The 57,671-nt window shown below is 28.3% G+C and carries 57 protein-coding genes, 3 tRNA genes, 3 rRNA genes and 1 pseudogene (1 of these 64 running past the window's edge); 24 read left to right on the top strand and 40 right to left on the bottom strand.

Annotated elements, in window-relative coordinates; genetic code table 11:
- The 18 genes and pseudogenes from AMN95_RS03855 to AMN95_RS03770 form a co-directional block, all read right to left on the bottom strand.
- A protein-coding gene (locus tag AMN95_RS03855) for an adenylosuccinate synthase (RefSeq protein WP_075522661.1) crosses the window boundary here: on the bottom strand, window positions 1-945 show its 5' portion. 348 nt of this gene lie to the left of the window's left edge; only the first 945 of its 1,293 coding nucleotides appear in the window; its start codon is at window positions 943-945; its stop codon lies off the left edge, out of view.
- Window positions 945-1,757, bottom strand: coding sequence for a bifunctional hydroxymethylpyrimidine kinase/phosphomethylpyrimidine kinase (gene thiD, locus AMN95_RS03850; protein ID WP_075522660.1), 813 nt, complete (start codon window positions 1,755-1,757; stop codon window positions 945-947). Before thiD ends, AMN95_RS03855 begins: the two co-directional genes overlap by 1 nt.
- 1 nt (window position 1,758) lies before the next feature.
- Entirely contained in the window at window positions 1,759-3,090 is a 1,332-nt protein-coding gene (gene glmM / locus AMN95_RS03845) for a phosphoglucosamine mutase (RefSeq protein ID WP_075522659.1), read from the bottom strand.
- A complete protein-coding gene (gene folP, locus AMN95_RS03840) occupies window positions 3,090-4,142 on the bottom strand; it encodes a dihydropteroate synthase (RefSeq protein WP_075522658.1) in 1,053 nt (350 codons plus the stop codon). The genes glmM and folP overlap by 1 nt, the downstream gene beginning before the upstream one ends.
- 6 nt (window positions 4,143-4,148) lie before the next feature.
- Window positions 4,149-6,040: pseudogene (gene ftsH / locus AMN95_RS03835) on the bottom strand (ATP-dependent zinc metalloprotease FtsH).
- 44 nt (window positions 6,041-6,084) lie between these two features.
- On the bottom strand, window positions 6,085-7,110 hold the full coding sequence (tilS, locus tag AMN95_RS03830) for a tRNA lysidine(34) synthetase TilS (protein WP_075522657.1): 1,026 nt from the start codon (window positions 7,108-7,110) through the stop codon (window positions 6,085-6,087).
- Window positions 7,073-8,056 carry a tol-pal system protein YbgF gene (gene ybgF, locus AMN95_RS03825; RefSeq protein WP_075522656.1) on the bottom strand — a complete coding sequence of 328 codons (984 nt, stop codon included), beginning with the start codon at window positions 8,054-8,056 and terminating at the stop codon, window positions 7,073-7,075. The genes tilS and ybgF overlap by 38 nt, the downstream gene beginning before the upstream one ends.
- Window positions 8,057-8,139: 83 nt before the next feature.
- Window positions 8,140-8,619 (bottom strand): peptidoglycan-associated lipoprotein Pal, encoded by a 480-nt coding sequence (gene pal / locus AMN95_RS03820; protein WP_179850349.1) that lies wholly within the window; start codon window positions 8,617-8,619, stop codon window positions 8,140-8,142.
- Between the two features lie 86 nt (window positions 8,620-8,705).
- Window positions 8,706-10,058: a Tol-Pal system beta propeller repeat protein TolB gene (tolB, locus tag AMN95_RS03815; RefSeq protein WP_179850348.1), complete on the bottom strand. Its 1,353-nt coding sequence runs from the start codon at window positions 10,056-10,058 to the stop codon at window positions 8,706-8,708.
- Window position 10,059: 1 nt separating this feature from the next.
- A complete protein-coding gene (locus AMN95_RS03810; protein WP_075522654.1) occupies window positions 10,060-10,869 on the bottom strand; it encodes a cell envelope biogenesis protein TolA in 810 nt (269 codons plus the stop codon).
- A gap of 7 nt (window positions 10,870-10,876) precedes the next feature.
- Window positions 10,877-11,293, bottom strand: a complete 417-nt coding sequence (tolR, locus tag AMN95_RS03805) for a protein TolR (protein WP_075522653.1) — start codon at window positions 11,291-11,293, stop codon at window positions 10,877-10,879.
- Between the two features lie 7 nt (window positions 11,294-11,300).
- The gene (gene tolQ / locus AMN95_RS03800; RefSeq protein WP_075522652.1) at window positions 11,301-11,975 is read right to left on the bottom strand and encodes a protein TolQ; all 675 of its coding nucleotides are present in this window, start codon (window positions 11,973-11,975) and stop codon (window positions 11,301-11,303) included.
- Between the two features lie 51 nt (window positions 11,976-12,026).
- Complete coding sequence (locus AMN95_RS03795; protein ID WP_075522651.1) at window positions 12,027-12,521, bottom strand: RuvC family protein; 495 nt, start codon at window positions 12,519-12,521, stop codon at window positions 12,027-12,029.
- Window positions 12,521-13,246, bottom strand: a complete 726-nt coding sequence (locus tag AMN95_RS03790; protein ID WP_075522650.1) for a YebC/PmpR family DNA-binding transcriptional regulator — start codon at window positions 13,244-13,246, stop codon at window positions 12,521-12,523. The genes AMN95_RS03795 and AMN95_RS03790 overlap by 1 nt, the downstream gene beginning before the upstream one ends.
- A gap of 6 nt (window positions 13,247-13,252) precedes the next feature.
- Window positions 13,253-14,056: a TIGR00282 family metallophosphoesterase gene (locus AMN95_RS03785; protein WP_075522649.1), complete on the bottom strand. Its 804-nt coding sequence runs from the start codon at window positions 14,054-14,056 to the stop codon at window positions 13,253-13,255.
- The gene (locus tag AMN95_RS03780; protein ID WP_075522648.1) at window positions 14,053-14,598 is read right to left on the bottom strand and encodes a 5-formyltetrahydrofolate cyclo-ligase; all 546 of its coding nucleotides are present in this window, start codon (window positions 14,596-14,598) and stop codon (window positions 14,053-14,055) included. Before AMN95_RS03780 ends, AMN95_RS03785 begins: the two co-directional genes overlap by 4 nt.
- An 8-nt stretch (window positions 14,599-14,606) precedes the next feature.
- The gene (locus AMN95_RS03775; protein ID WP_075522647.1) at window positions 14,607-15,050 is read right to left on the bottom strand and encodes a cell division protein ZapA; all 444 of its coding nucleotides are present in this window, start codon (window positions 15,048-15,050) and stop codon (window positions 14,607-14,609) included.
- Window positions 15,038-15,361, bottom strand: coding sequence for a coiled-coil domain-containing protein (locus tag AMN95_RS03770; protein ID WP_075522646.1), 324 nt, complete (start codon window positions 15,359-15,361; stop codon window positions 15,038-15,040). The genes AMN95_RS03775 and AMN95_RS03770 overlap by 13 nt, the downstream gene beginning before the upstream one ends.
- 53 nt (window positions 15,362-15,414) lie before the next feature.
- On the opposite strand from AMN95_RS03770, the gene tkt reads away from it, so the two are divergent.
- The 11 genes from tkt to AMN95_RS03715 all read left to right on the top strand — a co-directional run bounded on the left by tkt (window position 15,415) and on the right by AMN95_RS03715 (window position 23,668).
- Complete coding sequence (tkt, locus tag AMN95_RS03765; protein WP_075522645.1) at window positions 15,415-17,373, top strand: transketolase; 1,959 nt, start codon at window positions 15,415-15,417, stop codon at window positions 17,371-17,373.
- A gap of 1 nt (window position 17,374) precedes the next feature.
- A complete protein-coding gene (gene gap, locus AMN95_RS03760; protein WP_075522644.1) occupies window positions 17,375-18,385 on the top strand; it encodes a type I glyceraldehyde-3-phosphate dehydrogenase in 1,011 nt (336 codons plus the stop codon).
- Between the two features lie 9 nt (window positions 18,386-18,394).
- Window positions 18,395-19,570, top strand: a complete 1,176-nt coding sequence (locus AMN95_RS03755; protein ID WP_075522643.1) for a phosphoglycerate kinase — start codon at window positions 18,395-18,397, stop codon at window positions 19,568-19,570.
- Window positions 19,567-20,577, top strand: coding sequence for a class I fructose-bisphosphate aldolase (locus AMN95_RS03750; RefSeq protein ID WP_075522642.1), 1,011 nt, complete (start codon window positions 19,567-19,569; stop codon window positions 20,575-20,577). Before AMN95_RS03755 ends, AMN95_RS03750 begins: the two co-directional genes overlap by 4 nt.
- The gene (gene thiE / locus AMN95_RS03745; protein ID WP_082256667.1) at window positions 20,564-21,178 is read left to right on the top strand and encodes a thiamine phosphate synthase; all 615 of its coding nucleotides are present in this window, start codon (window positions 20,564-20,566) and stop codon (window positions 21,176-21,178) included. Before AMN95_RS03750 ends, thiE begins: the two co-directional genes overlap by 14 nt.
- A complete protein-coding gene (efp, locus tag AMN95_RS03740) occupies window positions 21,175-21,735 on the top strand; it encodes an elongation factor P (RefSeq protein WP_075522640.1) in 561 nt (186 codons plus the stop codon). Before thiE ends, efp begins: the two co-directional genes overlap by 4 nt.
- 4 nt (window positions 21,736-21,739) lie before the next feature.
- Window positions 21,740-22,480 (top strand): inositol monophosphatase family protein, encoded by a 741-nt coding sequence (locus AMN95_RS03735; protein WP_082256666.1) that lies wholly within the window; start codon window positions 21,740-21,742, stop codon window positions 22,478-22,480.
- Between the two features lie 35 nt (window positions 22,481-22,515).
- Window positions 22,516-22,746 carry a 50S ribosomal protein L31 gene (gene rpmE, locus AMN95_RS03730; RefSeq protein WP_075522639.1) on the top strand — a complete coding sequence of 77 codons (231 nt, stop codon included), beginning with the start codon at window positions 22,516-22,518 and terminating at the stop codon, window positions 22,744-22,746.
- Window positions 22,747-23,328 (top strand): cell cycle transcriptional regulator TrcR, encoded by a 582-nt coding sequence (locus AMN95_RS03725; protein WP_075522638.1) that lies wholly within the window; start codon window positions 22,747-22,749, stop codon window positions 23,326-23,328.
- 63 nt (window positions 23,329-23,391) lie between these two features.
- On the top strand, window positions 23,392-23,586 hold the full coding sequence (rpsU, locus tag AMN95_RS03720; protein ID WP_075484443.1) for a 30S ribosomal protein S21: 195 nt from the start codon (window positions 23,392-23,394) through the stop codon (window positions 23,584-23,586).
- 5 nt (window positions 23,587-23,591) lie between these two features.
- Window positions 23,592-23,668 (top strand) — tRNA-Met (locus tag AMN95_RS03715).
- Between the two features lie 7 nt (window positions 23,669-23,675).
- On the opposite strand, the gene AMN95_RS03710 is transcribed toward AMN95_RS03715, so the two are convergent.
- The 9 genes from AMN95_RS03710 to AMN95_RS03670 form a co-directional block, all read right to left on the bottom strand.
- Window positions 23,676-24,374, bottom strand: a complete 699-nt coding sequence (locus AMN95_RS03710) for a transaldolase family protein (RefSeq protein WP_075522637.1) — start codon at window positions 24,372-24,374, stop codon at window positions 23,676-23,678.
- Window positions 24,375-24,390: 16 nt separating this feature from the next.
- Window positions 24,391-25,500: a glycosyltransferase gene (locus AMN95_RS03705; RefSeq protein WP_075522636.1), complete on the bottom strand. Its 1,110-nt coding sequence runs from the start codon at window positions 25,498-25,500 to the stop codon at window positions 24,391-24,393.
- 43 nt (window positions 25,501-25,543) lie between these two features.
- The gene (locus tag AMN95_RS03700) at window positions 25,544-26,941 is read right to left on the bottom strand and encodes an NAD(P)(+) transhydrogenase (Re/Si-specific) subunit beta (RefSeq protein WP_075522635.1); all 1,398 of its coding nucleotides are present in this window, start codon (window positions 26,939-26,941) and stop codon (window positions 25,544-25,546) included.
- Window positions 26,942-27,250, bottom strand: coding sequence for a proton-translocating transhydrogenase family protein (locus AMN95_RS03695; RefSeq protein ID WP_075522634.1), 309 nt, complete (start codon window positions 27,248-27,250; stop codon window positions 26,942-26,944). It lies immediately after the preceding gene.
- 4 nt (window positions 27,251-27,254) lie between these two features.
- Window positions 27,255-28,343 carry a Re/Si-specific NAD(P)(+) transhydrogenase subunit alpha gene (locus AMN95_RS03690; RefSeq protein ID WP_075522633.1) on the bottom strand — a complete coding sequence of 363 codons (1,089 nt, stop codon included), beginning with the start codon at window positions 28,341-28,343 and terminating at the stop codon, window positions 27,255-27,257.
- 7 nt (window positions 28,344-28,350) lie between these two features.
- Window positions 28,351-28,461 (bottom strand): aa3-type cytochrome c oxidase subunit IV, encoded by a 111-nt coding sequence (locus AMN95_RS03685; protein WP_075522632.1) that lies wholly within the window; start codon window positions 28,459-28,461, stop codon window positions 28,351-28,353.
- A 4-nt stretch (window positions 28,462-28,465) separates the two neighbouring features.
- Entirely contained in the window at window positions 28,466-28,591 is a 126-nt protein-coding gene (gene ykgO / locus AMN95_RS03680) for a type B 50S ribosomal protein L36 (RefSeq protein ID WP_075522631.1), read from the bottom strand.
- A gap of 13 nt (window positions 28,592-28,604) precedes the next feature.
- Window positions 28,605-28,719 (bottom strand): 5S ribosomal RNA (gene rrf / locus AMN95_RS03675).
- A 90-nt stretch (window positions 28,720-28,809) separates the two neighbouring features.
- Window positions 28,810-29,694, bottom strand: coding sequence for an NAD-dependent epimerase/dehydratase family protein (locus AMN95_RS03670; protein ID WP_075522630.1), 885 nt, complete (start codon window positions 29,692-29,694; stop codon window positions 28,810-28,812).
- 62 nt (window positions 29,695-29,756) lie between these two features.
- Between AMN95_RS03670 and AMN95_RS03665 the strand changes: the two genes are divergently transcribed.
- Complete coding sequence (locus tag AMN95_RS03665) at window positions 29,757-30,998, top strand: O-antigen ligase family protein (RefSeq protein WP_075522629.1); 1,242 nt, start codon at window positions 29,757-29,759, stop codon at window positions 30,996-30,998.
- Window positions 30,999-31,012: 14 nt separating this feature from the next.
- On the opposite strand, the gene AMN95_RS03660 is transcribed toward AMN95_RS03665, so the two are convergent.
- A complete protein-coding gene (locus AMN95_RS03660; protein WP_075522628.1) occupies window positions 31,013-31,900 on the bottom strand; it encodes a glycosyltransferase family 2 protein in 888 nt (295 codons plus the stop codon).
- 49 nt (window positions 31,901-31,949) lie between these two features.
- Window positions 31,950-33,206 carry a PQQ-dependent sugar dehydrogenase gene (locus AMN95_RS03655; RefSeq protein ID WP_075522627.1) on the bottom strand — a complete coding sequence of 419 codons (1,257 nt, stop codon included), beginning with the start codon at window positions 33,204-33,206 and terminating at the stop codon, window positions 31,950-31,952.
- Window positions 33,207-33,425: 219 nt separating this feature from the next.
- Between AMN95_RS03655 and AMN95_RS03650 the strand changes: the two genes are divergently transcribed.
- Genes AMN95_RS03650 through AMN95_RS03630 form a run of 5 tightly spaced genes read left to right on the top strand, consistent with a single transcriptional unit; the run spans window position 33,426 to window position 38,318 of the window.
- A complete protein-coding gene (locus AMN95_RS03650) occupies window positions 33,426-34,583 on the top strand; it encodes a glycosyltransferase (RefSeq protein WP_075522626.1) in 1,158 nt (385 codons plus the stop codon).
- Entirely contained in the window at window positions 34,580-35,335 is a 756-nt protein-coding gene (locus tag AMN95_RS03645) for a glycosyltransferase family 2 protein (RefSeq protein WP_075522625.1), read from the top strand. Before AMN95_RS03650 ends, AMN95_RS03645 begins: the two co-directional genes overlap by 4 nt.
- Window positions 35,332-36,399: a GDP-mannose 4,6-dehydratase gene (gmd, locus tag AMN95_RS03640; protein WP_075522624.1), complete on the top strand. Its 1,068-nt coding sequence runs from the start codon at window positions 35,332-35,334 to the stop codon at window positions 36,397-36,399. Before AMN95_RS03645 ends, gmd begins: the two co-directional genes overlap by 4 nt.
- On the top strand, window positions 36,392-37,360 hold the full coding sequence (locus AMN95_RS03635) for an NAD-dependent epimerase/dehydratase family protein (RefSeq protein ID WP_075522623.1): 969 nt from the start codon (window positions 36,392-36,394) through the stop codon (window positions 37,358-37,360). The genes gmd and AMN95_RS03635 overlap by 8 nt, the downstream gene beginning before the upstream one ends.
- 10 nt (window positions 37,361-37,370) lie before the next feature.
- Window positions 37,371-38,318 (top strand): MraY family glycosyltransferase, encoded by a 948-nt coding sequence (locus tag AMN95_RS03630; RefSeq protein ID WP_075522622.1) that lies wholly within the window; start codon window positions 37,371-37,373, stop codon window positions 38,316-38,318.
- Here AMN95_RS03630 and AMN95_RS03625 read toward each other — a convergent pair.
- From AMN95_RS03625 to AMN95_RS03595, 7 genes are read right to left on the bottom strand one after another with little or no spacing between them, the layout of a single operon-like run.
- Window positions 38,308-38,958, bottom strand: a complete 651-nt coding sequence (locus AMN95_RS03625) for a hypothetical protein (protein ID WP_075522621.1) — start codon at window positions 38,956-38,958, stop codon at window positions 38,308-38,310. The genes AMN95_RS03630 and AMN95_RS03625 overlap by 11 nt on opposite strands.
- 30 nt (window positions 38,959-38,988) lie before the next feature.
- Window positions 38,989-40,767 carry an ATP-binding cassette domain-containing protein gene (locus AMN95_RS03620; protein WP_075522620.1) on the bottom strand — a complete coding sequence of 593 codons (1,779 nt, stop codon included), beginning with the start codon at window positions 40,765-40,767 and terminating at the stop codon, window positions 38,989-38,991.
- A 32-nt stretch (window positions 40,768-40,799) separates the two neighbouring features.
- Window positions 40,800-41,765, bottom strand: coding sequence for a Gfo/Idh/MocA family oxidoreductase (locus AMN95_RS03615; RefSeq protein ID WP_075522619.1), 966 nt, complete (start codon window positions 41,763-41,765; stop codon window positions 40,800-40,802).
- Between the two features lie 11 nt (window positions 41,766-41,776).
- Window positions 41,777-42,787: a UDP-N-acetylglucosamine 4,6-dehydratase (inverting) gene (gene pseB, locus AMN95_RS03610; protein WP_075522618.1), complete on the bottom strand. Its 1,011-nt coding sequence runs from the start codon at window positions 42,785-42,787 to the stop codon at window positions 41,777-41,779.
- Window positions 42,788-42,818: 31 nt separating this feature from the next.
- Entirely contained in the window at window positions 42,819-43,553 is a 735-nt protein-coding gene (locus AMN95_RS03605; RefSeq protein WP_075522617.1) for a cytidylyltransferase domain-containing protein, read from the bottom strand.
- Entirely contained in the window at window positions 43,554-44,429 is an 876-nt protein-coding gene (locus AMN95_RS03600) for a hypothetical protein (RefSeq protein WP_075522616.1), read from the bottom strand.
- The gene (locus AMN95_RS03595) at window positions 44,408-45,673 is read right to left on the bottom strand and encodes a DegT/DnrJ/EryC1/StrS family aminotransferase (RefSeq protein WP_075522615.1); all 1,266 of its coding nucleotides are present in this window, start codon (window positions 45,671-45,673) and stop codon (window positions 44,408-44,410) included. Before AMN95_RS03595 ends, AMN95_RS03600 begins: the two co-directional genes overlap by 22 nt.
- 159 nt (window positions 45,674-45,832) lie before the next feature.
- Here AMN95_RS03595 and pseI point away from each other — a divergent pair, with 159 nt between their 5' ends.
- Genes pseI through pseG form a run of 6 tightly spaced genes read left to right on the top strand, consistent with a single transcriptional unit; the run spans window position 45,833 to window position 51,829 of the window.
- The gene (pseI, locus tag AMN95_RS03590; RefSeq protein ID WP_075522614.1) at window positions 45,833-46,906 is read left to right on the top strand and encodes a pseudaminic acid synthase; all 1,074 of its coding nucleotides are present in this window, start codon (window positions 45,833-45,835) and stop codon (window positions 46,904-46,906) included.
- 8 nt (window positions 46,907-46,914) lie between these two features.
- On the top strand, window positions 46,915-47,766 hold the full coding sequence (locus AMN95_RS03585) for a sugar nucleotide-binding protein (protein WP_075522613.1): 852 nt from the start codon (window positions 46,915-46,917) through the stop codon (window positions 47,764-47,766).
- On the top strand, window positions 47,763-49,463 hold the full coding sequence (locus AMN95_RS03580; protein ID WP_075522612.1) for a carbamoyltransferase C-terminal domain-containing protein: 1,701 nt from the start codon (window positions 47,763-47,765) through the stop codon (window positions 49,461-49,463). Before AMN95_RS03585 ends, AMN95_RS03580 begins: the two co-directional genes overlap by 4 nt.
- Window positions 49,460-50,155 (top strand): PIG-L deacetylase family protein, encoded by a 696-nt coding sequence (locus tag AMN95_RS03575; protein WP_075522611.1) that lies wholly within the window; start codon window positions 49,460-49,462, stop codon window positions 50,153-50,155. Before AMN95_RS03580 ends, AMN95_RS03575 begins: the two co-directional genes overlap by 4 nt.
- On the top strand, window positions 50,155-50,796 hold the full coding sequence (locus tag AMN95_RS03570; protein WP_075522610.1) for a formyltransferase family protein: 642 nt from the start codon (window positions 50,155-50,157) through the stop codon (window positions 50,794-50,796). The genes AMN95_RS03575 and AMN95_RS03570 overlap by 1 nt, the downstream gene beginning before the upstream one ends.
- Window positions 50,789-51,829 carry a UDP-2,4-diacetamido-2,4,6-trideoxy-beta-L-altropyranose hydrolase gene (pseG, locus tag AMN95_RS03565; protein ID WP_075522609.1) on the top strand — a complete coding sequence of 347 codons (1,041 nt, stop codon included), beginning with the start codon at window positions 50,789-50,791 and terminating at the stop codon, window positions 51,827-51,829. Before AMN95_RS03570 ends, pseG begins: the two co-directional genes overlap by 8 nt.
- A gap of 27 nt (window positions 51,830-51,856) precedes the next feature.
- Here pseG and AMN95_RS03560 read toward each other — a convergent pair.
- From AMN95_RS03560 to AMN95_RS03545, 4 genes are all read right to left on the bottom strand, one after another.
- Window positions 51,857-54,609: ribosomal RNA gene (locus tag AMN95_RS03560) — 23S ribosomal RNA — on the bottom strand.
- 133 nt (window positions 54,610-54,742) lie between these two features.
- Window positions 54,743-54,818, bottom strand: a tRNA-Ala gene (locus tag AMN95_RS03555).
- Between the two features lie 11 nt (window positions 54,819-54,829).
- Window positions 54,830-54,906, bottom strand: a tRNA-Ile gene (locus AMN95_RS03550).
- Between the two features lie 100 nt (window positions 54,907-55,006).
- A 16S ribosomal RNA gene (locus AMN95_RS03545) occupies window positions 55,007-56,481 on the bottom strand.
- Together the 16S and 23S rRNA genes with 2 tRNA genes alongside form the textbook arrangement of a ribosomal RNA operon.
- A gap of 334 nt (window positions 56,482-56,815) precedes the next feature.
- Between AMN95_RS03545 and AMN95_RS03540 the strand changes: the two genes are divergently transcribed.
- Window positions 56,816-57,671 (top strand): peptidase M23 (locus AMN95_RS03540; RefSeq protein WP_075522608.1); only part of this gene is annotated, 856 nt, incomplete at its 3' end.

Here is a 57,671-nt window from a genome sequence, read left to right as displayed (position 1 = left end):
TACTAACACACCATCAAACCAACCACATCTTCTTTTTCTGCTAGTTACAGTTCCAAATTCTTTTCCTCTGGTTCCAATTAATTCACCAATTGAGTTGTTTAATTCAGTTGGAAAGGGTCCTTCGCCAACTCTAGTAGTGTAAGCTTTTGTGATACCAAGCACATAATTTATAGAATTTGGTCCACACCCAGTCCCCGTTGCTGCACTAGAGGCAACTGTATTTGAAGATGTTACGAAAGGATAAGTTCCGTGGTCTACATCTAATAAAATACCTTGAGCGCCTTCAAACAATATTTTTTTTTTTTGTTTTTTATACTGATCTATTTTTAACCATACTGGCTCTGAAAACTGCAGTATTTCTGGGGCAATTTTTAAAAGATCTATTTTAAGTTGATCTTTTTCAAAGATTTTTTTTCCAAGACCTTTTCTAATTGCATTATGATGCATTAAAACTGTTTCAAGTCTTTGATCCAAATTCGTTTCAGACCTTAAATCCATTACTCGAATTGATCTTCTTCCAACTTTATCTTCATATGCTGGCCCAATGCCCCTTCTAGTGGTACCTATTTTACTTTTTCCAGCTGCATCCTCTCTAATTTCATCCATTTCACGGTGAAATGGTAAAATTAAATTAGCCGCCTCAGAAATCATAAAATTCTTAGAGTTAACCTCCACACCTTTTTCTTTAATCTCTTTTATTTCATCTAATAAAGCCCAAGGGTCAACAACTACTCCATTACCAATAATAGAAATTTTATTTTTTCTAACAATGCCTGAAGGCAATAATCTAAGCTTATATGTAATGCCGTCTATCACAAGAGTATGTCCAGCATTATGACCTCCTTGAAATCTAACTACTATATCTGCTTGTTCCGATAACCAGTCTACAATCTTACCTTTTCCTTCATCTCCCCATTGTGAACCTACTACAGCAACATTTTTCATTATTTAAATATTTTTTTTAATTTAATCGAATTAAGATGATTGATTGGACCATGTCCTTTTCCAATTTTAGGGTTAGTTAATATTGCTGAATTTACATATTTAATTCCTAGCTCACAAGACTTCTTTAGAGTTTTTCCACATGATAAAAAAGAAGTAATTGCCGTTGATAATGTACAACCTGTACCATGAGTGTTTTTAGTTTTAAATCTATTACTAGAAAATATTTTAATTTCATTTTTATTAACAAAAATATCATAAACTTTTTTAGAGTTTAAATGTCCTCCCTTAATCAAAACATTTTTAGCACCAGACTTTATTAATTTCTTTGATGCAATGATCATTTCCTCTTTAGTTGATATTTTTAGGCCAGTTAAAATTTCAGCCTCTGGGACATTTGGTGTTATTAATAAAACTTTTTTAAGTAATTTTTTTTTCATCAATTTAATAGCTTTTTCATTTATAAGTTTTGATCCTCCTTTTGCTACCATTACAGGATCTAAAATAACTTTTTTAGTTCTAATTTTTTGTAAAGATTTCATTACATTGTTTATCACTTTTGTTGAATGTAACATTCCAATTTTGATCGAGTCTGGTTTAATGTCTTTGGCTGTATAAACTATTTGCTTATAAATTTGATCAGGCGGAATTGGCACAATAGATTTAACACCTTTTGTATTTTGAATAGTTACAGCTGTCACTGATGTCATAGCATAAATTCCTAAGCAAGTAGCTGTTTTTACATCTGCCTGAATACCTGCGCCACCTGATGAATCAGATCCAGCAATAATTAATATTTTTGACCTCGGTTTCAAATTATTTTATTTTTTTTATAATAATATTTAAACATTTAGAAAGAAGAGATATATTATTACTTTCTCCCATTACTCTAATTTTTGCTTCTGTCCCAGACTTTCTAACTAAAATTCTCCCTTTACCTTTTATTGTTTTTTCAGCTAGCTTTATGGCACGTTTAATACTAGGTTTTTTAATTATATTTTTATCTTTCACTTCGATATTTTTTAACAGTTGAGGTATTTTTTTAAATTTATTAAAAAATTCACTAGCTTTTTTTCCTTTTCTTAATGCAAATAATGATTCTAGAGCAACTAATAAACCATCCCCTGTTGTTGCAAATTTCCCTAATATGATATGACCCGACTGTTCGCCACCCAAATTAAATTTATTTTTTTGCATTTTTTCTTTAACATACCTATCACCAACGTCTGCACGTATAAATTTTATATTTTCTTTTTTAAAAAATTTTTCAAGACCATAATTAGACATGAGTGTTCCTACTACACCTCCTTTAAGCATTTTTTTACTTTTCCATCTTGTCGCCAAAGCCGCAATTATTTGATCTCCATCAATAATATTGCTTTTTTCATCACACATTATAATTCTGTCAGCATCACCATCTAATGAGATGCCAATATCTGCTTTGTGTTTTCTTACTGCAGATCTAATTTTTTCTGGAAAAGTTGAACCACAATTTTTATTAATATTTAGACCATTAGGTTTTACACCGATTGATATAACTTTTGCCCCCAATGACTTCAATAACGCAGGTCCTGCTTTATAGCCTGCTCCATTTGCACAATCAATTACAATTCTAAGCCCCCTAAGATTAAATTCTTTTGTAAAATTTCTTTTTAATATTTTAATATAATCTTTGGTTCCAGTTTCTAATCTTTTTACTCTTCCTAGTTTTTCTGGTTGTGAAAGATTTTTTGTAATTTTTTTATCTATAAGGCCTTCAATTTTCTTCTCAATTTTATCTGATAATTTCATTCCATCAGGACCGAAAAGTTTTAAACCATTGTCGTAATGTGGATTATGAGATGCAGTAATCATTATACCCATATTTGCATTCATAACTTTTGTTAACATAGCCAAACCATTAGTGGGAAGAGGCCCTAACGTATAAACGTGCATTCCAGCTGAGGCCAAACCAGATACTAACGCAGGTTCTAAGCTATAGCCTGATAATCTTGTATCTTTAGCAATTATTGCTGTTTGTTTTCTTTTTTTTTGAGATTTAAAATATGTTCCACTTGCTAATCCAAATTTAAAAAACATGTCTCCATTTATATTTTTACTATTGATAGCCCCCCTAATACCGTCGGTACCAAAATATTTTTTTGTCATTAATTATTAATTAATTTTTTAAAAACTTTTAAACTTTGTATTATCTCATTAACATCGTGAACTCTTAGTACTTGAACCCCTTGCATCATAAGATAGATAGAGGAAGCTATCGTTCCTCCAATACGAAATTTACTATCATTTTTCTCAACTAATTCCTTAATAAATTTTTTTCTTGAATTACCAACAAGTATAGGAAAACCAAGTGCATGAAAAATAGAAATATTGTTTATTAGACTCATATTATGTTTCAAATTTTTTCCAAAACCTATCCCAGGGTCTAAAATAATATTGTTATGTTTTATGCCTATTGATCTTAAAAATTTTATTTTTTCTTCAAAAAAATCGTATATATCTAATATCTCATTTTTATATTTAGGTTTTATTTGCATATCTTCAGGTGTTCCTTGGGAATGATGTATCACAAATGGAATCTTAGATTTTTTTAGTACATTGATAGTTTCTATGTCGAAACTTAAACCTGACACGTCATTAATCAACTCAACCCCTATATCAATACCTTTTTTCATTATTTTAGATTTTCTAGTATCAAGAGATAATGGAATCTTTTTACTTAATGACTTTAAAATATGATTAATTCTACTCCATTCTAAACTTTCATTTACTGTTTTTGATCCAGGCCTTGTTGACTCGCCTCCAACATCTATCAGGTTCGCACCACTACTTAAAAGATAGATTGCATGTTTCAAACTTTTTTTTTTTGAATTAAATTTTCCACCATCTGAAAAACTATCTGGTGTTAAATTTAATATACCTAGAATATTTGGAATTTTTTGAAAATTAAAATTTGAGAAATTTTTTTTTTTTGATCTTATTTTTTTTAAATCTAAAATAATCTTTTTTTTTAATAATTTAGACAAGTTTTTTATCTGATCAATATGAATTATTTTTTTTGACTTTCTAGTTATTATTTCTATTTGATCAAAAGAAACTTCTTTAAGTTGATGCAGTGGAATAGCTTTTTTTCTTGCTACAAGATTTTTAGATTGATTGCCATAATAGAAATTACACACTCTTGTGTAATATCTTTCCATAAAACTTTAATGGACTATTTTAGGCTTTAAACCCATCGAGCTCAAAGCTGAACCTTTATCTTCATCATCAACTTTAAGACCTTGTTTATCAGTTGGATAAACGTTTTTATTAATCAAATTTTCAATCTCATCACCGGATAATGTTTCATAAGTTAATAAAGCTTTTGCAAGTTTATGAAGGTCATCAATTTTTTCAGTCAATATTTTTCTAGCTCTTTCATAACCTTTATCAACTATTTTTCTTATTTCTGAGTCTACTTTTCTTGCAGTCTCTTCAGACATGTTTTGTTGTTTAGCTACAGATCTTCCAAGAAAAACCTCCTCCTCGTTTTCCCCATAAGCTACTGGACCCAATTCTTTGCTTAAACCTGCTTTCATCACCATTGCTCTAGCTCTTTTTGTTGCTTGCTCAATATCACTAGCAGCTCCTGTCGTTACCTTATCTTCCCCAAAAATTATTTCTTCAGCTACTCTACCGCCCATAGCTATAGCTAATTGCGCATGAAGTTGCTCTCTAGTTTGAGAAAGCTCATCTCTCTCGGGTAGTTGCATTACCATTCCTAACGCTCTGCCTCTAGGAATAATTGTAGCTTTGTGAATTGGATATGCTGCGCTTTCATTGATAGTGACAATCGCATGGCCCGCCTCATGATAGGCAGTAAGTGTTTTTTCCTCTTCTGTCATTACCATTGACCTTCTCTCTGAGCCCATCATAACTTTATCTTTGGCCTCTTCAAATTCAATTAAAGTGACTATTCTTTTATTTTTTCTTGCTGCTAACAATGCTGCCTCATTAACTAAGTTAGCCAAATCTGCGCCTGAAAATCCAGGCGTCCCTCTTGCAATAGTTCTCAAATTAACATCTGGAGCCATTTTAATTTTTTTTACATGAACTTTTAAAATTTTTTCTCTTCCAATAATATCAGGGTTTGCAACCACTACCTGTCTATCAAATCTACCTGGTCTTAACAAAGCTGGATCAAGAACATCTGGTCTGTTTGTTGCTGCAATAATTATTACTCCCTCATTTGTATCAAAACCATCCATCTCTACTAACAATTGGTTTAAAGTTTGTTCTCTCTCATCATTCCCACCACCTAAACCAGCTCCTCTACTTCTACCAACAGCATCTATCTCATCAATGAAAATTATACATGGCGCATTTTTTTTACCTTGTTCAAACATATCTCTAACTCTTGAGGCTCCAACACCTACAAACATCTCTACAAAATCTGAACCTGAAATTGTAAAAAATGGAACTTGTGCCTCACCAGCTATTGCTCTCGCTAATAAAGTTTTACCTGTTCCTGGGGACCAACTAATAATGCTCCTCTTGGAATTTTTCCTCCAAGTCTACTAAATTTTTTTGGATCTTTTAAGAATTCAACAATCTCCTCTACTTCTTCTTTTGCCTCTTCAACACCAGCAACATCATTAAAAGTTACTTTACCTTTCAATTCGTTCATCATCTTGGCTTTTGATCTACCAAAACCCATTGCCCCACCTCGTCCTCCTTGCATTTGGCGCATGAAAAAAATCCAAACAGCTATCAACAATAGCATTGGGAACCAAGACAAAAGGACACCAAACAAGGAAGGCATTTTTTCGTCCAAAGGTGCAGCAGATATACTTACTCCCTTATCAGAAAGTTTTTCAATTAAGTTTGGATCATTTGGAGCATAAGTAGAAAAACTATTTCCGTTTGAATAAACTCCTTTAATATTATTTCCTTGAATTTCAACTTTTAATATCTCACCATTATCAACAGATGTTAAGAAATCTGAAAAAATTATTTGATTTCCGCCTCTGACGTTTGCTTGAGGGTTTTTAAACATATTATAGAGACCAATAGTTAGAAAAACTATAATTGCCCACATCGCTAAGTTTTTAAAATTCATGTGGTATAAGATAAGAATTATTCTAAATTAAACAAGTGTCAAAATTAGTTCTCTTTATTAATTAATACTGTCTGATTGACCCTTTTTATCACACAACCAGCCAATGTTTCTTTGTTTAAGGTGTTTTTTTTAATTTTATTTAAAATATAGTCAATTTTTTTTCCCCTTGGAGAATGATACCTGCCTCCAATTTTTTTTAACGAATCAGAAAAGGACCTAAATACTACCTCATAAGGATTATTGAAAAAACTTTCATTTAGAATAAGACACTTTTTACCTACATTGAAAAAAGAATTTTTTTTTTTATTTTTTTCAATATAGAATTTTAAGGCTTGATCTGAGCTTTTTAAATTTTTTAATGTTAAAAATAATTTGTCTTTATCTAAGCCACTTTTTTTGAATTGATTCAAAATTGATCTTATTTTGATCCTCTTGAAAGCTTTATTCTCATTAGAGGGGTCATTCACAAAAAAATTAAAAACATAATTTGAAATAAATTCTAGATCTTTTTTACTGAATCTCAACAAAGGTCGTATCAAATTAATTGAGTTTAACTTTGTTTCTTTCTCTAATGAAACTAAACCTTTTAATCCACTGCCTCTTATCATTCGTATGAAAAAATTTTCAAATAAATCATCTAAATGATGACCGACAATTAAATTATTGATTCTTAATTTTTTACAACTTGATAATAATAGGTCATATCTTTTATTTCTGGCTACTGATTGAATATTTTGTAAGGGTTTTTTTCCACTCCAAGTTAATATATCAGCTTTAATATTGTAACTCTTTAGAACTTTCACTACTTTATTTGCCTCTTTAGTTGAATCCTTTCTTAATTTATGGTCCACTATGAAATATCTAGGATTTAATTTATTTTTAATAGAGTAAATTTTAGTCAAAAAAGCCAAAGCAAGACTATCAGGACCTCCAGATATAGCGACAACGAAATCTTCTTTAATATTAAAATTTTCCTCAAAAAAGTTATATAATTTTTTAATTTTCTTATTAGATAATTTAAATTTTAATTGTTTAGGAGTTTTGATTACATTCAAATTTTTGAGACTCATATTTAGCTTTTTGGATAACAGATTGATTAGCTTTTGGATATTGTTTTTCAACACCATTTATCATTTTGCATCCTTGATCTTTTTCTCCAATTTGAACCATCGATACACCTAATTTCAATAAATTTATTGGAGCTTTTTCCCCTTTAGGATACTTTTGATATCCCTCCAAATATGCTGATGCAGCATCAGTATAGAGTTGTCTTATTCTAAAAGTTTCTGCGTACCAATATTGTGCATTTCCGGCGAGCTCATGATCTGGATTAGATAAAACAAATTCTCTAAAAGCCCTCTCTGCTGTTGGATAATCTCCAACTTTTAAAAAACTTGTAGCAAATTCGTACTGTTTATTTGGACTTTCATCTGGCAAAATTTTTTCTTCTGCTTGAAAAGCTTCAGTAACTATAGACGCTGTTGTTTCGACTGATTGTATTTGTTGAGTTGTTTCATTAGTCTCAGTATCTTTGTATGATACAGAACCTAAATCTTGTGGTTCAGATGATCCAGGCAATTCTTTGTTTTCATCTGAAATTACTTTTTTCGAAATTTTTTTGTTAACATCATCTGAACTTAAAACAACTTCAATATCTTGAAACCTTATTTGATTATCAGCTTGAACTTTAGATAATCTATTTGATAATTTATCTAATTTAAAATTTATCTCCTCAAATCTATTAGTAAGCTCCTGAAATTGGTTTTCTATCTCTGACAATTTTAATAAGTGTCTTGTTAAAACATCCTCAGAATTATTATTCAAATCTGATAAACTTTGATTATCATTTGTTGTCTCTATAGATCCTGAGTAAACTGCTCTTTCAAGAGTTTTGATGTCTTTTTGGATTAATTCTAGAGTTTCATAAATATTGTGATTATCTGCTAGAGAATTTAGGTTAACAAGAAAACTTAATAAGAAAATTATTTTTGCAAATATTAGCTTTTTTAAATTCATTAAAATTATTTATGATTATAATAATGGCAAAAAAAAGACCCCCTAACTAGATAAATTAAGGGGTCTTTAAATAAAAATATTGATTAGTTAGCTTTGACTGTAACTGATCTTCTGTTTTTTGACCAAGCTAGTGGGTTAGATCCAGAGTCTACTGGTCTTTCTTTTCCATAACTTAAAACAGATATTCTGTCAGATGAAATACCATATGTCATTAAATAATCTTTAGCTGCGTTAGCTCTTCTCTCGCCTAAAGCTAAGTTATATTCCCTAGTACCTCTTTCATCAGCATGACCTTCTAATACAATTGTAACGTCAGAATTCTTTCTTAACCAAGCAGCTTGTTTTCTTAATGTCTCTCTTGATGCCGTAGTTAAAACTGACTCATTTGTTGCAAAGAAAACTCTATCAGGAACACCTGAAGCTAAATACTCTACAGTATCTGTACCTGTATAAACGTCACCTTGCATTTGACCTGTTGAAACTTTTTTCGTTGCACATGCACTTAATGCTAAACACGTTGCAACAACCAAAAGTAAATTTTTTAGAATTTTGTTTAATTTCATTATTACTCCTTGATCAATATTTCTAATACTTAGATATTTTCACACCTAATTAGAGGTTTCAAGTTAAAAAATCAAGCGATTTAACACTAATTACTTAATAATGATGACCATGATGGGTCTGAACCATCAGTAGGAGTTTTAACCATTCTTTCATTATACCCAGTAAGGTCTATTGACCATAATTTTGCTGAAAAACCTTCACCTTTTTCATCTGTTTTTGTTTCTCTATAAAAAATTAAAACTCTCCCATTAGGTGACCAAGAGGGGGCTTCTTGATAAAAATTTTCCGTCAACAATCTTTCACCACTTCCATCAGTCCTCATTACACCTATATAAAATTTTCCTTTATGTAATTTTGTAAAAGCTATTAAGTCTCCTCTTGGTGACCAAACTGGAGTTCCATAAATTCCATTGCCAAAAGAAATTCTTTTTACATTAGTTCCATCACTTTTCATTACATAAATTTGTTGATAACCACTTCTATCAGAATTGAAGCAAATATATTTTCCATTTGGAGAGTAAGAAGGTGATGTATCAATTGAAGGATGATTAGTAATTTTTTCAACGATTCTATTCTCTAGGTCCATTGTATAAATGTCAGAATTACCATCTTTTGCAAAACTCATAATAATCTTTTTTCCGTCTGGAGAAAATCTTGGTGCAAAGGTCATTCCAGGAAAATCTCCAACTACTTCTTGCATGCCAGTTTCAATATCAAGCAAATAAACTCTCGGTAAATTTCTAAAATAAGAAAGATAAGTTACCATTTGACTTGTTGGATTAAATCTTGGAGTTAAAACTAATTCATTACCTAAAGTTAAAAACTTATTGTTTGCGCCATCTTGATCCATTATCGCTAATTTCTTTATTCGTTTCGTTTTTGGTCCCTCTTCTGCAACATAGATAATTCTTGTGTCGAAATATCCTTTTTCACCAGTCAATCTTTCATATACTTTATCTGAAATAATATGCCCTACTCTTCTCCAATTTGTTGGAACTGTGGTAAAAGCAAGAGCCATCATTTCTTTTCCTGCAAGGACATCCCATAACCTAAATTCTACTCTTAACTTATTTTCAACATTACTTACTTTTCCCGTTATTAAGGCTTGAGCTTTTATTAAATTCCAATCCTCGAATCGAGGTTTTAAGTTTGCAATATCTGGAGCTTGAAGAAAAGCATCTTTATTTAATGGATTAAATAGACCTGAAATTTTCAAATTATTTTCTACAATAGATGAAATTTCTTCTCCTATATTTTTTTTATCAATTATTTTTTCAAAACTTTTTCTTGATTTTTCATCAACTGATAAAGGTGAAATAGCTACTGGTAGAGGATTTAAATTTCCCCTTGTTATATCAACTTCTATTAATGCAAAAGAATTAATTGGAAAATATAATATAAATGTTGATATTAAAAATTTTTTCAAAATACTTTTCATTCTAACCTTCTAACATTTCTCTCGCATCAAAATTTAATTGTAACTCTTTCCATCTTTCATATCCAGTGCTAGGCACTCTTAATGGTTGACATAATTTAATTGCTCTCAAGGCACTTTCTGCTAAAACCTTATAAAATCCTTGCCCAGGTCTATTCATTCTAGCATGGTCTAGTATTTCAGATTTAAGAACAGATCCATCGGGTTTTAATTCAAGTTTTATTCTTACTAATAAATTTTCATTGTACGGCAAGCCTAATGGAATACTCCAGCAACCAAAAATTTGAGCCTTAAGAGCATCTTCTTCACTTAAAGAAAGTCCAGTATTTTCGAAATTTTTTTCTTGGTCTTGAGTAACTTGATCTGTTTTCTTAACAACACTAGCTGTCTCCTCTTTAGACTTATCAATCAGCGCAGCTATATTATTTGGATCAAATAATTCATCTTTTTCAAATTCTGAAACTTGCTTTACTTCAGTGTCTATTTTTTCAGGATTTTGGGTATCGTCTTGCTCTTTTTCAACTTTCTTTAATAAATCCTCAGGCATAGGGACAGAGTCTGGTTTTTTCTTTTTTACTTTTTTGGGTGGAGCTTGCTCAGAAACTAATTTTTTTTCTTTCTTTTTAACTTCCTCAATAATCTTTTTAGCTTTAGGAGCAAATGGTATGTTTGTTTTTTCAGTTATTTGAATTAGTTCAATTGATACAATCGGAGGTAAATCAATTGCTTTTTTTGATAAAAAAGGAAGGCTCATAGCTGTCAAAATTATTATAATTATGTGTAAAACAGAAGATATTATAATACTTCTATTCACTTCAAATTTACCTTTCTTTGTAAGGCTCTGAAATTAAAGCTACTTTTGTAAAACCTGATCCTGAGAGAAGTCCCATAATTTCTAAAACTCTGCCATAATTAATTGTTTTATCACCTCTTACATATATACGAGTGTCTGTTCTGTTTTTTGATACTGCTAAAACTTTTGCAATTATTTTATCATATTCAACTTTTGACTCTTGTATATAAATTTCTCCTTTTGAATTTATAGTTAAAGTTAATGGCTCTTGTTCCTCAGGGAGAGAGTCTGCTGAACTTTCTGGTAAATCAACTTGTACACCCACAGTTAATAGTGGTGCAGTAACCATAAAAATAATTAGCAATACTAACATAACATCTACAAACGGTGTTACGTTGATTTCACTCATTGGCTCCTTTCCTGAACGATTTAATTTAAATGCCATTTTGTAATTAAATTATTGATAGAAACCTTTTTGAAAAACTTTCAAGTTTTTGAAAATATTTTTTTGAGTCATTATTGAACCGATTGTAAGCTACAACTGCTGGTATTGCTGCTAATAATCCAAGAGCAGTTGCAAATAATGCTTCGGCTATTCCTGGTGCCACAATAGCAAGACTTGTGTTTCTTGAAATAGCAATTGATTGAAAAGAATTCATTATCCCCCAAACCGTTCCGAATAAACCTATAAATGGTGCAGTTGACCCAACAGTAGCTAAAAAAGTAAATCCTTTCTCAATTTTTGACATTTGTTTTTCTATTCCAACTTCAAGAATACCTCCCATCTTTTCAGCTAAATTTGTTTTTGATTTTGACTTAAGCAATCCTTGCATGGACTCTCTGAATAATAAGGCCATTGGATCTTCAACATTTACTGATAAATTATTATAAAAAGTCTCGGCAGACTTTGATCTCCAAAATTTTTCCTCAAATTCTTCTGACGAGATATTAATTTTTTTAAATAACCTTATTTTTTCAATAATTATAGCCCAAGAATAAACTGAACAGACAATTAATATAACTATTACGGATTTTACTATAATGTCGGCTCTGATAAAAAGGTTCATTAATGAAAAATCTGCACTAGATGCTAAACCTACTGCTTGAGATGAAATATCTGCTTCCATAAATTATCTTCTCACACTCAATTGTGTCATCAATTTGACTAAGAAATCATCCTATTTATCGAGACTGAATGTTTCATAATAATAACTAGCGATTAAAATAGCATCCGCTTTATTTGTATCCTTTTTTTTTGCTAAATTTGAGGAGAAATAAGGAAATATTTCTATAGCTTTTGTTCTACTTGCGTCTTTTTCAGAGTTTATCAAATTAAAATATTTCTTCCATTTAGCTGGTCTAACAAAAAACATTGGAAGCTGCATTGCTGAGCAAATACCCTTTAAAATACCAAAAGATTGACCAAAGTTAAACATACTAGTTACACCTTGACCTGGCATTGCTGAAACTTGTTCTATAATTACTCTAACATTTTTTTTATCTGTCAATTTTATCTTCTTTAAAATCTCATTGTAAATTTGAGATCCATTTACTTGTTTCTTATTTTTCTTGCCTTCTGTCATAGTAGGCATCTCAATTACATCTAAAATTTCGCCATCCTCAAAAAAACATATTGATCCAGATATTCCAGGGTCTATAGCAATTATTAGCATTAACTTATCTTTAATTCTGCATTAGAAAAAATATTTTGTACATCATCATCATCTTCTAGTGTTTCAAAAAAATTTATCAAATTTTCCTCATTTTCTTTTGAAACTTTAACACTATTCAATGGCAGCCATTCAATATTAGTAGAAATAAAATTGTTTATTTTTTTTTCTAAATTTTTTTTTACATTGTATATTTCATTGACTGAACATTGTATCTCGTGAAATTCATCCTTAGCTAAACATTCCTCTGCGCCAGACTCCGTTGCTAATTCAAAAATTTCATCATCTGAAATTTCATCTTTGCTAATCTTTATTACGCCAATTTGATTGAAATTATGAGATGCTGAGCCCTGAGTACCTAAACTACCTCCTGATTTTTGAAAAATTGTTCTAATATTTGATGCAGTTCTATTTTTATTATCAGTTAAAGCTTCCACTATAACAGCAACTTTCTCAGGTCCAAATCCTTCATATCTTAAATTTTCAAAATTTATACCAGAGCTAACATTAGATTTGTCAATTGCTCTTTCTATGTTATCTTTTGGCATATTAGCGGACCTTGCTGCTTGTATTGCAGATCTGAGACGAGGATTCATTGATGGATCTTTATCTCCTAATTTTGCAGCTACAGTAATCTCTTTTGAAAGCTTAGAAAATAATTTTGATCTTTGCTTATCTGCTTTTCCTTTTTTATGTTTTATGCCTGCCCAATGTGAATGTCCTGCCATAATAGATTATGTATTTTTTAGTTGTCCTCCAAAAATATAACTTTTTATATCCTTTGCTAATCCAGTTTCTATATTACAATCAACAATAACTCCACTTAAAGTGGCTTCTCCTTCTGCTGGAAAATGTTTTGATGAATTTTCTTTCAAAAATCTATTTATTGAGTTTTCTTTATTCATTCCTATAACAGAATCATAATCACCACACATTCCTGCATCAGTCTGATAAGCTGTCCCACTTTTCAAAATTCGAGCATCATTAGTTGGGATGTGGGTGTGAGTTCCTACCAATAGAGTAGCTTTACCATCAAAAAAATGACCCATGGCATTTTTTTCACTAGTAATTTCTCCATGAAAATCGACAATTAAAAAATCATAATCCTCTTTTAATTTATGTTTTTTTAAAAAATTTTTTGCAGCCTCAAATACATCCTCACATTTTTTCATAAACACATTCCCCATCAAGTTCAGTACCCCAATCTTGATTCCATTATTTGATATAAAAATTTCAAAACCCTTCCCGGGCGAAGGTTCAAAAAGATTATAAGGTCTTAGCAATCTTCTCTCATTATCAATATAACTCATTATTTCCTTTTGATCCCAAACATGATTGCCAGATGTAATAACATTTACTCCACTATCAAAAAAATCATTACAAGTTTTTTTTGTTAGACCCACACCCTGTTGTGCAGAGTTTTCGCCATTGACTATTACAAAATCAATATTGTTTTTTCTTATTTCTGATTTCAAGTTATCTATTATTTTTGAACAACCAGAAGCACCAACTACATCACCTAAAAATAAAATTTTCATTCAAAAAAATTTTTTTCTGTAATTATATAATCAAGTTTTTGATCATGCTTATTAATTGGTAAATGTTTAACTTTTTGAAAAGAAAATCCTATACCTATTTTTATAATTTTAGAATTTTTCTGTAGCTTTGATAAATACCTATCATAAAAACCTCCTCCATAACCAAGTCTATTTAATCTATTATCAAAGGCTACTAAAGGTATAAGTAATATATCTGGTTTAATTTTATTTAGAGATAACGGTTCTGGTATGCCATATTTATTTATCTTTAATGGTTCAATATGAGACCATCTAATAAAATTCATTGAATTTTTTTTACCAATAACTGGTAACGAAATATGATATTTTTTTTTCTCTAAAAATTCCAAAATATTTAGAACACTCATTTCATTATTATAAGGGAAATAACCGCCTACTTTTTTTGATTTTATATTTTTTTTTTTTAAAAATCTAACAAATCTATTTGGACTAATAGATAAATTTGCTCTATAGTTTTTTTTTCTTAAATTAAGAAATTGTTTTCTGAGTTCTAATTTTTTCACTAATATACTTAAGATAATTTTTCTAAATTCACTTTTTCTAGAAAAGTTGATATTTCATCTGCTGTTTGATCTAATAATTTTTCGTAACTTTTTTGATTGTTTTCTATCTCTAATTTTAAATTATAATGTTTCTCATTCAAATTTTTTATTTCATCTTCTTTTTTATCTCTATAATCATAAACTAAACTCTTTAACTCTCTAAATTTATTTGAGAGTTCTTTCAGTTCATCTCTCTTCTGTTCAATATTTTTTTTAGTCTCATAATACTCGTCCATTATCTTAACTGCTGTTATCAAAAGTAATTTGTTTTCACCTAAATTTCCTAAATCATTTTTAAGTTGATTAAATTTTTGGTTCAACTGTATCAAAAGCTCCTCTAGGTGTTCCTCTTGACCATCATCACAGGACAATAAAAATTCTTTGCCATTAAATTTAATACTTACGTTTGCCATTTATCTATCTCTTCCAATAGAGTATCTGTTTCTTGATTTAATTCATCAATTTTTTCAGAAAACTCTATTTGTTTTTTTTGGTCTGATTTTTCTTTGTTTTTTATCTCTATTAATTTTTTTGATAAATTATCATGATCCTCTTTTAAATTTCTGTATTTATCCTCTAAGTCTTTTTTTTCAATTTCTAATTGATTTTTTTTATTGTTTAAATCTTCGATACTGCTTTCTATGTCTTTATTGCTAAGATTTAAGTTTTTTAATTTTGACAAAACTAAACTTAATTTTTTTTCTTTTTCGATAAGAGAATTCATATATATATATTTATAATATTAAATAGATTCTTCTAAGTCTACACAGGATAATTTTGAATAAACAAAACTACGATTTAGCCAATTGCATCAGATTTCTATCGATAGATGCAGTTCAAAAAGCAAATTCTGGCCACCCAGGAATGCCCATGGGTATGGCTGACGTGGTTACGGTTTTATTTAAAAATTTTCTTAATTTTAATCCTAAAAATCCAGACTGGTTAAATAGAGATAGGTTTATTTTATCTGCTGGTCATGGATCAATGCTTTTATATTCTTTGCTTTATTTAACTGGATATAAAAGTGTTTCAATTAACAGTATTAAAAAATTTAGACAAATGAATTCTATCTGTGCTGGACACCCTGAGTACCACCCAAAAACTGGAATTGAAACTACAACAGGTCCTCTTGGTCAGGGTATAGCTAATGCTGTTGGTTTTGCGATAGCTGAGGAAGTATTGAAAAAAAAATTAGGAAAAAATTTACTTAATCATAAAACGTATGTCCTGGCAGGTGATGGGTGCTTAATGGAGGGAATTAGTCATGAAGCCATGAGTCTCGCAGGTCATTTAAAACTTAAAAACTTAATTATGCTTTTTGACAATAATTCTATTTCAATAGATGGACCAACAAATCTTGCAGTTTCAGATGATTATAAAAAAAGATTTGAATCTTATGGTTGGAATTATTTTGATATAGACGGACATAATGAAAAAAAAATATTTCAAGCATTAAAAAAAGCTCAATACTCAAAAAAACCATCTATTATATCATGTAAAACAAAAATTGGTTATGGATCACCAAATAAATCAGGTAAAGCTTCTGTTCATGGTAGCCCATTGGGATTTGATGAAATAAAACTTGTAAGAGAAAAACTAAATTGGAATTATAAGCCTTTTGAAGTTCCCAAAAAATTACTTAATAAATGGAGGGAGATAGGTAGAAAAGGTGAAATTAAAGAAAAAAGATGGAATAGAAAATTTAAAAAAAACACTAAAAAATATAATAAATTTTTAAAAAATAATTTTACTAGTATTTTAAAAACTGAAAAAAAAATTGCTTTAAGTGATAAAAAAGATCTAGCTACGCGGAAATGTTCAGAATTTACTTTAAATGCATTAACAAAAAAAAATAATTTATTAATTGGCGGTTCTGCTGACTTAGCGGGATCAAATAATACAAAAACAAAAAATCATAAAATAATTAAACCAGGCGACTTCAGTGGAAATTATATCCATTATGGAGTAAGGGAGCATGCAATGAGTGGAGTGATGAACGGTCTAGCGCTCCATAGTAATATAATTCCGTATGGAGGCACATTCTTAATTTTTTCTGATTATTGCAAACCTTCAATAAGATTATCAGCATTAATGCAAAAGAGGGTAATTTATGTCATGACTCATGACTCAATCGGTTTAGGAGAAGATGGCCCAACACACCAACCAATAGAACAGTTATCTGGTTTACGTTCGATACCAAATTTAAATGTTTTTAGACCAGCTGATAGAACTGAAACAATTGAATGTTGGGAACATGCTTTAAAAAGTTCTAAAACTCCAAGTATTTTATCTTTAACGAGGCAAAATCTTAAACCAGTAAGAAAAACCTACTCAAAAACTAATAAATGTTCTTTGGGAGCTTATGAACTAATGAGAACAAATAAAAAAATAGGATTAACAATAATTGCTAGTGGCTCTGAGGTGAATTTGGCAATTGAAACAAGTCATAAATTGGCCAAAGAAAAAATATATTCAAAAGTAATATCAATGCCTTGTATGGAGCTATTCGATTTACAATCAAATTCATATCGAAATAAAATTTTAAATGAAACTAAATTTAAAATATCTATAGAAGCTGGATCTACCGATTGTTGGAAAAAATATATTGGAGCAAACGGTGCTGCATTCGGGGTCAATAATTTTGGAAAGAGTGCTCCATATAAAGATATTTTTAAATATTTTGGTTTAATAAATGCAAATATAGCGAATAAATCAAAAAAAATAATGAAAAAATAAAATGACAATTAAAATTGGTATTAATGGAATGGGCAGAATTGGCAGGATGGTTATAAGATCAATTATAGAAAGTAAAAATAAAAACCTTAAAATTCAGCACATAAATAATAGATCAAATTCAGCAACTACCTGCGCACTAATTAAGTATGACTCTATACACGGCAAGCTTAATGCAGATCTAAATTTTGATGAAAAACATTTAATAATTAATAAAAAAAAAATAACTTTTTCTCAAGAAATATCAATCGATAAAATCAACTGGAATAAATTTGGTGTAGACTATGTATTTGAATGCACTGGTAAATTTAACTCAAAAGAAAAAATCTTAGCTCACATAAATAATGGTGCCAAAAAAGTAATTGTTTCAGCTCCATGTAAGAATGCAGATAAAACAATAGTGTATGGTGTAAACGAAAAAATTTTATCTAAAGATGATCAAGTTATTTCAGCAGCATCTTGTACAACAAATTGTTTGGCTCCAGTCGTAAATGTTTTAAACAAAAATTTTGAAATTGAAAAAGGTTTTATGACTACGATACATGCTTTTACAAGTGACCAAAGAATTTTAGATAATTCACATAAAGATCCTAGAAGAGCAAGATCAGCGAGTCAATCAATAGTTCCAACATCTACCGGTGCCTCTAAAGCTATAGGAGAAATAATTCCAAGTTTAAAAGGTAAACTGGAAGGTGTGGCTATGAGAGTTCCCACACCTAATGTTTCACTGATTGAATTAGTTTTTTGCACAAAAAAAGAGATAACTAAAGATAAAATTAATAAAGCTTTTGAACTTGCTTCAAAAAAGAATCTTAAAAAAATTTTAGATGTTTCTCATGAAAAATTAGTTTCAATTGACTTTAATCACAATTCGGCATCAGCGATAGTCGATACTTCTTTAACAAATGTTGTAGAAAAACATATGGGAAAAATCTCGGCCTGGTATGATAATGAATGGGGTTTTTCAAATCGAATGTGTGATATAGCACTCTATTTATCTAAAAACTTCAATTAAAGATAACTTATGAAAAAAATTGAAGATTTAGATGATTTAAATAATAAAAAAGTTTTGTTAAGACTTGATTTAAATGTTCCATTAAAAGATGGCAAAATTCTTGATACAACTAGAATAGATAAGATTTTGCTTACTTTAAATTATCTAATAAAAAAAAAAGCAAAAATAATTATTATTTCTCACATAGGAAGACCTAAAGGTAAAATTGACAAATCTTTATCTATGTTACCTGTTTGTCATTATCTTAAAAAGAAACTTAATAAAGAAATTGAACTAGTTGATGAAAGAATTTTTAATTTTGGTTCAAATTTTATTTTCAAAAAAGAAAATGACAAAATTATTTTTTTAGAAAATATTAGATTTTATGAGCAAGAGGAAAAAAACGATGAAGAGTTTGCCAAAACTCTGTCTAATTTAGGAGAAATATACGTTAATGATGCATTTTCTTGTTCACATAGAGCTCATGCCTCAGTGGATAAAATCACAAAATTTTTACCTTCATACTGTGGAATACAAATGGATACAGAGATATCTGCATTAAGTAAAGTAACATCAAACATTGATAGACCAATCACTTGTATTATAGGAGGTTCAAAAATTTCAACAAAATTAACCGTGATTAAAAATTTAATTCCTAAATTCGAAAATCTTATATTTGTTGGAGGCATGGCCAATAATATTTTAAAACATAAAGGTTTCAATATTGGTAAATCAATATATGAAACAGAATATCATTTAATTATTGACGAAATTTTCTCTTTAGCAAAAAAATATGAGTGCAAAATTATATCTCCAATAGATGTTGCAGTTGGTAAAAAGGTAGAAGATAAAGCAATGATTAAAGAGTTATCCGACATACAAAATGATGACATTATTTTAGATATTGGACCAAAAACTATCGATTTAATTTATTCAATATTGGATAAAAGCAAAACAGTATTATGGAATGGGCCTGCAGGATACTTTGAAAATCCTAATTTTGCAGTTGGGAGTAAAGCAATAGCAAAAAAAATTAGTGATTTAAAAAATAAAATTTATTCTGTTGCTGGTGGTGGAGATACAATCGCGGTGTTAAATAAAACCAAAGCGATAGAAAAACTTAATTTTGTTTCAACTGCTGGTGGTGCTTTTTTAGAGTATCTTGAAGGTAAAGAAATTCCTGGTATAAAAGCCCTCAATTTATGACTGAGTTAAACAAAATAGCCCACAAAATTTTAGAAAAAGGTAAGGGTATTCTTGCTGCTGATGAAAGCACCGGAACTATGACTAAAAGATTACAAAGTGTAAATGTAGAGTCAAGTGCTAAAAACAGAATCTTGTTTAGAGAAACTTTATTTTCTTCAAAAGGGACTAGTGATTTTATTGGAGGAGTAATTTTATACGACGAGACGATTAGACAAAATTCAAGTGATGGCAAAAGTATTCCAAATCTTCTTTCTGAAGTAGGCTCTATAGCTGGCATAAAAGTTGACACAGGGGCTAAACAAATGGCAGGAAGTCCAGATGAAAAAATAACTGAAGGTTTAGACGGTTTAAGAGAAAGATTAAAAGAATATTCAAAACTTGGAGCAAAATTTACCAAATGGAGAGGGGTATACAATATTTCAAAAAAATATCCTAGCAAACTTTCAATTAAATCTAATGCGCACGCGCTAGCTAGATACGCAGCATTAGTTCAAGAGTGTGGAATGGTTCCAATAGTAGAGCCTGAAGTTCTAATGGATGGTAATCATTCTGCAGATGATTGTTTCAATAAAACATCAGAAGTAATAAAAAAATGCTTTGAAGAGTTAGTTTTACATAAAATTGATTTATCTGGAGTAATTTTGAAGCCAAATATGATACTTGCCGGATTAGAGTCAAAAAACCAAATATCAAATGAGGACACAGCTAAACTTACTGTAAAGTGTTTAAGGGAATCGGTTCCAAAAGAAGTGCCTGGTATAGCTTTTCTTTCTGGAGGTCAAACAGAAATTCAAGCAACCAAAAATTTAAATCTAATAAATAAATTTAATAATACAAATTTTATTATGTCCTATTCATATGGAAGAGCTCTACAGCAAAGTGCATTAAAACATTGGGCAAAAGATACTCAAGATATTAAGGGCACTCAAGCAGTGTTTGATCACAGAGCTAAAATGTGTAGTTTAGCTGCTCAAGGAAAATGGTCGAGCGAACTTGAGAATAAATAAGAAAAAATTTATATATCTTATCTCACCCAATAAAGTTTATAAAAACTTTTATAGAGATCTAAAAGAAGTTCTTAAAACAAAAAAAATAAGCTTTTTTCAGATGAGATTTAAAAATTACTCCTTAAAAAAAAAAATAGAAATTGGAAAAAAAATAAAAAAAATTTGTAAACAAACAAATGTGAAATTTTTAGTAAATGATAGCCCTTGGCTAGCAAAAGAAATTAATGCTGACGGATGTCATTTGGGCCAGAAAGATAAAAGTGTTAAAGAAGCTCGAGAATTAATTAACAATAAAATTATTGGAATAACCTGTCACAATTCATTAAAATTTGCTAGAAACGCGATAAATGATGGTGCTGATTATATCGCCTTTGGAGCATTTTTCCCCTCAAAAACAAAAAAAGTAAAATATAAAGCGAATTTACAATTATTAAAAAAACTCAAAATCTCAGCTAATATTCATGTTGTTGCTATAGGCGGGATAAATAATCTAAACTACAAAAAACTTTTGTTGAACAAAGCAGACTTTTTGGCTATCTCAGGTTACATTTGGAATAATAAGAAACTTAAACCAGTAGATACAATTGAATATTTAAAATGAAAATAAATGCGAATGAAATAAGAGTTGGAATGCTTTTGGAATACAAAAATGACTTATGGCAAGTTTTAAAAACGCAACACGTTAAACCTGGAAAAGGTGGTGCGTTTGCTCAAGTTGAAATGAAAAGTGTAAACAAAAATACAAAACTTAATGAAAGATTTAGATCTAGTGAAACTGTAGAGAAAGCGTCTGTAGAAGAAACCAATTTTAATTATATTTATGAAGATGAAAATAATTATTTTTTCATTGATCCAAAATCATTTGAACAAATTGAGGTTAAAAAAGATATAATAGGTGATAAAGGTAAATTACTTACAGAAAATTTAGAAGTTTCTATAAGTTTTTATAACGATAATCCAATTTCTGTATCCTTACCAAATCAAGTCAATTGTAAAATTAAATCAACAGATGTTGCTTTAAAAGGACAAACAGTTTCATCTTCATATAAGCCTGCGATATTAGAAAACGGCCTAAGTATAAATGTACCTCCATTTATTGAGGCAGAAGATAATGTTATTATTGATACAAGAAATTTAGAATATATTAAAAAAGTTTAATTCTGTGAAATCAATATCTGCAAACTTAAATATAATGATAAAAGCAAGTGAGAAAGCTTCAAAAATTCTTATTAGAGATTTTGGTGAAATCGAAAAATTACAAGTTTCTAAAAAAGGTCCATTAGATTTTGTTACCAATTCAGATCTAAAAGCAGAAAAAATAATAATTGATGAGCTTAAAAAAGCTAGACCAAATTATTCAATTATTAGTGAGGAGCATGGAATAGAGACTAACAAAGATAAAAACAATACATGGATAATTGATCCAATTGATGGAACTATAAATTTTTTACATGGCATACCACATTTTGCAATTTCAATCGCTCTTAAATCAGATAACGAAATAATTTCAGGTCTAGTTTTTGATCCAATTAAAAACGAAATGTTTTTTGCTGAAAAAAATAACGGTGCATATTTTAATAATCACAGAGTAAGAGTTTCAAAAAAAAATCAGATTAATGATTGTTTGTTTGTCACTGGAGGAAAGATTAAAGCAGAGTTTGATTTATTATATAGAAAATCAGGATGTGCAGCTCTTGATTTGGCCTATGTTGCAGCAGGTAGATATGATGGATATTTCCAGAACGATTTAAATCTCTGGGACATTGCCGGAGGAATTATATTAGTAAAAGAAGCTGGTGGAATAATTAATGAAATTGATATGTCAGTCAATAAAAATATTAAAATTATTGCCTCTAGTGCTGATATTAATATAAAATTGTTAGAAAAATTGAATAACTTTTAATTGTTTTAGAAAATTCTTTTGTTATAAGTCTCGTCATGAAAAAAAATATTCATCCTAATTATCATTCAATAAAAGTTGAGATGACTGACGGAACACAATTTGAAACAAAATCTACCTGGGGAAAAGAGGGTGAGGTTTTAAAGTTAGAGATTGACCCAAAATCACACTCAGCATGGACAGGTGGTAAGCAAAAACTAATGGACAAGGGAAGAATAAGTAAATTTAATAAAAAATTTCAAAATTTTAAATCAGAAAATAAAAGTTAAATGTCAAATGCACCTTTAATGCCAATGGCTACTGCTGTTTGGTTAGTTGAAAATACTACCCTGACATTTAAACAAATTGCTGATTTTTGCAAAATGCATGAAGTAGAAATACAGGGAATAGCAGACGGAGAGGTTGCTAAAGGGATTAAAGCTTATAATCCAATCATATCTGGACAATTGACAAGAGAAGAGATTGAGCTTTCGTCAAAAGATGAAAATAGAGAATTAAAAATTAAAAGCACAGATATAGAAATTTCCAACTCAGAAAAAAAAACTAAAAAATATATTCCACTTTCAAAAAGACAAGACAAACCTGACTCTGCTCTGTGGTTATTAAAACAATATAATATTCTTAAAGATTCACAAATTGCAAAATTAGTTGGTATTACAAAAAATTCTGTAACATCAATTAGAAACAAAAGTTATTGGAATTATAATAATTTAAATCCTAAAGATCCTGTAGCATTGAATTTATTTTCTCAAAAAGATTTAATTAATGCTATAGAGAAAGCAGAGCGAAGAATTAAAAGAGAGAAAAAACAAAAAGAAAAAGAAAAACTATCTCAACTTACTGAAAATTAATGAATAAAATTTATAGACATAAAAAAATAAAAGTGTTAATTACTCACTTTTTTGGAGGTAGTTATTAAAATAGAAGTAAAAGATAATAATGTTGAACAAGCTCTAAGAGTTTTAAAAAGAAAACTTCAAAGAGATGGTTTTTTTAAAGTAATAAAGCTGAAAAATACATACGAAAAACCATCAGAAAAAAAAAAGAGAATATTGCAAGAAAACATTAAAAGAGTAAAAAAACTTAATAAACTTAAAAATAGAATTTAATTTACCGCGGGGTGGAGCAGTCTGGTAGCTCGTCAGGCTCATAACCTGAAGGTCGGCGGTTCAAATCCGTCCCCCGCAACCAATTATCTTTAAATTTTAAATTTAGATTTTTTGCTATCTACAAGAAATGCTTTTACTGTTTCTAAAGTAAGCCTATCAAATGTTTTTCCAAAATTTTCTATTTTCTCAATAATTTGGGGAGGGATAGTAATTATATGACAACCAATTTGTTTTGATTGAACATAATTATAAGGTTCCCTTACACTCGCCCATAAAATTTCTACGTTTTTAAAATTTTTTGCATATTTAATACTTTTAATAAATTCAGGTATTGGATCTTTGCCAACATCTGCTGCTCTTCCAGCAAATATAGAAATTATCACCTTAGATTTTTTATTTATCATCTTAAGAATTTTTTTTGTCTGATTTGCGGTGTAAACTGCTGTAATATTCAACTTTATGTTTCTTTGGTTAAGTTCTTTAATAACTTTGCCGGTGAATTTTTTTTTAGTATTTATCACTGGAACTTTCACATAAATATTTTTACCCCAGCTATTCATTTTAATGCCTTGACTTATCATAGAGTCTTGATCATCAGCAAAAACCTCTAAAGAGATAGGCTTATTTTTAGAGGCTTGAACTAATTTTTTTGAGTAAGTTTCGTAGTTTTTCGCACCCGCCTTCCTCATTAAACTTGGATTTGTTGTAAAACCTTTAACTATCTTTTTTTTACTAAATTTTTTAATTAAGCTTATATCAGCAATGTCACAGAAGATTTTAGTTGGCATAAATTAAATCAAAATTTTAATTTTTATAAAAACTGTTTAAATAATCATAATATTTTTTAACTTGATTTGAAATTAAAAAACGATTTAATTTTCTTTTCGCATAAGCATTTTTTTTTAAAGAAAGAGAATAATTTTGAATTGCAAACGACATTTTTTGTGCAAGTATTTGAGGTGAACCTGATTTAACTAAGTAACCACCTTTTCCGTTCAATAATATTTCACTAGGTCCACTAGGGCAGTTTGTTGAAATACATGGAATGTTATAATTAATAGCATCAATTAGAACATTGCCTAAACCCTCATACTTTGAGCTAAATACAAATAATTTTGAATTTTTTAAATAAAAGGATGTGTTCTGTTTCCAACCTTTAAAAATAACTTTATCATTAATTTTGAGGTCAATGGATAATTGTTTAAGTTTATTTTCTAAATTTCCCTTACCCAATATTAATAATTTATATTTTTTATTTGTTTTAGAAAATATCTGAAAAGCTTTTATCAAGGTTGAATGATCTTTTTGTTTTCTCAATCTACCAATATTAATTATGATATTTTTTTTTAAATGCTTTTTATTATTTTTACTTTTAAGATAAGGATTATAGATGGGTTTAATCTTTTTTCTATTAATTACAAAATATTTTAAACTTTTTCCTGATCCAACAGAATTAGTAACTATTCCATCTGCGAAATTATAAAAACAAATCTTTAACAAAGTTGTTATAAATGCAAATAGTCTATTTTCTGCATGGAGAATAGAAAAAATAGCATTTTCAGAGTTTCTTATTATAACTTTTTGATTTTTTATGATTCCAATAATAATAGCTGCAACGTTACTTTGCATTGAATGAATAACAAATTTTTTTTTTTTTTGGTTTACAATGTTGAATAAAATTATCATTGCATTTATTGCTGTAGAAAATCTTTCTGGGAAAAATGGAATAATGAATTTTTTTTTTACCTCAAAAAAATTAAATTTAAATTTTTTTTGATCTATTACCTTTAAAGCATTCTTTGTACTTATTAAATTTATTTTAAAGGAATTGTTATTCTCAATTAAATTTTGAAGTATTTTTTCTACTCCACCTCTCTCAAAAGAGGGATAAAATAATATTAATTCATTGTTCATTATATTATTTTAATTTATTAAAATTATTTTAATGAACAAGATATTAATTCAAACTCTTTGTTATTTCCTCTGTCATTTTTTTTGCATCAGCAAACAACATTAATGTATTTTCTTTATAGAATAAATCATTATCTATACCTGCATATCCTGGTGAAAGACTTCTTTTTACAAATAAAACGGATTTACATTTTTCAACATCTAAAACTGGCATACCATAAATTGGACTTTGTGGATCTGTTTTTGCAACAGGATTAGTTACATCATTTGCTCCAATTACGTATGCCACATCTGCATGAGCAAAATCGTTGTTAATTTCCTCTAATTCAAAAACCTCATCATATGGAACATTTGCTTCTGCTAACAAAACATTCATGTGGCCTGGCATTCTTCCTGCAACAGGGTGAATTGCATATGAAACTTTTATTCCGTTTTTTTTCAAAGTATCTACCATCTCTCTAAGTGCATGTTGTGCTTGCGCGACTGCCATTCCATATCCGGGTACAATAATAACAGACGAAGCATTTTTCATTAAGAAAGCAGCGTCGTCAGCATTTCCACTTTTAACTGGTCTTTGTTCTTTATCTTGGTCTTTTGAAATTTGATCAGTAGATCCAAATCCTCCTAGAATGACATTAAAAAATGACCTGTTCATCCCCTTACACATAATATACGATAATATTGCACCAGATGAACCAACTAGAGCTCCTGTAATAATTAAAGCTGAATTTTCTAAAGTAAATCCGATTCCAGCTGCAGCCCATCCTGAGTATGAATTAAGCATAGAAATTACAACAGGCATATCTGCACCACCAATAGGAATAATTATTAGAAAGCCGATTAAAAATGAAATTGCGATCAAAACCCAAAATAGTGAAGATGATTGAGTTAAACATAAATAAAAAGTTAGAATTACAATAGATGTTAATATTAATGCATTTAATAAATGTTGACCTTTAAAAGTTATTGGTGCACCTGACATTATTCCTTGAAGCTTAAGAAAGGCAATTACCGAACCAGAAAATGTTATCGCTCCAACAGCCGCTCCAATTGACATTTCTATCAAACTAGCAAGCTTTATATTTCCTGGAGTTCCGAGGTTAAAAGCTTCTGGATTTATGAAAGCTGAAATTGCCACGAAAACTGCCGCTAAACCAACTAAGCTATGAAAACCAGCTACTAACTCTGGCATTGCGGTCATAGGAATTCTATATGCTATGAAAGCTCCAATACCACCTCCAATTGCTAAAAATATGAGCACGTAAACAAATCCCTCCGTAAAATTGTTTATAGATAGAAATGTTACTGAAATAGCTATCACCATCCCAATTATTCCAAATAAATTACCTTGCCTTGATGTTTCAGGAGAAGATAACCCTCTTAAGGCTAAAATGAACAATACACCTGATATTAGATATAAAATTGCAGAGAGGTTTGCTGACATTTACTTGTCCTTTTTCTTTTTTTTATACATTGCTAACATTCTTTGGGTAACAAGAAATCCACCAAAAATATTTACAGCAGCTAGAATAATCGCTAAAAAACCAAATATACTAGATGTAGAAAAGACTACTCCGTCACTACCCGATAAAGCAGCTATAATCGCACCAACTATAATCACAGATGATATTGCATTAGTAACTGACATCAAAGGAGTATGTAAGGATGGAGTAACGCTCCATACCACATAGTATCCAACAAAAATTGACAATATAAATATACTTAATCTGAATATAAAAGGGTCTATTTCCATAATACTATTTAATTAATGTTTTTTCTATAATCTCATCCTCTAAATTTAGATTTAATTTTTTGTTTTCTTTATCATATAAATTAGAAACAAAATTAAATACATTCTTTGCATATAAATTGGAAGCAGATACAGGTAATTTATTTAATATATTGCCCTCACCCAATATTTTTACGCCATTTTTTTCGACAATTTTGTCAACTTCTGTAAAAACAGTATTTCCTCCTTGTATTGCAGCTAAATCGTATATTACTGAACCTGGTTGAAAATTTTTAAACATTTCCTGTTTAATAATCTTAGGAGCCTCTCTACCTGGAATTAAAGCTGTGCATATTACGATATCTATTTTTTTTAGAGTTTCTGATAAAAGCTCTTCTTGTTTTAATTTGAAATCTGCAGAGGCTTCTTTAGCATATCCGCCCTCTGTCTCTAAATTTTCAGCACCTTCAACAGTTAAGAATTTCCCTCCTAAACTTTCAACTTGTTCTTTTGACGCCATTCTAACGTCTGTTGCAAATACTATGGCTCCCATTCTTTTTGCAGTAGCAATTGCCTGTAAACCAGCAACTCCAGCTCCAACTACCAAAACTTTAGCTGCGGGTATGGTCCCTGCTGCTGTCATCATCATTGGAATTGCTTTTTCATAAATCTTAAATGCTTCAATTACAGCTTTGTATCCAGCGAGGTTTGCTTGGGAAGACAAAATATCCATTGATTGAGCTCTTGTTATTCTTGGTAGCAATTCCAAAGAAAAACAATTTACTTTTTTTGATTTTAAGCTTTCTAATTTTTCTTTATTTGAAAAAGAATTTAATGTACCGATAAGACTTTTATTTTCTTTTAAATTATTTAACTTATCATCCTCTGGTAATGCTACTTGGACAACTATGTCTGCATTATCTAATACTTTTTTATCATCATCTAAAATATTTACTCCTAAATCTTTAAAATCATTATCTTCAAAACCTAAATGAGATCCATAACCTCTTTGTATAAATAAATTAAATCCAAGTCCTAAATATTTTTTTGCTATTTCTGGTGTTATAGCAACTCTTTTTTCAATAGTTATGTTTTCTGAAATTGAGGCTAAATTCATTTTATTATCACAACAGAAAAATTGCCATCGAAATGAGTATTATAACCACTGCGATGGATCCCCACAAAACAAATTTTGTAAAATTATTCCAAGTTTCTTTATGGCTTTTATCATCCATAAAATTATTTTTGTCTTGCTTTAAATTTAGGATTATTTTTATTTATAATATAAACTCGGCCTCTTCTTCTAACTAGCTTAGAATTTAGATCTCTTTTTTTAATTGATTTTAACGAGCTTTTTATTTTCATAAATTTTATTAAATGCCGGCAACGTCCTACTCTCCCATGCCTTAAGACAAAGTACCATCGGCGCTAAAAGGCTTGACTTCCGAGTTCGGAATGGGATCGGGTATAACACTTTTGCAATAATCACCGGCAAGCGTCGTATAAATTAAAATAGCCTTCATGTAAACTGTTAAAAAACTACAAATCTAAACATTAATCTCAATCTTTTGGAGAATAATTTTCTATAAATTACTTTTTATTATTGATTTTATGTAGGATTTTAAGTCCACAGAGCCATACATTTTAATTATTTTATTTGACAAATTCATAGATGCTAATGCAGATGCATATCTTTCGCCTTTTCTGGCAGGTAATCTAATAATTTTACTATTAAATAATTTTGCAACTTCCATTATTGAATATTTTTTTTTATGTGAAATGCTATAGTGTTTATTCTTGTTTTTTTTCCATGCTAACAAACAAACTTTGATTGTATCATCTATATGTGTAAATCTTCTGGATTGTGTACCAGGATTAACAACGGTAAGAGGTTTTTTTTGTTTATATAAATTTTCAAAAATTCCAATCACAGTAGCCATCTTGCCTTTGCAAATTTGACCAGAACCGTAAACATTATAAAAATAAATAACTTCAAATTTAAAATTAAACCAATTTTTCAAATTTTCTAATAATTCTAAATTTTTTGACTTTGTAAAAGCATATGGAGATAAATCTTTGTCTTTTCCATGATTACCTAAACTTGCGGATGTAGCAGAATAAACCAATTTTATTTTGTTTTCCAAGCAAAAGTTAAAAACTGCTTTTGTTCCAATAAGATTTGAATTTAAACATTGATCAAAATTTTTAAAACTTTGATAAATTCTTGCAAATTCCCCAAAATGAAAAACTGTGTGAATTTTTTTTCTCAGCTTATGAAGGGTTAAATTAATATTCTTAGTTTCATTTTTAAGATATTTAACTCTTTTACTCGAAACATGGTTTTTTTTTGATCCCGATGAATAATTATCAATACTTATTAAATTTTTATTTGTTTGTTTTAATAATCCTTTAATAAGATTTGAGCCAACAAATCCTGCTCCACCAGTAATAATAATATATTTTTTCATTTAATTGATTATCTTTAATTTGATGTTGATTACATCATTTATAAAAGATAACAATATTTTTTATGAATTTCATATCAAATTTAAAATTTTATCAAGATGATAAATTATCGGCCTATCTGACATTTTTTTTATCAATTTTACCAATTTCATTACTTACTGGAAGTGCCATAGTAAATCTAAATTTATTGATAATTTCCTTGTTATACTTATTAATACTCCTAAAAAAAAAAGTGATAAATTTATTTAGTGATAAATATTTTATCTTATTATTGTTATTTTGGTTTTCACTTCTACTAAATCTAATATTTAGTTTAAATTTTGAAAATAGCATTTCTAGAGCTGTTGGATTTATAAGATTTTTAATTTTAGCTCTAGCTTTTAAATATTGCTTTGAACTTAAAAATGAGTTTTACAAAAATATAATAATAAAAACTTGGTCTCTCATATTAGCAGTTGTTATAATTGATTTAATTTTTGAATACATCACTGGTTTTAATACTTTAGGGTATAAATCATATATGCCAGGAAGATTGGCGGGATTTCTAAATCAAGAATTAATTATAGGACATTATTTCAGTGCATTTTTTTTAATAGTTGCAGTTTATATCTATCAAAAATACAAATCTCAAAAAATATTATTATTAACTTTAACTTTTTTTCTAATTATCTCATTACTCATAGGAGAAAGAGGTAATTTTTTAAGAGTTTTAAGTATGATTATTTTGTTTGTATTCATTGTTAATAAAAATTTATGGTATAAAAAATTAATATTTTTATTCTCATTCATAATAATCATATTTGGTATAATGAGTTTTAATATCAATCTTAAATATAGATTTTATAATCAATTTTTAGAGCCATTTATAAAACTTGATATTGATTACATTACCAAAAACAACATATATTTTAACATTTATGATAAAGGTTATAGTGTTTTTAAAGAAAATAAATTATTTGGAGTTGGATTAAAAAATTTCAGAATAGAGTCACAAAAACAAAAATATACTAACGAAAATTTGTCAGTAAGTAAATATCTCAATACTACACATCCTCACCAAGTTCATTTAGAATTTTTATCTGAGACAGGAATTTTTGGATATTCTAGTTTTATTATCTTTATCTTATTTAGTTTTTACTACAGCATAAAAAATTATTTTCAAAAAGGAAATTTTTATTCTCTAGCAAGCATGTTATTTATTCTTATGTCAATTGCCCCCCTAATTCCAAGTGGAAGTTTTTTTACAACATATGGTGCAACTTTTTTTTGGTTAAATTATGGAATTATGATTTCTAAAAATAAATGAAATTCATTTTTATTTTAATACCTCTTTATCTCATATGAAAAAAATGTAACTGACAAAATACCAAATATTTTAAAGATCAAATGAAAAATTTTTAAAATTGAACTTTTAGGGCTGAAAGGTAATCGTAAACAATTAATTATCATTTTTAAAAAATTATAAAATATGGAAATTATCAGGATAAAAAAATAAGTCTTTTTAAACAAATTTTTATAAATATAAAATGATGAGCACCCATAACCAAAAGATCTTTTTATAAACCAAATAAAATTATTTCTTTTTTTTGAACTTTCTTCATAAACTATTGATAGATTGTTCCATAATATTTTATATCCCTTTTTTTTCAATTCCATAAAAAATAGTTGATCTTCCCCTCCAATTTTTTGAATATTTAAATCAAACTTTGGTTTTTCTTTATTTAATAGATTTTTTTTAAAAATAACATTATTTGTCGATGCCCAATTTAGGCTTTTTCCTCTTTCAAACTTTCTTTCTATAAGGTTAATATAAAGATTATTTTTAGATTGATGAGGTCCGGTAATTATATCGCAATTATATTCTTTGATAAAATTCAAATTTTCAATCAACCAACGTTTATCAACAATACAATCATCATCAAAAAAGACCATATAATCGAAATTAATTTTGCTAGCTTCATGAAGACATCTGTTTCTTGCAAAAGAAATTCCTATATTTTCTTCTAAAAAAAATTTTATTGATCTAACATTTCTATAGAAAAATTTACTTTTATTAAGCCTAGACTTAAGTTCATTTTCGACAACTATAATGTTTAAATATATATCATTTATTTTTAAAAGATTGTTTAAACTTTTTAGTAATCTACCTAATTTTTTTTTTCTATTTTGAGTACAAATACAAACTAAAAGTTTAATTTTTTTATTCATTTAAAACTAATTGATAACCACACTTTTAATAACATGAATCTTTATTTAATTATTCTGTCATACTAGGCTTATATATTGCAATCGTGCCTGTAGTTTCAAGAAATAAAACCAAGTACTCATCTATTTGATGAATATCTCTAATCCTTTCATAAATCTTATATCTTTTTTTTGAATTTATTTTTTTATGATCTGAACTTAGTTCATACTCATATAATGATAAGTCACCTTCATCAATGTTAGCACCTAAACTTGTTACATAAAGTTTATCTTTTACTAAAGTTAAATCTGAAATACCTATTGAAGGAACAAAATAATCTATAGGTTCAACAAAACCATAATCTTCGTGAGATTTATAAAATGGCGCTTCTTCATATTTAAACATTACCTCCTCGTTGGGATATCCATAATGTTCTCCATAAGAAGATATTGGATAACCATAATTTTTTATATCGCTTGTTGTTGGATTAACATTCATATTAAGTTCATCACCTCCCATAGGGCCGTGTTCTGTTGAAAAAATTATGTCATTATCTTTATCATATAAAATTCCTTGGGGATTATCGTGTCCAATTGAGATAATTTTGAGTTCTTTTGTTTTTAAGTCTATTTCATAAATCTTACCCAGAAAACTGTTCATATTTTGGGCATTATTTTTCCTACAAAATTCTTTTCCATTCGCCAACCACCTTAAATCTTCACAAATTGACCAATCTCCAATTGTATAAAGTAACTTATTATCCTTATAATCTATTAAATTTCCTCCAACATAATTACTATAAAAAATTCTACATTCATTAATCGTAAGAAATTCTTCAAAATTAATTTTATCTAAATTAATTTCTCCACTTAATATTGAGTGTTTAAAGCAAGCATCATTCTCTTTAATAACTAGAGAAACAAACATTTGATTATCTTTTATAAACAAATTTTTTATAAATGAAGTTTGCGAGTAAGTCGAAAGTCCTGTCTTATAGTTAGAGGTAAACTCTTCTATATTGGTTTCAATTTTTTCAAAACCCAACTTATCATTTTTACTCAATAAATCGACAATCGGTAAGTGCATCATAATTCCTGTGCCTGTGATTAAAAAAAAGTTTTTCTCATTTGAGGATAGATAGGCTCTAGGTCCAGTGAAAATTAGTTTAGAATTTGTATATAAAATTATCTCCTTTTGCTCAAAATCTATATTAGACAAATTATTAGAGGTTCTTTTTTCAAATTCAAACTCTTCTATATTATAAATATAGATATTATTTAATTTTGTTAAAAAATTTCTTATATCTGTTTTAAGACTTTTAGGCATCATTCTTTTATACTTATAGAAAAGGCTTGTATTATTCTCGACGTTATATTTTATGAAATATATTGAACCAAAAAATAAGATAAAAAATAAAATTAATATTGTTATAATTTTTTTCATTTAATTAGATTAAAGAATTAACATAAATTAATTAAATCAGAAATTGTTTAATTACAATTTTTTAAATTAAGTGTATAAATTTTAAATTATTGATACTCATAAAAAATGAACAAAAATTTGAAAGTCTACTATTGGGCGCCATTTACAAGCAAAGTTGCAACAATAAGAGCAGTTATAAATTCAGCTTTTAGTTTGGAAAAATATTCAAAAAATAAAATAAAGACAAAAATAATCGATGCTTCTGGGGAGTGGTCAGAATATTTTGATGAGATAAAAAAATCAAATATCGGCTATATAAAATTAAACAATCATCAATTTTTTGAACAAAAAACTGGATACTTTAATACAAGATTAAATTTCATAAAAATATTCATTAAATGTTTTTTTCCTTTAAAAAAACTCATACAAATTGAAAAACCTGACTACGTAATAATTCATTTAATCACATCTTTGCCTCTTGTTTTAAATTATATTTTAAATCTTAAAACAAAAATGATTTTAAGAGTTTCAGGGCTTCCAAAAATGAATTTTTTAAGAAAATTATTCTGGAAAATTGTTTTAAAAAAAGTTTTTCTTATTACATGCCCGACTGAAGAAACTAGAAATGACCTCCTAAAATATAATTTTTGCAAACCTGATAAAATTGTAGTTTTGTTTGATCCAATAATAAATGTAAAGTTAATAAATAAATATAAAAAAGAAAATATCGTCATAAAAAATGAAAAAAATTATTTTTTAGCAATTGGTAGATTTACAAAACAAAAAAATTTTCTGTTTTTATTAAAAGTTTTTTCAAAATTATTGGAAATTGAAAATAAATCTAAATTGGTTTTAATCGGTGAGGGAGAAAAAGAAAGTGAATTAAAAGATTTTATTTTTCAAAAAAAATTAAATAACAATATCTCAATCATCAATTATCAAAAAAATATTTTTCCATTTATAAATAAATCAAAATGTTTTTTATTACCTTCTCTTTGGGAAGATCCTGGATTTGTATTGATAGAAAATGCCTATTGTAATATTCCAATTATTTCTAGTAATTGCAAAAATGGACCAACTGAAATTCTAGATTATGGAAAAGGTGGTTTTTTATTTAATAATAATTCAGAAAAAGAATTTTTAGATAAGTTAATAGAATTTAATCAGAGTAAACAAGAGGAAATTAAAAAAAAAATTTTATTTGCCAAAAAAAAGGCCAAAAATTTTACGATTTTTTCTCACTATTTAAGATTAAAAGAAATACTTTATTACGATTACAAATGAGATCTGTTTCAATTATTATTCCATATTTTAAAAAACAAAAATATTTTGATAAAACAATTAATTCTGTTTTAAAACAGACTTATAAAAAAAAAGAGATCATTATAGTTTATGATGATGAAGATCTAACAGAACTAAAAAAGTTAAAAAAAAAATTATCAATCTTTAAAAATATTAAAATTATATTAAATAGAAAAAATTTAGGTGCGGGTCTCTCAAGAAATAAGGGTATTAAAAAATCTAAAGGTAAATATATTGCATTTATTGATGCTGATGATCTCTGGAATAAAAAAAAATTAGAAAAACAAATAAATTTTATGAAAAAAAATAATTTAGAATTTTCACATACTTCCTACTCTATAATCAATAAAAATGATAAATTAATTGGAGAGTTCAGGGTTAAAGAGAATTTAACATACTCTGATTTGTTAAATTCTTGTGATATTGGTCTCTCAACCGTAATAATAAAAAGATCATTGATATTGAAAAATAAGTTTAATAATTTTAAGACTAAAGAGGATTATTCTTTATGGCTTAAGTTGTCAAAAAAAGGTGTTATCATTAAAGGATTCAATCAAAAACTAACAAAGTGGAGACAATTAAATAATTCTTTATCGAGTTCGTTTTTTCAAAAAATTTTAGATGGGTTTAATGTTTATTATCTATCTGAAAGAAAAAAAATTATAACTTCATTGATTTGTTTATTGAATCTTTCATTTAATGCTATAAGAAAAAAAGTGAAAATTTATAAATGAAAAAAAAAATAGCGTTAATTACAGGAGTAACTGGTCAAGATGGATCTTACTTAGCTGAACTTTTGCTAAAAAAAAAATATATAGTTCACGGAATTATTCGTAAGTCCTCATCATTTAACACTGGCAGAATAGATCATCTGTATATTGATCCTCATTATAAAACTAATTTTTTTTTACATTATGGAGACTTAACAGACTCTAATACAATTTATAATTTGATATCTCAGATAAAACCTAATGAAATATATAACTTGGGTGCTCAAAGTCATGTTGGTGTATCTTTTGAAAACCCCGAGTATACTGCTGAGGTAACTGGGCTAGGAACTTTAAGAATTCTTGAAGCTATAAGATTCCTTAAATTAAAAAACATTAAGTTTTATCAAGCTAGTACATCTGAATTATTTGGTAAAAAATTTGATAAATCATTTAATGAAAATTCCAATTTTTATCCAAAATCTCCTTATGGTGCCTCAAAATTATTTTCTCATTGGATAACTAAGATTTATAGAGAAAGTTACGATATATTTGCATCAACCGGTATATTATTTAATCACGAGAGTCCAAGAAGAGGTGAAACTTTTGTAACAAAAAAAATAACGAGGTTCTTAGCAAGAAAATTCTATGGTTTAGAAAAAACACTTTTTTTGGGAAATCTATATGCAAAAAGAGATTGGGGTCACGCAATTGATTATGTTGAGATGCAGTGGAAAATTTTACAACAAAGAAAGCCTGATGATTACGTAATATCAAGTGGAAAATCTTATTCTGTAAAAGATTTTGTTAACGAGGCGTGTAAGCAAATTGGTTTTAAAATAATTTGGGTAGGTAAAGGCTTAAATGAAAGAGCGATATTAATTAATAAAAATAAAAGATCAACTTTAATAAAGATTGATAAAAGATATTTTAGACCTTCAGAGGTAGATTATCTTATAGGTGACAGTAAGAAAGCTTTTAAAGAATTAAAATTTAAACCTAAATATAATTTCAAATCATTAATAAGAGACATGCTTAATCATGATATGAGTTTAGCAAAAAAAGATTCGCTATTATTAAATAATGATTAAAAAAAAATCTAGAATTTTTATTGCTGGACATAATGGATTAGTTGGTTCCTCTGTACTAGGATTATTAAAAAAGAAAAATTACTCTAATTTAATAATAGAGAATAAAAGAAATCTTGATTTGAGAAATTATCATAATGTAGACAAGTTTTTTAAAAAAAAAAAGATAGAATTTTTAATTATTTGTGCTGCTCGTGTAGGAGGAATTATGGCAAATTCAAAATACCCTACTGAATTTTTATTAGAGAATTTACAGATACAAAATAATCTTTTAACTTGTGCAAATAAATATAATTTGAAAAGAACAATATTTTTGGGATCATCCTGCATTTATCCAAAATATTCCAAGACTCCTATTAAAGAAAATAATTTACTTAATGGAAAACTTGAAAAAACAAATGAAGCTTATGCATTAGCTAAGATTGCAGGAATTAAGCTTTCGCAATTTATTTACTCTCAATACGGTAAAGATATTATTTGTTTAATGCCAACAAATATTTATGGGACAAATGATAATTTTCAAGAGAAGACTGGTCATGTGATACCAGGACTGATAACCAAATTTCTTAAAGCTAAACGAAATAGAAAAGATGTTGAGGTTTTAGGAACTGGAAAACCATTAAGAGAATTTTTACACGTGGATGATTTGTCCAATGCGATTTATGTAAGTTTAAAAATTTCAAAAAAAAAATTAAAGAAAATATTTGATAGTGAATTACCACTATTAAATGTGGGGACAGGTCAAAATATTTCAATTAAAAATTTGGCAAATCTAATCTCAAAAATAATTAATTTTAAGGGAAAAATTTTGTTTAACAAGCAATTTCCTGATGGTACATATAAAAAAAACCTAGATTCTAGATTGATGAGAAAATTAGGTTGGTCTCCAAAAATTAAATTGAAAGAGGGTCTTGAAAAAGTTATTTCTAAGAGATATCAAAAAGTAAAAAGAGCCAACAGATAGATGTAATAAATTGATTAATTTTTTTTTAGAAAAAGAAAACTATCAAGAACATAAACAGATTACTAGATCCAAAAAAATTTATTTTCTAGGTGGAACAATTTTTTTTATTGGAATTCTTATTTTTTACAATTTATCAAAAATTACTTTATTTGGTTTTTTAATGTATAGCTTAGGTTTGCTATCAGATAAAAATAAGCTTTCATCACCAATAATAAGATTTTTAATCCAATTGTTTATAATTATTCTTACAGTGATATCATGTGAAATTTATATTAATTCAACTAAAATTATTATTTTAGATGAATTATTAAGATATAATAATATTAATATTTTTTTCTCAAGTTTTTGTTTGATTGTTTTAATTAATGGTTCAAATTTTATTGACGGTGTAAATTTAAATTTAATTGGATATTACCTTTTAGTGTTGTTGGTATTGCTTATTTTAAGTCTAAATCTTGATTTGAAAATTAATTTTTATTTTTTATATTTTATGATCTCTACTCTGACAATTATTTTTATATTAAATTTTACTGGTAAAATTGTTTCTGGAGACTCTGGTGCTTATATCTATAGTTTTGTTATTGGAATATTTATAATTCAATTTTCTAATGAAAATAAATTTATTTCTCCCTTATTTTTTGCAGTTTTACTGTGGTATCCGGTCTTTGAAAATCTTTTTTCGATATTAAGAAAAAAACAAATAAATATCTCTCCCTTAAAACCTGACTTTAAACATCTTCATCAGCTAATTTATGAGAAAATAAAAATTAAGTTAATTAAAAGTGAATCTTTGTCTAATAACGTAGCTGGATTAATTATACTAATGTATAATGCATTAATCTTTTTATTTTCATTAAATTTTATAAACAACACTCAAATTTTACTTATGATAATAATTTTAAATATAATTGTTTATGTAAAGACTTACTTTTCCCTGAATTATACAATTAAAAATTAAAAATATAGCTCCTCAAATTTTTAATTAATAACTTTTCATTTTTTAGATCTTTTAGATATATCAACTTAAATTTATGATTTTCTAAAAAAAATTTTTTAATTTGTTTTAAAATTTTTATAGTATGATTAATCTTATTTAATGAGTTAGCGTCATATTTAAAACCTTTTTTCCTTTTTTTTGTTAAAAATATACTTTTATTTTTTGAAATAGAAATCATTACAATCTTGTCAGGTATAGGTATAAGTTTAAGTAGAATCATTTCTGAGTTACTAATTTTAGTTTTACCAATATTTATTAAATAAAACAAAAATCTTTGGTGAAATCCCTCTGATCTTATCAGAACTTTTCCAAACTTATTACAATACTCAAATGCAATAATTTCTCTTACAATCCAATAAAAATGTAAATTTTTTTTATTTTTATCTAATGTTTTGTTGCTTAAATGAATAATAGTAAAAACTAAACATAAACCTAGATTCTTTAAACAAAATTTTAAAAAGAGGTAAATCTTAATAATTTTATTAATTTTCAGTTTATTTTCAAAAATAATTTCCTTCTTATTTTTTTTTAATGAATAAATAAGTTTTTTTGAAATATAACTTTTACCTGATCCTGGTAATCCGATAAATTCAATAATCATAGAGTATTAAAGAATAATTTATTTACCTTTTTATATTTTTAAGTTAGTTACTTTCATCTTTTTTTGTAAATTTTTAAATTCCCCTTTAAATTTAATTTTACCATTTTCAATCAACAATATTTCATCACATTTTTTTAAAACCGAAAACCTGTGTGATATCAATATTACTGTCAAATCCTTACTAAATTTTTTCAAATTTTTAATTATCTTTACCTCAGTAGTTATATCCAGCGCATTAGTAGCTTCATCAAATATTAATATTTTAGGATTTTGATATAAAGCTCTTGCTATCCCTATTCTCTGTAATTGACCACCTGATATCTTCTTTCCTCCATGGCCAATATTAGTATTTAATTTTTTTGGTAGACTTTTAACAAAACTACTCAATTCTGAAAATTGAATGCATTTGTTTAAAAAATGTTTGTCGATTGATTCTTCCTCATGTCCAAAAATTATATTATTAAGAATTGTATCATCAAGCAAATACACATCTTGTGGAACATAACCTATTCCAGACATCCATTTTTTTTCATCTTCAAGTATATTTTTACCATCAAACGAAATTGAACCATCAATCGGTTTTAACAAATTAAGAATAAGATCTACAAAAGTTGTTTTACCAGATCCCGAGGCACCAGTAATTCCAATAGTTTTATTTTTTTTTAATCTAATTGATAAATTATCAATTATCTTATCTTTTTTTTCAGGATATTTGAAATCTAAATTTTTTATTATTAAATCTTTGTCATATTTTCTTTTTTTAGTATTTAATTTATAATTTTTTTTATTAAATTTTAATCTAGAGTATTTCTTTCTAAGAGTTTCATGTACATTATTTAATGAAACAGAATTAAATTTCATAAAATTTAGTGCATTAACAATATTTCCAAAGCTTGGTATCAATCGTACTGTAGCTACAACTATAAAAGTAATCATTGGTAAAAATGAATTTAAAGTATATCCACTACTTATGTAAAAAATTATTAGAATTAGTATTACTGAAATTGATAATATCTCTAAAAAAACTTTTGGTATTTTTGACAAAAAATTCATAAACATTTCATGTTTAAAAGATATATCTAAATTTCTTTTTAAAGTTTTACTTATAGAATGCTCATTTTTTATCAGTTTAATAAACTTAATTCCTGCAAATGCTTGGTTAATAATTTTTAAAGATATAATTCTAAACTTTTTGGCTATATCTCCTCTATTTTTTAGAATTTTTTTAAAAAATAAATAAAATAAAAATAATGGTAATGATAGAGTAACAAAAATTAAAAAAAATAATTCAGGATCTGCATATATAAAAATAATTATGACGACGAGAATTAACATCATTTCTTTAATGATAGTTAATAGAGTAAATATAATGCCAGCTGCTCTTCTTACATCCTCACTAGTATTTTGAAGTAATTTAGCTGGATTGTTTTGAACATGAAAATAATACTCTTTGTCTAAATAATTCTTGAATATTTTTGAAGAAATATCAACATTTATATTTTTAACTAAACCTACTTCAAAATATGCTATTATAAGTGACACCAAGCCCTTAATAAAAAAAATAATTCCAATTATAATTGAACCATAAACAGTTTTTTGAATTAATGATAAATTTTCTATAATATCTTTAATTGCAAACAATCTAAGATATTCATCAAAATTTTTTTGCTCTGTAATAAAAACTACAAATGCTGGTAAGGAGCTTATTCCTATTGTCTCTAAAAAAATTAAAGGAAAAAAAAATAAAACTAATGTAAAAAAATATTTTTTATGTTTTGACTCCAGAATATCAAAAATTTTTTTTACCATAATATTTAGATGAAATATTTCAAATTTTACATCTATTTAATTAATCTATTTTTATGACTTTTTAATGTCCTTTCAACAAGGCTTATAAATTTAAGTGTTTTAATATTTGATTGATTTAGTTTTTCAATCAATTTTTGATTATCAAAGTTTTTTATCACTGCTTTAAGAGTATTTTTTTGGTAATTTTTGATTGAGAATATTTTTTCTTTTTGTTTATGAAATTTTTTATAACCTTTTAATAAATTAAACTTTTTTGTCTTAAATAATTCAATTCTATTTTCATTAAAATCAATCCTAATTTTTCTATCATTAGAGAAAATCAATGTTTCATTTAAAAAAACATCAGTGTTATTTGATATTAGATATATTTCTCCATTTTTATATTTTAATAAAATATTTAAATTGAAATCCTTACTACCACTCATTTGTTTTTTACTAAGCACATAAATATTTATAGGTAAATCTATTTGAAGAAATAACAAATTCAAAAAATGTGAGGCATTTGTTTTCAATCCTCTACTATAAGTATGAGTAATCTTAAAATATTTTGTTTTTTTTAGAAATTCTAAACTTCTATTAAATAAATCTATATATGTCCGATTATAATTTAAAAAAAGATTTATATTTTTTTTTTTACAAAAATTATAAATTTTTTTAAATTGAATATAGTTACTTGCTCCTGGTTTTTCTAGAAGTATATATTTCATTGATTTATGTTGTTTTAATTTATTAAAAACAGAATATAAATTTTGTGTTGATACACTAACTATTACAAACTCGAAATTTGAAAATTTCAGCGCTTTGTCAAGACTTGTAAATAATTCTGATTTATATCTCTTTTTAAATCGTAGTAATTTTTTTTTGTCTAAGTCTACTACTGCTTTTAATTTTAATCTTTTATGATCATTAACTGTTTTAGCATGACTGAGAAACTTATTTTTTAAAATTAGATCGTATTCTAATCCAACAGATCCAAGTCCAATTAAAAGTGTATTCAATTTAATTATATTTAATAATTTAACTTAATTTTATTAACTATTTTTTTTAACTCTTTTATATTCAAAAAATCTTTATTATTTGCGCTATTGTAAGAAAAATTTTTATCTACTTTTTTAAATTTTGAATAAAATTTTTTAGTTTTAAGATTACTCGAGCCCAGAAGAACATAGTAATTTCCTATATCATAACAATTTATACTTTCAGCTATAGTTATCAGCTCTTCAGTTATCTTTTCTCCAGGTCTAACTCCAATGAATTTTATTTTACTTTTTGTATCAATAGCTTTTGCCAAGTCTAATATTCTATAACTAGGCAATTTAGGTATAAATATTTCCCCGCCCAAATTATTTTTGATTGACCATAAAACCATATTAGTAGCTTGCTCTATATCCATGCTAAATCTTGTCATATTTTTATCTGTAATTTGTAAATAACCACTTTTTTGTTGCTTTAAAAAAACTGGTATTACAGAGCCTCTACTACCGTTGACATTTCCATATCTAACAACACTTAATTTAATTTTTTTATTTCCTATTATGTTATTAGTCGACAAAAATAGTTTATCTGAGCATAATTTTGTAGCACCATACAAATTAACTGGGGAGACGGCTTTATCCGTTGATAAAGCAATCACATTGGAAACATTTCTATCCATACAGCATTCAACTAGATTTTGTGCACCAATAATGTTTGTATTGATATATTCAAAAGGATCGAATTCTGCCTTAGGAACTTGTTTCAACGCTGCAGCATGAACTACTATATCTACTCCTTCTAAAGCTCTATACACTCTTGCTTTGTCTCTTAAATCCCCCAAAAAAAATCTTAAATTTTTATATTTTTTCTTAGGATATCTTTCCTCCATTTCAAATTGCTTTAATTCATCTCTGCTGAATATAATTATTTTTTTTATCTTATTTTTTTTATTTAATAAATTTTTTAAAAAAGCATTACCAAAAGAGCCTGTACCTCCGGTAATCAATATAGTCTTGTTATTTAAAAAATTTAAATTTTGAGGCATTATTTTTTTTCAATAATTTTAGATTCATTATTTAATATTTATATATAGTCCTTTTTACATGATTATTTAATTTAGCAACCTTTTTATTTTTACTTAAATATTCTATTATATCTTTGCAGTTATAGTTCTTATTCCAGAAATATTTTATAATTTTTTTAAGCAATATTAAGTCTTCTTTATAATCTAATGTTAAACCAATTTTAGGATATTTTAATGATTTTGGAGCGATTAAATTTAAATGATCAAATTCTTTTGGGTTTCTTCTTATTGCAAGTGTAATATGCTCTTTACATTCAGGATTATTTGCAAATCTTAATGATTTTCTCAATACTTTTAGAGAAAAAACTTCAACATCCATACCTAGTGGATAACTTCTGATAAAACCATTGGATACATAATCTGATTTGTTGTTTTTATAAACATAATATGCTTGATAAATTAAATCCAAATCAATTACAGGACAATCAGAGGTTACTCTGACAATAATTTCAGTTTTAAATTTTTTTGCAGCTTTAATTATTCTGTCTAATACATTTTCCTCTGAACCTCTAAAATATTTTACTTTAAGTTTTTTTGCTATTCCAACAATTTCTAGGTCTTTTGGATTTATTGTAGTGGCAATTATTATATTATCTATAAAATCTAATTTCTTAACTCTCCTAATTAAATATTCTAAAAATGTCATATTATTAAAACATTTTTTCAAAATTTTTTTTGGAAGTCTTGAGGATTGAGATCTCGCTTCAATTATAAGTGAAATTTTCATCTAAATTTTTTTTATTTTATATTCTCTTGAAAGAATTGGTTTAATATAAAGTTTATTAATACCTTTTATATTATTATAAACATCTAAGCCATAATATTTTGCAACAACTAAAGCAAATGTCTCACATCCAAAAACATATCTGAAATTTTTTAAACAATTTAATAAGTTATTTTCTTTTGTTAATTTTATTTGCAAAGATCTAAAAATTTTTGAATTTTCATATTTTTTGGCTTTTTCAGAGGGATGCAATTTTAAGAATATTTGTAAATTTTGGAATTTTTTTATTTTTTTTATCTTTTTTATAAAAAAACTTAATAAGCTAATGTCATAATTAAATTTTCTTTTTTTTAATTTACTTAATATATTATCGAAATTGCTAGATAGATAAATAATCCTGTTATTTTTTGGCTTAATTCTATTTTTTTTCACATAATCTAAATAATAATCTTTAGTTTTTAAAACTCTTGTGGAACGTGGAACAACTTGTTTAACTTTTCTATAAGATAACCTATCTTTTGTAACTATTACGTTAGGAAAGTAAGATTTACCTTTTCTATCAAATCTAAAATTTATATTATGAGGTGCATCTACGAATGAAATAACTCTTTTCTTTAATTCAAATGCATATTTTATCGCGCTATACTCTGTGTCAGTTTGCCAGCCAGTCCCAGTTAAAATAGTATCCGAGTGCATTATTGCTTTTTTTAAAGAATTATAAGAATTTAATCTTTTAAATATTCTTTTTGAAGGACCCTTTAAATAAAAAGAAAAAGATTTTTTTTTTTTAGTTTTAAGGAAATAATATATCTGGTAACCAGCACCACTGTCATTGCAAACTATAAGGGTTTTTTTTTTTAAAAATTTAGATATTTCCATACTTTGTAAAAAGCTTTGCTAATATTTCTGATATCTTTATTTGTATAGGAAAATAGACATACTTGATAACTTAAAAAAGATTTTTCATGAAGTTCTTCTGCTACTGGACATAAACTTTTTTTGTAATCAATTTTTTTATTATAAATATTCCATGGGAACCCTTTTTTGCCATAAGCTATTTTTCTTTTAAAAACTGGCAACTGATGAATGTTTGCATAGCCCTCAACTAATCCTTCTACACCTTCAGCTTTTAAGAGGGTTAAAATTTTTTTTCTAGAAACTCTTAATAAATCTATATTTAATACAATTGGAAAAACATAATAATTATTCAATTTAATTTTTGAGGTTGGTATTCTTATGCCTTTCAGTTTTTCAAGATTTTCAGCTAATTTATTTAATAATTTATTCCTCGAAAATATTATTTTTTTTAATTTCTTATATTGCTCAATACCAATCGCACACTCAATTTCGCCCATTCTAAAATTATATCCTAACATATTGCTGATATCATCTTTTATACCTACTGATGCTTCAGCATGATTTCTCAATTTAAATACTCTGTTTGCTATTTTTTTATTATTTGTAACTAATATTCCTCCTTCACCAGTATTGATATGTTTATGACAATTTAAACTATAACCACCTATTTCAGATTGAGTTCCAGCTAATTTTTTTTTATAAAAAAAATATGGTGATTGAGCACTATCACTTATAATGGAAATTTTCTTACCACGAATTACTCTTTTTATTTTATCTAAATCTGAACCTACGCCAAATATATCAACTGCCAATATAGCTTTTGTTTTTTTTGTTATTTTTTTTTTTATACTTTTTGGATCAATACAAAATGTATTAGGATCTATGTCAGCAAAAACTGGAATTGCGTTCCAATGTAATATCGCAGTAGCACACGCACACATTGTCCATGGAGTTGTAATTATTTCATCTCCTGGTTCTATATCTAGCGCTCCTACGGCACATATTAATCCTGAGGTCCATGAATTTAATGTTATTGCATACTTAACTTTGTAAAAATTTTGCAAATATTTTTCAAATTTTTTTACATAAGTTCCTCCATAAAATTTCTTATTTTTTCCCGCCATAAAATTAGATAGTTTTCCAGACTTTAAAACTTTATTGGCAGCCTTTATTTCTTCAATTCCTATTGAATTATAACTTTTGAGCTTGTAATTTATAGATTTTGGCCCACCATATAAAGCAGGAGTAAAAATATTTTTATTCATAAAAAAGAATTAAATTATAATTTTTAGTTTTGTGTTCATGGTATATTTAGCCTTTTTAAAGTTTTTGTTTTTAAAAATTCTAAAATAAATTATAAGTTTATTATTGTTTAAATGAATTAATGTAAGGATCAAGAAATAATAATTTAAAACTTTCTTTAAATGGCTACAAAATTATTAAAAAAACAATTCAATTTGCCTCTAAATAAAACAATTTCTAATAATTCTAAATGTTTCATAGTTGCAGAGATTTCAGCTAATCACTCAGGAGATTTGAAATTATTGAAAAAAACTATGTTAGAAGCAAAAAAAATAGGTGCTGATGCTGTAAAAATTCAAACATATCAGGCCGATACAATGACATTAAATGTGAATAATAATCATTTCAAAATAGATGACAATTCAATTTGGAAAGGGAAAAAATTATATAGCTTATATCAAAAAGCAGAAACACCTTTTAAGTGGCATAAAGAAATATTTAAGTTCGCTAAAAGAAATAAAATTCTATGCTTTTCAGCTCCATTTGATATCACGGCGGTTAAATTATTAAAAAAAAATAATTGTCCATTATATAAAGTTGCATCTCCAGAAATAGAGGATCTGGAATTGATAAAAGAAATTGCAAAAACAAAAAAGCCAATAATTATTAGCACTGGGATTGCAAGTGAAAATAACATTAAAAATGCTTTAAAGATTTGTAAAAAAGAAAAAAACTATAAGATAATTTTATTAAATTGTATTTCTAGTTATCCAGCACAAGACATTGAATTAAATTTATTACATATAAACATTTTAAAAAAATATGTACCTGTAGTAGGCTATTCGGACCATAGCAATTCAGATTTACCTTGCTTGATCTCTGTTGCGCTAGGGGCAAAAGTAATTGAGAAACATTTTATGTTAAATAACAAAATAAAATCTCCAGATAAATTATTTTCTTATGACTCAAAAAAATTAAAAAAACTAATAGTGAGCATAAGAGCTGTAGAAAAAATGTTAGGACATGAAAAAATTGATAAGAAAAAAATTTTGAAAGGTAAACTTAAAACTGTAACTAGATCACTTTTTTTTTCAAAAGACATTCAAAAAGGAATGAAAATAAATCACGAAAATATAAAATCAGTGAGACCAGGAACAGGTTTAAATTTATCATTTTTTAAAAAAATCTTAAATAAAAAATTAAATAGAAATGTTCTAAAAGGGGATCCAGTTAAATTAAAAGATATTGTCTTTTAAAAAATAAAATGAATAAACTCACTTTTTTAGTTTTAGGGTCTAATGGAACTCTAGGATCAAATATAGTAAAATATCTTAAAAAAAAAAAAATAAAATTTAAGACTGTTGCAAGAAAAAACTCAAATTATAATATAGATTTAAAAAAATTTAAAAAATTAGAAAAATTACTTTTAAACAATAAATTTGATATCGTAATTAATTGTGCTGCAATAATTGATATAGATAAATGTGAAAAAAGTCCAAAGTCAACAGATTTCATAAACTGCAAACTACCTAAATACTTATCTAATATTTCAAAAAAATTTCTATTCAAATTAGTTCATATATCTACTGATCATGTTTATGCAGGAAAGTTTGGGATTTTAAACACTGAAACTAGTAAAATTAAATCATGTAACAATTATAGTAGACAAAAAATTAAAGCGGAACAATCCATTAAAAATAACAAAAATTGTTTAATATTGAGAGTAAATTTTACAAGCAATAATAAAAATTCTTTTGTTGACCAAATTATAAAAAGCTTAAAAAGAAAAAAAAAAATTTATCTTTTTAGCGATATGTATACGTCTACTTTAGATGTAAATACCTGTGCAAAATATATAGTAGATCTATCATTAATGCATTCAAAAGGTGTTTATAATATAGGTTCAAAAGATATGGTCTCTAAAAAAGAATTTGCTATAAGAATGTCAAAATTTTTAAAAAAAAAAATTATTTATGAGACATGTTCTAACGAGGTTCTTAAGACAAAAAGAGGAAAAAATTTAGGATTAAATATAGATAAACTAGAGAAAAAGTTAAATATAAAAGTGATTAACACAAATAAAGTAATAACAAATTTGGCAAAAAGTTATAAATGAAAATTTTAGGTATTGGTTTTTTATCTGAGTCCTCTGTATGCTTGCTTGATAATGGAAGATTAAAATACGCAATTAGCGAAGAAAGGATAAATCGAGTCAAAAACTGGTGGGGTAACCCACATAAAGCTATTAAATATTTGCTAAAAGAGACTGGTTATTCTTTAAAGGATATAGATAAATTTGCAACACATGGATTATCAGCATTAAAAAAAGATGTGCCAAATAAGATTCATTTCAAAAGAAAAAAAAATGAAATTTTAAGCTCAAATCTAAAACACTCACAAAAAATTAGTCAGATTAAATTTTTAAAGGAGAGATATGATCACGAGATAAATGCAAATAAGAGAGTCTTAAATAACATTATTGAATTAAAAAAAAGATATAAAAATTTAGAAGTTTTTGATCATCATGAAGCTCACGCTGCTAGTGCATATTTTTCTTCAAAATGGAAATCCTGTTATACTCTAACCATTGATGGCTGGGGAGATAATAGTTCATCGAAATTGTTCAAATGTAACAATGGAAATTTAAAAGAAATTTCTAGAACAAATACAATAGACTCTCTTGGATATTTTTATGGGAGTATTACTAAACTACTTGGCTTTAAGCCTCATAGACATGAGGGTAAAATTCTTGGGCTTGCGGCTTTTGGTGATCCTAAAAAAGCGTATAAATTTATTTCTCAAATGATTTCATACGATAAAATGAACAAATGTTTTAAAGGAAATTTTGAAAAAGGAATTTATCAATCTAAATACGATAACCCAAATTTAAATTTTTTAAAAAAAAAATTTAAATCTAAAGATATAGCAGCAGCTGCTCAAAGGAGATTAGAGGAAATAATAATTGAATTTATAAAAGACAACATTCCAATTAATAGTAAACTGGCATTAGCAGGAGGAGTTTTTGCAAATGTAAAAATCAATCAAATTATCTCTGAATTAAAAAATATAGATAGTATTTATGTATTTCCGAACATGGGAGATGGAGGATTGTCTGTTGGTAGTGCTCTTTTGGCTTACCATCAAAATAAAAAAAAATACTCTCCTACAAAATCAGAAAGTATGTATCTAGGTCCAAAGTTTTCTAATTCACAAGTTTTAAAAGTTTTAAAAAAAAACAAAGTAAATTATAAAAAATTTAAGAACCCAGAAAAATTTATTGCACAAAAACTTAATCAAGGATATGTGGTAGCTTGCTTCCAAGGAAGGATGGAGTTTGGACCTAGAGCCCTGGGAAACAGAAGTATTTTAGTAAATGCATGTAATGTATCCGTTAATAATTGGCTAAATAAAAAATTGAAAAGAACAGAGTTTATGCCTTTTGCACCTTTAACTCTGAAGATATTCTCAAATAAAATGTATAAAGATTTAAAAAGTAAAAAAAAGGCTATCAATTTTATGACCACGACTGTTAAATGTACTTCTGAGGCAATAAAAAAATCACCTGCAGCTGTTCATGTGGATAAAACTGCACGTCCTCAAATCATTTCTAAAATGAATAATCTTAAAATTTTCAATATATTAAAAGAATATTATAAAATCTCTAAAATACCCAATTTGATAAATACTAGTTTTAATGTTCACGAAGAACCTATAGTTTGTTCACCTGAGGATGCTATAAGAGCCTTTAAAACTAGTAATCTAGATTATATGTATATAGAAGACTACGTAGTAATGAGAAAAAGTTTAATATGATAGAAAATTATAAAAAATATTTAGTCGTTGTCGCCCATCCAGATGATGAGACCCTGGGATGTGGAGGAACTTTAAAAAAATTAACAAAATTAAAAAAAAACGTAAAGGTTATATTTATTGCGGAGGGAACTTCTTGTAGATTTAAAAAACCATTTGATAAAGAAAAAGTACAGGAATTAATTCTGAAAAGAAAAAAAATGGCAATTAGCGCTCTAAAAGAATTAGGCGTAAAAAGATATCATTTTTATGATTTAGAGTGTGGAAAGCTCAAAAGTTTGCCACCAATTATGATTGCTAAAATTATAGAAAAAGAGATAAAATTATTCCAACCCGAAATTTTAATTACTCATTCTAATTACGATGTAAATACTGATCATAAGTCGATTTATCAAGCATGCCTTCAAAGTTCTAGACCAACAAAGAAAGGAAAAGTAATCAAAGGTTTATTATCGTTTGAAATTTTAAGCTCAACTGAATGGAAATATAATAAAGTTTTTGAACCAAATATTTTTATAAATATTGAAAAAGAGATTAATTTTAAGATTAAAGCTCTAAAAAAATACACGTCAGAAATATGTAAGTTTCCTCATCCAAGAAGTGTTGAGGGTATTAAATCTTTAGCAAAATACAGAGGTATGCAGTCAAGTTTAAGGTTTTCAGAAGCGTTTAAATTAATAAGATTATTTTCATAATGAAAATATTGTGTGTAGGTTACAGGGAATGGGCTAAAAAAATTTATTCAAAAACAAAAAAGAAAAAAGGGTTTAGTTTTTATTTTCATGTGAGAAAAAAAGGATTAGTAAATAAAATAAAAAAAACTAATCCAAATATAATTTTGTTCTACGGATGGAGTTGGTTGATAGAAAAATCAATTTATGAAAAATACATATGTTTTATGTTACATCCATCAAAACTTCCAAAATTTAGAGGTGGTAGCCCATTACAAAATCAAATAATCCGGGGCATAAAAAGTTCAGCAGTCACAATATTTAAAATAAATGATAAAATTGATGGGGGAGATATTTATTTTCAAAAAAAACTTTCTTTAGAAGGGACCCTTCATGATATTTTTAACAGAATAGTAGAAATTGGTGTTTTAGGGACAAATAAAATACTTTATGAAAAACCCAGGATTAGAAAACAAAATCTTAGAAAATCCTCTTTTTTCAAAAGAATTAAAGAAAGTCAAAGTGAAATTACTTCTAAAGAATTGAAAAACAAATCTATTCTTCACATATTTAATAAAATTAGAATGTTATCAGATCCCTATCCAAATCCTTATTTAAGAGTTGGAAGAAAAAAACTAATAATTAAAAATATTAAAATTGAATAGAAACATTGGAATAATTGTTAACGAGTCTTCTGATATCGGTAGTGGTCATGCACAAAGATGTATAAATCTTGCATCTCAATTATCAAAAACTTCAAGAAAATTTTATTTTTTTTCAAATAAGAAAATTTTGAAAAAAAATACTTATTCAAAAATAAATATAATAATAAAAGAACAAAATTTTATAAAATATAAAAAAATAAAGTATCTCTCGAAAATTAAAAAAATTATACGTCAAAAAAAAATATCAATCTTAATAATTGATTTGTATGACATAAAATATGATTTAGAAAAAAAACTTTGTGATGTTGTAAATAAATTAATTGTTTTTGATGATTATTGTCATAATAGACATAATTGCGATATACTTATAAATAATAATTTTTTAAATTCTTTTCAAAAAAAAAAAATTAAAAATAACAATCCTAAAACAAAAAAATTTTTTTTAGGTGAAAAATATTTTCTAATTAATAAAAGATTAATAAAAAATAAGAATAAAAGTAAAAATAAAAATAAAACTATTTTTATCTTTTTTGGCAATGCTGAGCAAAACTCAGAAACTCTAAAAGTAATAAAAACATTAAGTGTTCTAGACAGTATTTTTATTAATTGCGTAATAGGCAAATATTCAAAAGATAAAAAAAAAATATTCAATTACTGTAAAAAATTTAAATTTATTAAACTTTTTTATAATGTGACAAATAATCAAATGTTTAAAATCATGAAAAAATCAGATGTTTCTATTGGTTCTGGTGGAGTAAATCTATTAGAGAGATTATCATTAGGGATGCCCTCAATAGTGTACTTAACCGCAAAAAATCAACTTTCTAACGTGACTAACTTGTCTAATAAAAAAAATGTTATTTATGTTGGAAAGTCTCATGATAAGAACTTGAAAAAAATAAAAAATATATTTTTAAAATACGGAAATAAGGAAAGTTTATTTCAGCGAATATTTGAAAAATCAAAAAAAATAAGCTTTGTTAAAAATAACCAACTTTTGTCAAAGGAATTAATTAAAATCTTAAATCAATAAATATTCTAAAAAATTTTTTTCAGTGCATAAATCAAGCCAATTGAGCTATTAGTACTGGTCAGCTGCACGCATTACTGCGCTTCCACATCCAGCCTATCAACGTGGTGGTCTACCACGGCTCTATAGGAAGAACTAGTTTTGAGGTGAGTTTCCCGCTTAGATGCTTTCAGCAGTTATCTCGTCCATACTTAGCTACCCGGCACTGCAGCTGGCGCTACAACCGGTCCACCAGTGGTATGTTCAACCCGGTCCTCTCGTACTAGGGTCAACTCCTCTCAATTCTTCTACACGCATAGCAGATAGGGACCGAACTGTCTCACGACGTTCTGAACCCAGCTCACGTACCACTTTAATTGGCGAACAGCCAAACCCTTGGGACCTGCTCCAGCCCCAGGATGTGATGAGCCGACATCGAGGTGCCAAACACTGCCGTCGATATGAGCTCTTGGGCAGTATCAGCCTGTTATCCCCGGCGTACCTTTTATCCGTTGAGCGATGGCCCTTCCACTCAGAACCACCGGATCACTATGACCGACTTTCGTCTCTGCTCGACTTGTCAGTCTCACAGTCAGGCAGGCTTATGCCATTGCACTCTACGAACGATTTCTGACCGTTCTGAGCCTACCTTCGCACGCCTCCGTTACTATTTGGGAGGCGACCGCCCCAGTCAAACTACCCACCATACAATGTCTTGATGCCGGATAACGGCAATCAGTTAGATATCAAGAAAAACAAAAGAGGTATTTCACTGGTGACTCCACAAAAGCTGACGCCCTTGCTTCAATGTCTCCCTCCTATTCTAAATATGTTTTTCCTAATACCAATGTAAAGTTGCAGTAAAGGTGCACGGGGTCTTTCCGTCTAACTACGCGAACTCCGCATCTTCACGGAGAATTCAATTTCACTGAGTTGATGTTGGAGACAGCGGAGAAATCGTTACGCCATTCATGCAGGTCGGAACTTACCCGACAAGGAATTTCGCTACCTTAGGACCGTTATAGTTACGGCCGCCGTTTACTGGGGCTTCAGAAGTTAGCTTGCACCAACCGCATTAACCTTCCAGCACCGGGCAGGCGTCAGACCCTATACATCCACTTACGTGTTAGCAGAGCCCTGTGTTTTTGATAAACAGTCGCTTCTCCCTAGCTTGTGCCACCTTCTAATAGTTGCCTAAAAAAAGGTCTTCCTTATTCCGAAGTTACGGAAGCATTTTGCCGAGTTCCTTCAACATCATTCTCTCAAGCGCCTAAATATACTCTATTAATCCACCTGTGTCGGTTTAGGGTACGGTCTAATGATGGAGCTGTTTCTTGGAACCTTTTCGCGGCAAATTCAATCCATTAAGAACTCACAACTTACAAGATTCGTCACTTCCATCTGGTTAAGGAATATTAACCTTATTTCCATCGACTACGGCTTTCGCCCTCGCCTTAGGTGCCGACTAACTCTGCGCGGATTAACCTTGCGCAGAAACCCTTGGATTTTCGGCGAAGAAGTTTTTCACTTCTTTTATCGTTACTTATGTCAGCATTCGCACTTCTGATATCTCCAGGATCCCTCACGGGTATCCCTTCACAGACTTACAGAACGTTCCGCTACCAGTTATAATTTTCGAAAAAATTATAAATCCACAGATTCGGTATATGATTTTAGCCCCGTTACATCTTCGGCGCAGAAACTCTATTAGACCGGTGAGCTGTTACGCTATCTTTAAAGGATGGCTGCTTCTAAGCCAACCTCCCGGCTGTTAAGGAATTTCCACATCCTTTCACACTTAATCATAATTTTGGGACCTTATCTGGTGGTCTGGGCTCTTTCCCTCTCGACCATGGACCTTAGCACCCACAGTCTGTCTGCTGAGGAACAATGTTTAGCATTCGGAGTTTTATTAGGTTTGGTAAGAATCTCTTCCCCCTAGCCCATTTAGTGCTCTACCTCTAAACATCTATTTACTCAACGCACTACCTAAATAGTTTTCGCGGAAAACCAGCTATCTACGAATTTGGTTGGCCTTTCACCCCTTACCACAAGTCATCCAAAGACTTTTCAACGTCAACTGGTTCGGTCCTCCGGTAAGTGTTACCTTACTTTCAACCTGCTCATGGTAAGCTCATTCGTTTTCGGGTCTAATTCATAAAACTATTCGCCCTATTAAGACTCGCTTTCGCTGCGCCTACACCTAGATGGCTTAAGCTTGCTTTATAAATTAAGTCACTGACCCATTATACAAAAGGTACGCCGTCACTCTAAAAAGAGCTTCGACTGATTGTAGGCATGCGGTTTCAGGTTCTATTTCACTCCCCTAATAGGGGTTCTTTTCACCTTTCCCTCACGGTACTAGTTCACTATCGGTCACTGAAGAGTATTTAGGCTTAGAGGGTGGTCCCCCTATATTCGAGCAGGATTTCACGTGTCCCGCTTTACTCAAGAATTTTGTTAAACATTACTCATACGGGACTATCACCCTCTTTGGTTAGCTTTTCCAAACTATTCAAATTTTTTTAACAAAACTACTGGCCTAATCCGCTTTCGCTCGCCACTACTAACGGAATCTCAATTGATTTCTTTTCCTCTGGTTACTTAGATGTTTCAGTTCTCCAGGTTATCTCTTTAAACCTATGTATTTAGTTTAAAGTACCACATAAAGTGGTGGGTTTCCCCATTCGGAAATTTTCGGATCAAAACTTACATACAGTTCCCCGAAACTTATCGCAGTATATCACGTCCTTCATCGGCTTTCAGTGCCTAGGCATCCGCCACACGCCCTTAAACGCTTGATTTATGCACAGAAAAAAATTCTGTGTTGAATCAAATTTTTATTTTGAACATCAGCTAATAATATAGCTAATGTTCGGATATAGATATTGATATTAATTATTAATTTTATTTACAATTTATTATAGCTAAGTGTTTTGGTGGAGGATAGCGGGATCGAACCGCTGACCTCCTGAATGCAAATCAGGCGCTCTCCCAGCTGAGCTAATCCCCCTTAATTAATATTGGTGGGCCGAGAAAGACTCGAACTTTCGACCCCACCCTTATCAAGGGTGTGCTCTAACCAACTGAGCTACCGGCCCCTATGCAAGAGAAACACTAATTTTCAGAAGAGAAATGAGGACGGTCAACATTACCTATGTATATTATTTAGAATAAAATATTAATTTTATTCATCCTTAGAAAGGAGGTAATCCAGCCGCAGGTTCCCCTACGGCTACCTTGTTACGACTTCACCCCAGTCGCTGACTATACCGTGGTCAAGGATTTTAAACCTTGCCTTAAGGTAGAACCAACTCCCATGGTGTGACGGGCGGTGTGTACAAGACCCGGGAACGCATTCACCGTGGCACGCTGATCCACGATTACTAGTAATTCCAGCTTCATGCACTCGAGTTGCAGAGTGCAATCCGAACTGAGGTATCTTTTAAGGATTTGCTTGACGTCGCCGTCTTGCTTCCTTTTGTAGATACCATTGTAGCACGTGTGTAGCCCAACACGTAAGGGCCATGAGGACTTGACGTCATCCCCACCTTCCTCCAGCTTATCACTGGCAGTTCTTTCAGAGTGCCCAACTAAATGATGGCAACTAAAAGTGAGGGTTGCGCTCGTTGCGGGACTTAACCCAACATCTCACGACACGAGCTGACGACAGCCATGCAGCACCTGTGTTTCGTCCGGCCGAACCGAAAACTTTAATCTCTTAAAGTCGCGACGAACATGTCAAGTGTTGGTAAGGTTCTGCGCGTATCTTCGAATTAAACCACATGCTCCACTACTTGTGCGGGTCCCCGTCAATTCATTTGAGTTTTAACCTTGCGGTCGTACTCCCCAGGCGGTGTGTTTATCGCTTTCACTGCGACACTGAAAATAAATTTCCAACGTCTAACACACATCGTTTACGGCATGGACTACGAGGGTATCTAATCCTCTTCGCTACCCATGCTTTCGTTCCTCAGTGTCAGTAATGATCCAGAAAGCTGCCTTCGCAATTGGTATTCTTTCTAATATCTACGAATTTCACCTCTACACTAGAAATTCTGCTTTCCTCTATCATACTCTAGCTGAAAAGTTTTGATGGCAGTTCCAGAGTTAAGCTCTGGGATTTCACCACCAACTTTTTCAACCACCTACGAACTCTTTAAGCCCAGTAATTCCGAACTACGCTAGGTCCCTTCGTATTACCGCGGCTGCTGGCACGAAGTTAGCCGGACCTTCTTATTCGGGTACAGTCATTTTCTTCCCCGACGAAAGAGCTTTACAACCCAAGGGCCTTCTTCACTCACGCGGCATCGCTGCATCAGAGTTTCCTCCATTGTGCAAGATTCCCCACTGCTGCCTCCCGTAGGAGTTTGGGCCGTGTCTCAGTCCCAATGTGGCTGATCATCCTCTCAAATCAGCTATTGATCAAAGTCTTGGTAGGCCATTACCCCACCAACAAACTAATCAAGTGCAGGCTCATCCAATGGTGCATAAAGCTTTCTCCGTAAAGACTTATCTGGTATTAGCACAAGTTTCCTCGTGTTATTCCAGGCCAAAGGGTAGATACCTACATGTTACTCACCCGTCTGCCACTAAGTATTGCTACTTCGTTCGACTTGCATGTGTTAGGCGTGCCGCCAGCGTACGTTCTGAGCCATGATCAAACTCTCAAGTTTAAAAACGGCGCACACTAGCTTCCATATAAATTCTAAGAATAAAATTTATATGATGTTGAAGTGTGTACGACAAATTTTGGTAACCTTAACCGTCCACACTTCTCTTCTAAAAATTTTAACTTTTTTAATAGCTAATTGAGCAAAAAAGCCCAATAATACTCACTAATTTATTGTAAACACAATAATTTATTGAGAAAGTTTGATGCTTATAGGCTAAAATTAAAGGAAATCAAGCGTTTAGAAACAAAAAAACACAAAAAAACTCTTGATTTTAAAGGGTATTTTTTGTTTTTTTTAATACTAAACTAATAATTGCAATATTTAAAACTGTATAATGATTAATAAAATTAAAATTAAAATTAAGAATAAAAACGAAATTTTAGCATTAATTTTATTAATGATTATCACTGTTACTTTCACAAACTATTACAATTATACAAAAAAAAAAATTAAAACAAATTACAACGAAATAATAAATAATGTTTATTTCAAAAAAACTGCAAATCATTTTCTTGATAAATTGGAGCCAAAATTCAAAAAAATTAGACATCAAATTTCTGAGGGAGAGACCTTTGATAAGATCCTAAATAGTTACTCTATAAAAAAAAATGAAATTCAAAATTTAAAAATTAAACTTTCTCAAAAAATAAATCTTAATAGACTTAATACAAATCAAAAAATTTATTTAACTATAGATCAGTCAAATAACCAAATTAAAAATTTTATATTTCAAATATCAAATAAGGAAAGAATACTTTTAAAAAGAAATGAAGATAAAAATAATTTCAGTCAAGAAATTATATTAACGAAATTAGATAAAAAAATAATCTATCAAGAAAATACTATCTTACAAAGCTTGTATAGATCGGCCATTGAAAAAAAGATACCTGCAAATACAATTATAGAGTTAGCGAGAATATATGGATTCCAAGTTGATTTTCAAAGAGATATAAGAAAAAAAGATCGATTTCAAATTATGTATGAAATATTTATAGATGAAAATGAAAAAACAATTGAAATAGGTAACATATTGTATGCAAATCTAATTCTTAGTGGTGAGGATAATTCTTTATACTATTTTGATAAAGAAGGCAGTGTTGGACATTATGATAAAAATGGAAAAAGTGTAAAAAAAGCATTAATGAAAACTCCTATCAATGGTGCAAGACTATCCTCTCCCTTTGGTATGA

The sequence above is a fragment of the Candidatus Pelagibacter communis genome (assembly GCF_001180185.1).
Lineage (GTDB): Bacteria > Pseudomonadota > Alphaproteobacteria > Pelagibacterales > Pelagibacteraceae > Pelagibacter > Pelagibacter ubique_F.
Note: the sequence above shows the minus strand (reverse complement) of the source record. Positions and strands in the feature narration are given on the sequence as shown.

What these genes read in the sequence shown, in the direction of transcription:
- glmM (WP_075522659.1), bottom strand. Translation starts at nt 3,090, where the DNA reads ATGACAAAAAAATATTTTGGTACCGACGGTATTAGGGGGGCTATCAAT.
- folP (WP_075522658.1), bottom strand. Translation starts at nt 4,142, where the DNA reads ATGGAAAGATATTACACAAGAGTGTGTAATTTCTATTATGGCAATCAA.
- tilS (WP_075522657.1), bottom strand. Translation starts at nt 7,110, where the DNA reads ATGAGTCTCAAAAATTTGAATGTAATCAAAACTCCTAAACAATTAAAA.
- ybgF (WP_075522656.1), bottom strand. Translation starts at nt 8,056, where the DNA reads ATGAATTTAAAAAAGCTAATATTTGCAAAAATAATTTTCTTATTAAGT.
- pal (WP_179850349.1), bottom strand. Translation starts at nt 8,619, where the DNA reads ATGAAATTAAACAAAATTCTAAAAAATTTACTTTTGGTTGTTGCAACG.
- tolB (WP_179850348.1), bottom strand. Translation starts at nt 10,058, where the DNA reads ATGAAAAGTATTTTGAAAAAATTTTTAATATCAACATTTATATTATAT.
- tolR (WP_075522653.1), bottom strand. Translation starts at nt 11,293, where the DNA reads ATGGCATTTAAATTAAATCGTTCAGGAAAGGAGCCAATGAGTGAAATC.
- tolQ (WP_075522652.1), bottom strand. Translation starts at nt 11,975, where the DNA reads ATGGAAGCAGATATTTCATCTCAAGCAGTAGGTTTAGCATCTAGTGCA.
- AMN95_RS03795 (WP_075522651.1), bottom strand. Translation starts at nt 12,521, where the DNA reads ATGCTAATAATTGCTATAGACCCTGGAATATCTGGATCAATATGTTTT.
- AMN95_RS03790 (WP_075522650.1), bottom strand. Translation starts at nt 13,246, where the DNA reads ATGGCAGGACATTCACATTGGGCAGGCATAAAACATAAAAAAGGAAAA.
- AMN95_RS03785 (WP_075522649.1), bottom strand. Translation starts at nt 14,056, where the DNA reads ATGAAAATTTTATTTTTAGGTGATGTAGTTGGTGCTTCTGGTTGTTCA.
- AMN95_RS03775 (WP_075522647.1), bottom strand. Translation starts at nt 15,050, where the DNA reads ATGGCAAACGTAAGTATTAAATTTAATGGCAAAGAATTTTTATTGTCC.
- AMN95_RS03770 (WP_075522646.1), bottom strand. Translation starts at nt 15,361, where the DNA reads ATGAATTCTCTTATCGAAAAAGAAAAAAAATTAAGTTTAGTTTTGTCA.
- gap (WP_075522644.1), top strand. Translation starts at nt 17,375, where the DNA reads ATGACAATTAAAATTGGTATTAATGGAATGGGCAGAATTGGCAGGATG.
- AMN95_RS03755 (WP_075522643.1), top strand. Translation starts at nt 18,395, where the DNA reads ATGAAAAAAATTGAAGATTTAGATGATTTAAATAATAAAAAAGTTTTG.
- AMN95_RS03750 (WP_075522642.1), top strand. Translation starts at nt 19,567, where the DNA reads ATGACTGAGTTAAACAAAATAGCCCACAAAATTTTAGAAAAAGGTAAG.
- efp (WP_075522640.1), top strand. Translation starts at nt 21,175, where the DNA reads ATGAAAATAAATGCGAATGAAATAAGAGTTGGAATGCTTTTGGAATAC.
- rpmE (WP_075522639.1), top strand. Translation starts at nt 22,516, where the DNA reads ATGAAAAAAAATATTCATCCTAATTATCATTCAATAAAAGTTGAGATG.
- AMN95_RS03725 (WP_075522638.1), top strand. Translation starts at nt 22,747, where the DNA reads ATGTCAAATGCACCTTTAATGCCAATGGCTACTGCTGTTTGGTTAGTT.
- AMN95_RS03710 (WP_075522637.1), bottom strand. Translation starts at nt 24,374, where the DNA reads ATGCCAACTAAAATCTTCTGTGACATTGCTGATATAAGCTTAATTAAA.
- AMN95_RS03705 (WP_075522636.1), bottom strand. Translation starts at nt 25,500, where the DNA reads ATGAACAATGAATTAATATTATTTTATCCCTCTTTTGAGAGAGGTGGA.
- AMN95_RS03700 (WP_075522635.1), bottom strand. Translation starts at nt 26,941, where the DNA reads ATGTCAGCAAACCTCTCTGCAATTTTATATCTAATATCAGGTGTATTG.
- AMN95_RS03695 (WP_075522634.1), bottom strand. Translation starts at nt 27,250, where the DNA reads ATGGAAATAGACCCTTTTATATTCAGATTAAGTATATTTATATTGTCA.
- AMN95_RS03690 (WP_075522633.1), bottom strand. Translation starts at nt 28,343, where the DNA reads ATGAATTTAGCCTCAATTTCAGAAAACATAACTATTGAAAAAAGAGTT.
- AMN95_RS03685 (WP_075522632.1), bottom strand. Translation starts at nt 28,461, where the DNA reads ATGGATGATAAAAGCCATAAAGAAACTTGGAATAATTTTACAAAATTT.
- ykgO (WP_075522631.1), bottom strand. Translation starts at nt 28,591, where the DNA reads ATGAAAATAAAAAGCTCGTTAAAATCAATTAAAAAAAGAGATCTAAAT.
- AMN95_RS03670 (WP_075522630.1), bottom strand. Translation starts at nt 29,694, where the DNA reads ATGAAAAAATATATTATTATTACTGGTGGAGCAGGATTTGTTGGCTCA.
- AMN95_RS03665 (WP_075522629.1), top strand. Translation starts at nt 29,757, where the DNA reads ATGAATTTCATATCAAATTTAAAATTTTATCAAGATGATAAATTATCG.
- AMN95_RS03660 (WP_075522628.1), bottom strand. Translation starts at nt 31,900, where the DNA reads ATGAATAAAAAAATTAAACTTTTAGTTTGTATTTGTACTCAAAATAGA.
- AMN95_RS03655 (WP_075522627.1), bottom strand. Translation starts at nt 33,206, where the DNA reads ATGATGCCTAAAAGTCTTAAAACAGATATAAGAAATTTTTTAACAAAA.
- AMN95_RS03650 (WP_075522626.1), top strand. Translation starts at nt 33,426, where the DNA reads ATGAACAAAAATTTGAAAGTCTACTATTGGGCGCCATTTACAAGCAAA.
- AMN95_RS03645 (WP_075522625.1), top strand. Translation starts at nt 34,580, where the DNA reads ATGAGATCTGTTTCAATTATTATTCCATATTTTAAAAAACAAAAATAT.
- gmd (WP_075522624.1), top strand. Translation starts at nt 35,332, where the DNA reads ATGAAAAAAAAAATAGCGTTAATTACAGGAGTAACTGGTCAAGATGGA.
- AMN95_RS03635 (WP_075522623.1), top strand. Translation starts at nt 36,392, where the DNA reads ATGATTAAAAAAAAATCTAGAATTTTTATTGCTGGACATAATGGATTA.
- AMN95_RS03625 (WP_075522621.1), bottom strand. Translation starts at nt 38,958, where the DNA reads ATGATTATTGAATTTATCGGATTACCAGGATCAGGTAAAAGTTATATT.
- AMN95_RS03620 (WP_075522620.1), bottom strand. Translation starts at nt 40,767, where the DNA reads ATGGTAAAAAAAATTTTTGATATTCTGGAGTCAAAACATAAAAAATAT.
- pseB (WP_075522618.1), bottom strand. Translation starts at nt 42,787, where the DNA reads ATGCCTCAAAATTTAAATTTTTTAAATAACAAGACTATATTGATTACC.
- AMN95_RS03605 (WP_075522617.1), bottom strand. Translation starts at nt 43,553, where the DNA reads ATGAAAATTTCACTTATAATTGAAGCGAGATCTCAATCCTCAAGACTT.
- AMN95_RS03600 (WP_075522616.1), bottom strand. Translation starts at nt 44,429, where the DNA reads ATGGAAATATCTAAATTTTTAAAAAAAAAAACCCTTATAGTTTGCAAT.
- AMN95_RS03595 (WP_075522615.1), bottom strand. Translation starts at nt 45,673, where the DNA reads ATGAATAAAAATATTTTTACTCCTGCTTTATATGGTGGGCCAAAATCT.
- pseI (WP_075522614.1), top strand. Translation starts at nt 45,833, where the DNA reads ATGGCTACAAAATTATTAAAAAAACAATTCAATTTGCCTCTAAATAAA.
- AMN95_RS03585 (WP_075522613.1), top strand. Translation starts at nt 46,915, where the DNA reads ATGAATAAACTCACTTTTTTAGTTTTAGGGTCTAATGGAACTCTAGGA.
- AMN95_RS03580 (WP_075522612.1), top strand. Translation starts at nt 47,763, where the DNA reads ATGAAAATTTTAGGTATTGGTTTTTTATCTGAGTCCTCTGTATGCTTG.
- AMN95_RS03575 (WP_075522611.1), top strand. Translation starts at nt 49,460, where the DNA reads ATGATAGAAAATTATAAAAAATATTTAGTCGTTGTCGCCCATCCAGAT.
- AMN95_RS03570 (WP_075522610.1), top strand. Translation starts at nt 50,155, where the DNA reads ATGAAAATATTGTGTGTAGGTTACAGGGAATGGGCTAAAAAAATTTAT.